The sequence below is a fragment of the Desulfobulbus elongatus DSM 2908 genome (assembly GCF_000621145.1).
Lineage (GTDB): Bacteria > Desulfobacterota > Desulfobulbia > Desulfobulbales > Desulfobulbaceae > Desulfobulbus > Desulfobulbus elongatus.
Window position 1 is genome coordinate 1 of sequence record NZ_JHZB01000029.1, and the last position, 50,658, is coordinate 50,658.

Annotated in this window: 36 protein-coding genes, 1 pseudogene and 1 riboswitch; of the genes and pseudogenes, 7 read left to right on the forward strand and 30 right to left on the reverse strand. The window is 56.2% G+C overall.

The window, feature by feature from the left end:
- The 26 genes from Q362_RS0113365 to galU all read right to left on the reverse strand — a co-directional run.
- On the reverse strand, nt 1-237 hold a 237-nt coding region (locus Q362_RS0113365; RefSeq protein ID WP_035216751.1), incomplete at its 3' end, for a transposase family protein.
- Between the two features lie 71 nt (nt 238-308).
- Nucleotides 309-1,007, reverse strand: a complete 699-nt coding sequence (locus Q362_RS0113370) for a hypothetical protein (RefSeq protein ID WP_028319100.1) — start codon at nt 1,005-1,007, stop codon at nt 309-311.
- A gap of 24 nt (nt 1,008-1,031) precedes the next feature.
- A complete protein-coding gene (locus Q362_RS20670) occupies nt 1,032-2,606 on the reverse strand; it encodes a putative porin (protein WP_051554321.1) in 1,575 nt (524 codons plus the stop codon).
- 27 nt (nt 2,607-2,633) lie between these two features.
- Complete coding sequence (locus tag Q362_RS20675) at nt 2,634-3,329, reverse strand: TonB family protein (protein ID WP_084312709.1); 696 nt, start codon at nt 3,327-3,329, stop codon at nt 2,634-2,636.
- 26 nt (nt 3,330-3,355) lie between these two features.
- Nucleotides 3,356-3,766 carry an ExbD/TolR family protein gene (locus Q362_RS0113385; protein WP_028319101.1) on the reverse strand — a complete coding sequence of 137 codons (411 nt, stop codon included), beginning with the start codon at nt 3,764-3,766 and terminating at the stop codon, nt 3,356-3,358.
- On the reverse strand, nt 3,763-5,586 hold the full coding sequence (locus Q362_RS0113390) for a DUF2341 domain-containing protein (RefSeq protein ID WP_035216753.1): 1,824 nt from the start codon (nt 5,584-5,586) through the stop codon (nt 3,763-3,765). Before Q362_RS0113390 ends, Q362_RS0113385 begins: the two co-directional genes overlap by 4 nt.
- Nucleotides 5,587-5,621: 35 nt before the next feature.
- The gene (locus Q362_RS0113395; protein ID WP_028319103.1) at nt 5,622-15,614 is read right to left on the reverse strand and encodes a two-partner secretion domain-containing protein; all 9,993 of its coding nucleotides are present in this window, start codon (nt 15,612-15,614) and stop codon (nt 5,622-5,624) included.
- 102 nt (nt 15,615-15,716) lie between these two features.
- Nucleotides 15,717-15,793, reverse strand: a riboswitch (cyclic di-GMP riboswitch).
- A gap of 33 nt (nt 15,794-15,826) precedes the next feature.
- Complete coding sequence (locus Q362_RS0113400) at nt 15,827-17,461, reverse strand: ShlB/FhaC/HecB family hemolysin secretion/activation protein (RefSeq protein WP_028319104.1); 1,635 nt, start codon at nt 17,459-17,461, stop codon at nt 15,827-15,829.
- 48 nt (nt 17,462-17,509) lie between these two features.
- Entirely contained in the window at nt 17,510-18,688 is a 1,179-nt protein-coding gene (locus Q362_RS0113405; RefSeq protein ID WP_028319105.1) for a thioredoxin family protein, read from the reverse strand.
- Nucleotides 18,689-18,965: 277 nt separating this feature from the next.
- Nucleotides 18,966-20,300 (reverse strand): substrate-binding domain-containing protein, encoded by a 1,335-nt coding sequence (locus Q362_RS0113410; RefSeq protein ID WP_028319106.1) that lies wholly within the window; start codon nt 20,298-20,300, stop codon nt 18,966-18,968.
- An 80-nt stretch (nt 20,301-20,380) separates the two neighbouring features.
- The gene (locus Q362_RS24295; RefSeq protein ID WP_028319107.1) at nt 20,381-21,142 is read right to left on the reverse strand and encodes a VPLPA-CTERM sorting domain-containing protein; all 762 of its coding nucleotides are present in this window, start codon (nt 21,140-21,142) and stop codon (nt 20,381-20,383) included.
- Nucleotides 21,143-21,606: 464 nt separating this feature from the next.
- Nucleotides 21,607-22,854 carry a glycosyltransferase family 4 protein gene (locus Q362_RS20680; protein WP_245590229.1) on the reverse strand — a complete coding sequence of 416 codons (1,248 nt, stop codon included), beginning with the start codon at nt 22,852-22,854 and terminating at the stop codon, nt 21,607-21,609.
- 652 nt (nt 22,855-23,506) lie between these two features.
- Entirely contained in the window at nt 23,507-24,151 is a 645-nt protein-coding gene (locus Q362_RS0113425; RefSeq protein ID WP_157470123.1) for a hypothetical protein, read from the reverse strand.
- Nucleotides 24,152-24,180: 29 nt separating this feature from the next.
- Nucleotides 24,181-24,384 (reverse strand): hypothetical protein, encoded by a 204-nt coding sequence (locus Q362_RS0113430; protein ID WP_028319109.1) that lies wholly within the window; start codon nt 24,382-24,384, stop codon nt 24,181-24,183.
- A gap of 290 nt (nt 24,385-24,674) precedes the next feature.
- On the reverse strand, nt 24,675-25,673 hold the full coding sequence (locus Q362_RS0113435; protein WP_028319110.1) for a radical SAM protein: 999 nt from the start codon (nt 25,671-25,673) through the stop codon (nt 24,675-24,677).
- Between the two features lie 12 nt (nt 25,674-25,685).
- The gene (locus Q362_RS0113440; protein ID WP_028319111.1) at nt 25,686-26,885 is read right to left on the reverse strand and encodes a glycosyltransferase family 4 protein; all 1,200 of its coding nucleotides are present in this window, start codon (nt 26,883-26,885) and stop codon (nt 25,686-25,688) included.
- Between the two features lie 31 nt (nt 26,886-26,916).
- Complete coding sequence (locus tag Q362_RS0113445) at nt 26,917-28,989, reverse strand: beta propeller repeat protein (protein ID WP_028319112.1); 2,073 nt, start codon at nt 28,987-28,989, stop codon at nt 26,917-26,919.
- 10 nt (nt 28,990-28,999) lie between these two features.
- Nucleotides 29,000-30,049, reverse strand: a complete 1,050-nt coding sequence (locus tag Q362_RS0113450) for an acyltransferase family protein (protein ID WP_028319113.1) — start codon at nt 30,047-30,049, stop codon at nt 29,000-29,002.
- Nucleotides 30,018-31,337, reverse strand: coding sequence for a polysaccharide pyruvyl transferase family protein (locus Q362_RS0113455; protein WP_028319114.1), 1,320 nt, complete (start codon nt 31,335-31,337; stop codon nt 30,018-30,020). The genes Q362_RS0113450 and Q362_RS0113455 overlap by 32 nt, the downstream gene beginning before the upstream one ends.
- Before the next feature lie 11 nt (nt 31,338-31,348).
- Entirely contained in the window at nt 31,349-32,665 is a 1,317-nt protein-coding gene (locus Q362_RS0113460) for a polysaccharide pyruvyl transferase family protein (protein ID WP_028319115.1), read from the reverse strand.
- Nucleotides 32,643-33,941: a lipopolysaccharide biosynthesis protein gene (locus Q362_RS0113465; RefSeq protein WP_028319116.1), complete on the reverse strand. Its 1,299-nt coding sequence runs from the start codon at nt 33,939-33,941 to the stop codon at nt 32,643-32,645. Before Q362_RS0113465 ends, Q362_RS0113460 begins: the two co-directional genes overlap by 23 nt.
- Before the next feature lie 62 nt (nt 33,942-34,003).
- Entirely contained in the window at nt 34,004-35,197 is a 1,194-nt protein-coding gene (locus Q362_RS0113470; RefSeq protein WP_169737427.1) for a Coenzyme F420 hydrogenase/dehydrogenase, beta subunit C-terminal domain, read from the reverse strand.
- A 4-nt stretch (nt 35,198-35,201) separates the two neighbouring features.
- A complete protein-coding gene (locus Q362_RS0113475) occupies nt 35,202-36,461 on the reverse strand; it encodes an O-antigen ligase family protein (RefSeq protein WP_028319118.1) in 1,260 nt (419 codons plus the stop codon).
- 9 nt (nt 36,462-36,470) lie between these two features.
- Complete coding sequence (locus Q362_RS22900) at nt 36,471-37,580, reverse strand: LVIVD repeat-containing protein (RefSeq protein ID WP_084312717.1); 1,110 nt, start codon at nt 37,578-37,580, stop codon at nt 36,471-36,473.
- A 115-nt stretch (nt 37,581-37,695) separates the two neighbouring features.
- A complete protein-coding gene (locus Q362_RS22905) occupies nt 37,696-38,115 on the reverse strand; it encodes an acyltransferase (protein ID WP_084312719.1) in 420 nt (139 codons plus the stop codon).
- A gap of 52 nt (nt 38,116-38,167) precedes the next feature.
- Nucleotides 38,168-39,055: a UTP--glucose-1-phosphate uridylyltransferase GalU gene (galU, locus tag Q362_RS0113485; protein WP_028319120.1), complete on the reverse strand. Its 888-nt coding sequence runs from the start codon at nt 39,053-39,055 to the stop codon at nt 38,168-38,170.
- Nucleotides 39,056-39,606: 551 nt separating this feature from the next.
- Here galU and Q362_RS0113490 point away from each other — a divergent pair.
- From Q362_RS0113490 to Q362_RS20685, 6 genes are all read left to right on the forward strand, one after another.
- Nucleotides 39,607-41,019, forward strand: coding sequence for a sugar transferase (locus Q362_RS0113490; RefSeq protein WP_028319121.1), 1,413 nt, complete (start codon nt 39,607-39,609; stop codon nt 41,017-41,019).
- 39 nt (nt 41,020-41,058) lie between these two features.
- Entirely contained in the window at nt 41,059-43,470 is a 2,412-nt protein-coding gene (locus tag Q362_RS0113500; RefSeq protein WP_084312723.1) for a tetratricopeptide repeat protein, read from the forward strand.
- A gap of 16 nt (nt 43,471-43,486) precedes the next feature.
- Nucleotides 43,487-44,113, forward strand: coding sequence for a polysaccharide biosynthesis/export family protein (locus Q362_RS0113505; protein WP_051554327.1), 627 nt, complete (start codon nt 43,487-43,489; stop codon nt 44,111-44,113).
- Between the two features lie 58 nt (nt 44,114-44,171).
- The gene (locus Q362_RS0113510; protein WP_028319124.1) at nt 44,172-45,347 is read left to right on the forward strand and encodes an outer membrane beta-barrel protein; all 1,176 of its coding nucleotides are present in this window, start codon (nt 44,172-44,174) and stop codon (nt 45,345-45,347) included.
- A 66-nt stretch (nt 45,348-45,413) separates the two neighbouring features.
- Entirely contained in the window at nt 45,414-46,985 is a 1,572-nt protein-coding gene (locus Q362_RS0113515; RefSeq protein ID WP_157470127.1) for a GumC family protein, read from the forward strand.
- Between the two features lie 79 nt (nt 46,986-47,064).
- Complete coding sequence (locus Q362_RS20685) at nt 47,065-47,856, forward strand: AAA family ATPase (RefSeq protein WP_051554328.1); 792 nt, start codon at nt 47,065-47,067, stop codon at nt 47,854-47,856.
- A gap of 85 nt (nt 47,857-47,941) precedes the next feature.
- Here Q362_RS20685 and Q362_RS0113525 read toward each other — a convergent pair whose 3' ends face one another.
- Entirely contained in the window at nt 47,942-49,066 is a 1,125-nt protein-coding gene (locus Q362_RS0113525) for a metallophosphoesterase (protein WP_028319126.1), read from the reverse strand.
- Nucleotides 49,067-49,086: 20 nt separating this feature from the next.
- Here Q362_RS0113525 and Q362_RS23685 point away from each other — a divergent pair, with 20 nt between their 5' ends.
- A complete protein-coding gene (locus Q362_RS23685; RefSeq protein WP_157470129.1) occupies nt 49,087-49,695 on the forward strand; it encodes an STAS domain-containing protein in 609 nt (202 codons plus the stop codon).
- A 77-nt stretch (nt 49,696-49,772) separates the two neighbouring features.
- Here Q362_RS23685 and Q362_RS0113535 read toward each other — a convergent pair whose 3' ends face one another.
- From Q362_RS0113535 to Q362_RS20695, 3 genes and pseudogenes are all read right to left on the reverse strand, one after another.
- Nucleotides 49,773-50,186 carry an ATP-binding protein gene (locus Q362_RS0113535; RefSeq protein WP_245590230.1) on the reverse strand — a complete coding sequence of 138 codons (414 nt, stop codon included), beginning with the start codon at nt 50,184-50,186 and terminating at the stop codon, nt 49,773-49,775.
- Between the two features lie 6 nt (nt 50,187-50,192).
- Nucleotides 50,193-50,327 (reverse strand): hypothetical protein, encoded by a 135-nt coding sequence (locus tag Q362_RS24745; protein WP_281172890.1) that lies wholly within the window; start codon nt 50,325-50,327, stop codon nt 50,193-50,195.
- Nucleotides 50,328-50,370: 43 nt separating this feature from the next.
- A pseudogene (locus tag Q362_RS20695) lies at nt 50,371-50,658 on the reverse strand (hypothetical protein); the annotation flags it as partial.

The window sequence follows — 50,658 nt, forward strand, 5'->3', positions numbered from 1 at the left end:
CGACGCGGTAATGTAGCAATGGTGCTGAAAAAAATTGAGATGGCGCCAAGTCATCTCCTTAAAATCATGGGCGTGGCAGAGCTTCCCGCACTCAGGGCACGGGAAAAGCGTGCCGCGTTGAGCCGCTATCGTTAATCGAAGTTCGTGAGGACTCTTGGATGTGTCGAGCATTTGCCCGGTAATCTCCCAAGGCGCCAGCAGCCCAAGGCCTAACGCAATGATATCGTTGCCGTTCATGGTATCCCTCGTCATTTGGTGTGGCTTTGATCCCTATATACAGCAAATCCACACCAAATGACGAGGAGCCCTTATTTTTTAGGAAGTGTGTTCTCGTCGATCTTGTCTCGGTACTCCTGACACATCTTTTCCAACTCGACCTTCTTGAGTTGCGTGAAGGGCTCGATCTGTCCCAAGGCTCCAAAAATTCCCTTGTTTTCATATTGTTGCACCAGTTCCTCAGTCAGGACCGCAAACCGGGCGTTCTGCTCGACACAGCGCTTGCGCTGAAAGATTTCCTGTTTTAGCGAGGCGTCCAGGGTCTCCCGTTCATGGGTGAGTTGACTGATGTGCTGATTTTTTTCCGTGATGATTCTGGTGCTTTCCTCTTTGAGTTGCTCAAAGGAGGTTTGCAGTGCGCCATATCGTTGCTCGTGGCTGGCGACGGTCTCCTCGCAGTCCTTCTGCATGGCGGCCAGTTTTTGCTCATGCTCGGCCACCATGCCTTCCAGGTGTTGCTTTTCCTTTTCCATGGTGGCGAGGTTGGCTGCCATGGTCCGGGCGCGGCTTTCGACTTCCTGCGCTGCCCGGCGCATGGCATTGGCCACGGCCTTTTGTTCGTTGTATTTTTTCTGGAGCAGTTCCCCGCGGATGCCCAGAGCCTCCACTTGCTTGCGCAGACCTTTTCGTTCCGTGTCGAGGCGGTACAGACCATAGCCGCCGGCCGCGAAACCGAGAACGACCAGCCCGACCAGTGTTCTGCCAAGCCATTTTTTCGTTGTTGGACCCATGATGTGCCTTGCAACCGATCAATGCTAGAAACGGGTGTTGATATCGAGCTGGAAAGTGTCGACAGCGCTCGGCGGCCCCGAGATGGCATCTGAGCTGAGCCAGCGCGCCCGAAGCCACAGATTCTTACCCAGGCCGAGCTGGCCGCCCAGAATCCAACCCTTGGCATTGGTGCCACCCAGGTGGAAATCGGAGTCGGTATAGGCATCGAGTACTGCGTCTGCTTCCAGATACTTGTAGGCCAGGGACGTCTGCCAATCCCAGAGATTTTCCATCCTGGGGTGGCCGACGGTGAGCCCGACCATGTAGCCGGTGTCGTCTTCGGGAACGTTTTCACCGGTCAGAGCGCTCACCTCGGCGCTGTCAAAACCGATGTTCTGCACATAGTCGGCCAATACGATGACGTGGATGGGATCAAAGATGCCGATATCCACCTTGCCGGTGAGGTTGATCTCGTTGTAATCGGCGGCCAGAGCAAACAAGGTTGCATCGGAGTTGTATTGGTTGAGGTCAAAAACAACGTTACCCATCTGCTGATACAACGGCGCGGTATAGTCGTTCGGGCCTTCGCCGTCGAGGGTGTACGGGTTGCGTTGCCCCTGGACATTCTGATAATCGTAGTAGGCCGCCGCCAGTGTGTAGGTGATGTTCGAACGGCTATATTGCAGGCCTACCTGGCCGCCGAGCAGCCATTTGTCGCGGCTGGAAAAGTCTTCTTCTTGCAGGGGAAAGGCGCCCGCATTGACGAAGCCTTTCATCCTGGCATTGATCGGTATTGCTAGGTTGGCCGCCACGCCTTCGAAGTTGAGGTCGTCGTCCCAGACCAAGTCGGTGGATATGAAGGGATTGGGGAGACGGCCGCCCCAGAGGTCGAGTTTGCCGGGCAGGGCTGAGGCATCGGCGAGCGGGGTCCATTTCAGGTAGGCCAGGTCGAAGGTGACTGTGTCTTTGTTCATGTAATCGCCGAGGATATCGTTGGTGGAAACCGGATTCTTCTCGCTGCCGGTCGCCAGGCGGAGTCCAGCCTCGGTCTGGTCGTTCACCTGGGCGATGGCCGAAAGGCGGGCCCGATAAACCAGCCGGTCGCGGTCGATGTTCCGGTTGACCAATTGGGTAGGGTCGGCAGGGCTGAACGGTTGCGAGTTGTTGTCGTCGAAGAAATCGTCCTGATAACGCAGGCGGATATCGCCGCCGAAGCGGATGCGTTTGGACCAGTCGAGCGCCGAGGATGCCGAGGCTTCCCGCTTGACTTCCTTGGCGATAGCATCCTTCAGTTCCTCTCTGACTTGGCGGGCGACCTCTTCCTTGATGTCCTTGGTCACCGGGTCAGTGGTGGCCTTGGGATACCGCTGGCCTTTGGGCATGACGATGGTCACCGGTTTGGAACCTGTTGCCGGAGGCATTTGTCCGGCCTCGCTCTTGTGCCGTTCCAGGATCTGAGCGGCCTCATCGGCGGTGATGATGTTCTTGGCCTTGAGCAGGTTGATAATTTCCTCGGTGCTGTCCGCGTGGACGGCGGAGGGTGAGAGGCCGGCGAACAGGACCCCGGCCAGGGCGCACAGACCGATCCGGCCCATAGTATTTTTCTGGTCGAGCTTCATCGAATATTCCTTGTTGAATTAAACACATTACCCCTGCAACGAAACGGCGAACCGGAGCACCTTGGGCATGCCCGGAGGTGGGGGCTCGAAGGTGTTGGCCGACTGCACGGCCCTCTTGACCGCATCGTCGATCTTCTGGTTCCCCGAGGACCCCAGAATGGAGAATTTGGAGATCTTGCCGAACATGTCCACGGTCACCTCAAAAGAGACCTTCGCCCACTTCCCTGACGGAATGCCGCCTTCCCGCTGAATGATCTCGTTGGCGGCCTTTTGCAGATTGGTGCTGATCTGGCCGGCATACCAGCCGTACAGCGAGCCGCCGCCCCCCCTCGATCCGCCGATGAGATTGCTCCCCCCCCTTCTGGCCTGCAAGCCGAACGCATCGCCACCGACCCCGGCTTCCGCATCGAGGCCGAGATTGGCCGCGGGCGGAGGCTCCTGCGAGACAGGCTCGGGCTTCTCCAGCGGCATGTCCTTCGGCGCTTCCATTTTCTCCTCCACCTTTTCCGGTTCAGGAGGTTTTTCGATCTCCTTGGGCGGCGGTGGTGGTGGCGGAGGAGGGGTCAACAGCGTCACCGTCTGCATCTGTTTGCGCCGCCCGCCATCGTCACCACCGGGAAGAAGGATGACGACCAACACCACCGCAGCGAGGAGCACACAGGCGGCGCCACCGGTAATGAGGTGTATGGGTTTTATTTTCGATGTCCTTTTTTTCGCGGCCATACGTCTGCCTGCTCACGGCTGAGGCGTTATTTCACCAGGCGGCTGGTGACCAGGCCAAGCTGGTGGATTTCGAGGCGCTGGAGCAGATCCAGGACCGCGATGACCGAGTCGTACTGCACGGCGGCATCGCCCTTGACGATCACCGGCAGTTCCGGGTCGGCGGCCTTGTACTGGCGAAGCGTTGTTTCCAGCAGCTCAAGAGTGACGGGATAGGCATCGAGATAGAACGTACCGTCGGCCATGATGCTGATTGCCTTGGTATGGGGTTTTGCCAGGCTCGGCGTGTTGCCGGCCTTGGGCAGATTGACCTTGATGCCCTGGACCGAAGCGGTCACGGCGATCATGAACACCACCAGGAGCACCCACGCCAGATCGAGCATGGAAGTGACGTTGATTTCGTCGTAACTGTCGTGGTCGCTGTAAATGGAACGTCTCATCGTGCTTCTCCGTGGTCTCTGTCGACGCGCATGATGAATTCGTCGACGAAAATGCCGAGATCTGCGGTCTGATCCTTGATGCGGCCGCTCAGGTAGTTGTAGCCGAACAGCGAGGGGATGGCGACGCACAGGCCGCAGACGGTGGCCGCGAGGGCCGAGGCGACACCGGGGGCGATGGCCATGATGTTGGCATCGCCTGCAGCCGCCATGGCCGCGAAGGTGTTCATGACACCCCAGACCGTTCCTAACAGCCCGAGAAACGGCCCGCCTGAAATGGCCATGGGCAGGATCATGACCCAGCTTTGAAATTGCTTTGTTTCCTGGAGATAACTTCTTTCCAGCGATGCCTTGAAAAAGTCGATTTCCTTGGCCGTCAGCACGGGTTGCGCCTGATCACCCTTCTTGCGGAGCATCCCGGCGATGGTTTCGCAACCGGCGAGATAAATGCGGTAGAGCGGCGAATTGTCGAACGCATCCGCTTGCTCGTCACTGGGCGACTCGTCATTGGGCAGCAGTGTCTCCATCTCGGCGAATGCTTCCTTGAAGGCCCTGTTGTCCCGCTGACTCTGGTGGAGAAAGAAGGATTTGCTCACCAGGACAAGGAAGGCGGCCGAGCCCATGATCGTCAGCAGCCCGATGATCACCCAGCCGTCGAGGGTTATATTGGCGGTGATGGTGTCGAGATAGAAATCGTGGAACATGTTGCCGCCGCTGTCGCTCATCTCCGCGCCGTAGCCGACCAGCTTAGAGTCGATGCCCTGGGAGGAGTAGACGGCGGCGATCCAGGCCGGCGAACGGGGCACGGTGCTCAGTTCGATTTCGTCGAGGTCGGCGACCAGGTGGTGCCCCTCCAGTGGCGACGAACCGAAAAAGAGTTCGGTCGTGAGGGCGGGAAGCTGCGTCGGCAAAGCGACGCCGGCCGCCTCCCTGCCGTCGATAAACAGGCTGAGTCTGCCGCCGGCCTTGGCCGTCACCGCGAGATGATGCCAGCTGCCCAGGCTGAGCACCGCTTCGCCTTCGGTCTGCACTACCGTCTCTCCGCTGGTGATGCGGGCATAAGCCCTGTCGCCGTTGATGCCGACGACAATGCCTTTGTTTTCCTCGACCTGGGAAAACAGGAAGCCGTCCGAGCTTGGTTGGGCGAGCTTGATCCAAACCGACAGGGAGAAGCCGTCGGTCAGGTTGATCGCTGGCGTGGCCGGGATGACAATGCTGTCCTGGCCACCGAACAGCGAGATGCCGTTGCCGACCACCGAGGGCAGGGCTTGGCCGCCGGAAAAACGGGCGGCATGGCTCTTGTGCTGGCTGGCATCCTGGGGGTTGCCCTGGGTCTCGCCCAGGTGATAGACCAGCACCTGACCGTGGGCGAAAACGCCGAGCTTGTCTTGACCGTCCTTGGCCTTTTCGTTGCCGTAATAGAGGAAAATGCGGTTGTCGGCCGCATTGGCTCGAATCTCCGGCACCTTGACCCAGATGAGAGCGATTTCGTTGATCACGTCGAACGTGTCGATTTCATACTTCAGCGTGGTCTGGTCATCGGCGGCGACAAAACGGATGTCGCTGCCATCGGGCTTGACCTTCTTGAAATCGAAGTTGCCGGGATGCAGGCGGAGCAGGATGGGGATGTTGGCCACGGCCTCCTGAATGTCGGCACCTTGCGCCGTAGTGTTCAAATCGATCTGGCGGCGCAGGGGCCAGTCTTCATTCCACCAGGCATGCGCATTGGCGCACAAAAAGAGAACGCAGCACAGCGCCAGGCCCAGGACGCCAAACGGTTTACCAAACAAGCCGCTCATTCCAGGCAAACGAACAGATTCCATCGACACTTCCTCTTGTTGCAACTGAATTATGGTGTTTATTCCGACATCGATCCGGAGTCGTCTCCGAACCCTTCGAATCTGAAAACCAGCATCTTGACGGCGAGCGTCTCAGCCATCTTGTTCACCGTTTCCGCCAGTTGTTTGCCCCCCTCGACAACCTGCTGCCCGATGGACTGAGTCGCGGTCTGGGTGTCGGACACGGTGGTGGCCCCGGCGAGGGCGCCGATGGTCGGCCCGGCGTCGGCGGTCACCGGCACGCCGACCCCGGCCTCGGAGAAACTGATGTTTTCCGAGTTGAGAATCTTGGTGGCGGCCAGAGTGACGTTGGAGGCGGCGATTCCGGCTTCGCCGGCATCGATCACCCCTTCCCAGGCGATGAGCGTGGCTTTCCCCTGTCCGGGTGCGCGCAGCGGACCGGAACCGTCGGGATCGGCGGTAGCGGTGCGGATACCGCTGCCAGGGGCGGGCGCCTTGAATTTGTCGACCCGCTTGCCGCCTACCTCAATGGTGCTGTCGGCCGTGGCGCTCACTGCGGTGTTGGAGCCGCGGCCGGCATTGATGTCGCCGTGGTTGCCGAGCATGAAGATATCGCCGCCAAAAAAGGTGACCACGCGCGACTCGTTGACGTTGATGTCGCCTTCGGCAAAGACGTTGATGTCGCCACCACCCTCGGTCAGCAAGCCCAGCGAGGTGTCCTTCTGATCGCTGATGATCGTGGTTCCCACGTCGATCTGGCCGGCGGCCAGGATGTACAGGTCGTCCTGGCCGGACGTGGTCTTGATCACCGATTGGGTCATCCTGATATCGCCGCTGCCGCTCTGTTTGCCGGCAAGCAGGGGCTCGATCACTTCGATCAGCATTTTTTCTTTCAGTCGCGCCGCCTCGTTGGCATCGTCCTCGTCGCCGGTGGACATCAGTTCGCTAAACCGTTTTCCGTCCTGGGTGAGCGCTGTGAAAAAGGCGGCAAGTTCCTGTTCGTCCGGCGTCAGGGCGTAGCCGGCCAGCACGGCGATATCGGCGCCCTTGTACAGGCCGTATTCATCCTTGTCGCTGTCGTCGAAGAGGACGGTATTGCCCTGGCCAGTACCGGTTCTGGTGACATTGCCGGTGGACTGGATGCCGGCCGAGCTGCCGAGATCGATGGACTCACCAGCCCGGACCAGGAGAAAACCGTGGCCAGCCTGGTGGATGCCGAGTTGGCTGATTTCAATGTTGGTCCCCTCGTAGGGCTGCTGAATGAGATCGCGGGCGGCGCTGATCAGGGAAACGTCCGTGTCGAGGAGATTCTGCCCCCAATAGCTGATCTCGCGGATGTCGCGTTCGGCGGTGATCGTGGCCCGCATGGGAACCGAGATCGCCAGATGGGCGAGGTCCCGGCCCGCCGCGATGGTCACCGGGTTGGGGTTGTCCGTGTGGAGCGGGGTAGAGGTGGCATTGCCGAATTTCAGCAGACTCGCTGCATAGTTGGTGTCATTCAGGCTCGTCCCCTGATTGCCGTACACCAGGGCAGGATCGGCGGCCGACATGTACAGGTTGGTCATCTGATAGGCATTGCCGCTTGCACCCGCCGTGCCGTCGACATCGCGGCCCGCCACCAGACTCAGGTATCCTTCGGCCGAAGGCGCCAGGCAGAAATTGCTGACACTGCTCAGGCGGATGTCCCGCGCGGCAAGCAGGTTCAAGCTGCCCGGCAGGAGACGATGACGGAGATCTGAGTCGTCACTGACGAATTCATTCTCACCGCTGAACAGGACATCGCCCAGAACGGCATTGATGGTCACGCTGGAGTTAGGCGTGTAGGAGAGTTGCCAGATGTTGCCGAGTGTCGTCAGGGTTGGGTTGTTGATGGTGCCGAGGGCAACATTTCCCAAGGCCTGGATGGTCAGGCTGCCCGCGCCGAGTTCGATCAGGGTGTCCTTGGCTGTGCTCTCGGCAGTGTTGCCGAAATCGGCCAGCGAGGTCAGGTGGATATCGCCGTCGACCGCCAGAAAGCGGCCGTCCAGTGTGCCCTGGGCATATACGGTGACATCTCCCTTCTTGAACGCACCGATCTGGGCGGTGATGTCTTCGGCCTTGATGGCGATACTGCCGCCGGCCATGGTGACGACTCCAGAAGCGGTTTCATGACTAGGACCAGATGAGGAATGATAAATCCCTTCAACGCCGTAGTCCGCACCATAATGATAGGAACCGGTCGAGAAATCGTTATAGGCGTAGTCCCAGTCCCTTGACGTCGTGCTACCGATGATGTCGCCACCCGCGGTGAGGGTGATATCCCCACCATCCCGAAAGTCCCAAAACCGTTCCAAGGCAAGATAGTCAGCATAATCAGACCATCCGGGGTCATGCAGGTATGGATCCAATGCCTGGAGTTCTTCGCTCCGGAGTTCATCGAATCGTGGTGCCCGGCCAGTGGTGCGAATAGCGCTGTAATAGTCAATGCTGTTCCGCCGGTACGTAAGGATATCCACGTTGTTCTCTACCTGGAGGGTGATATCCGAAATCGCTGTCTGAATGACGCCGCCTTGGAGAACCAAGTTGTGGCCCGCATAGCCGGAGATGTCGCCGTCAAAGGAGGCCAGGTTAAATTTGGTGGCGGTACCGGGCATATAATTGTTGTTGTCACCTCCTGTATAAGCATAAATGGTGACGTCGTTGCCCGCGGCAAAGGCGATGTCGCCACTCTCCGTATAGATCAGCCTGCCACTGCTCGATGAGCCAATGGTGAAATTGCCGATACCATCGCCGACCGTGAGCAACCGGGCGCTGGCTGTATCCGCGCCGGCGATGAAGTTGAGATCCCAGGAATCACGGACTCCATCCGCTTCAGGAGCATAATAGGATCCACCGGTCCAGGTATACGATGAAGTAAGCGATGAAAGCGGCGCATCGATGATGTTTGATGTCACGCTCAGATTTCCCGCCGCCCGAAAGGTCAGCACGCCAGGGATGCCACCCGGCATCTGGGTCGTCAGCGATTGGAGGTTGTCCAGGCCCGATGAGATGGCCAGGTTGCCGTTGCTGCGGACCTCGATCTCGGGAACGAGATCAATGGTATCATAGCCCCACCGGGCCTGTAGGGTCGGCCAGGCGGCATTGATATCGTTTTTGTATTGGGTCACGTCCGTCGAGGTAATATTTGTGTCGGTATATACCCGAAATGCGCGGGCAACGACTTCATGTTCGGCGGTACCGCGAATCTCACCGTCCGGACGAAGTTCGTTGCGGCCGATGGCATCGCGCGAGGCACGGAAGGCAACCGTGCCGCCGGAGCCGGCAGCGCCGCCCGATACATCGATCAGCGAGCCGGCCTCGGTGACCACGCCGTTGTTCGCGCTGGCGAGGTAGACCGTGCCGCCTTCGCTTTCGTTGTCGCGGGCCCCGGCCAGGAGTCGGCCGGTAGACCGTAGATTGACCGCGTTGTTGGCTGCAATTTCGATGGCGCCGCCATCAGGCCCGGAGGCGTCGACGGTGCCGGCGATGTCTATGGTGCCCTGGTCGGCGGTAAGGATGAACCAGTCGGTGGCGACGGTGTCGTCCTGGGTGATGGTCACGTCGCCGGTGCGCGCCCGCAGCTCGACCAGTCGACTGAAACCGCCTGCGGCGATGGTGTCGGCTAGAGCACCGAAATCGGCGATGGCCTTGGTGTCGAGGCCGAACCGATCACCCCGGAGCGTCGTGGCGGCGAGGTTGACGCCGCCTTTGGTGGTGTCGGCGGCGGTGAGTACAATGGTGCCGCCCTCCTGGCCGGAGGATGCCGAGGTGTCGATGAAGGAGTTGGCGAGATCGATGGTGCCGCCGGCGGCTTCCATGGTCACCTGGCCACCGGCCAGGGAGAGGATATTGTCGTAGGTCGTGCCGCCGACAGTGACAGGAACGTTGAGCTGCCGGCCCTGGGTCAGGATTTCGGAGTTGGTCGCGGTGATGGCGCCGTTCGCCTGGAAGGTCATCTCGCCGCCCGGCATGTCGAACAGGACGTTCTGCAGCGAGATGTTCGCCCCCTTGAACGTCAAGGCGCCCGGCATGGCCATGGTGCCGCTGCCGATCTGGCCGTTGCCGGCCATGGTTAGGTTGCCGAGCTTCGCGTCGAGGGTGAAGTCGCTCAGGGACAGGTTTTCGCTGCCGTCGGTGTTGGTGGTGGCTGTCTGGGTCACGGCGGCAAGATAGCGGGAAGCGCTGAACGTCAATTGGTCGGAGGCGGCGAGGTCGGCGGTCAGCGTACCCTTGCCGTTGAAAATCGTTTCGCCGCTGCTTGCGAAATGAATGCCCGCGAAGGTGTCGAACCACACACCGCCCGAACCGAAAGCGATGGTTCCGGCCTGCAAGTTGATGCTATTGCCAGTGGTCGCACTGTTCTGGCTGGTTGCGCCGGCATCGTTCTGCAGGCGGAGCGTGCCGCCGGCATGGACGTTGACGGTGGCATGGGAGGCGGATTGGACGGTAATGCGGGCGCTGTCCAGGGTGAGGTCGCCCTTGGCGGTCAGATCGACGTTACCGAGGAAGGTGATGTCGTTCGTGCCGTTGAGGACGACCGTGTCGATGGCGCCGAAGCTGGCCTGCATGGCCGAGGAAAGGTAGGCGCCGCTGCCCCGTGATCCCGCATAGGCGTTGGGCTCCAGGTAGATATTTTGGCTGTTGAGTTGGAAGGTGCCGTGGTCAACTGCAAGCGAGCCGGCAAAGGTGTCGGCGGAGACACTGCCGACAGAGAGCGTCAGCATGTCCGAGGCGCGGAGCAGGCTGTCGCCCGCGCCGTACAGGGTACCGGTGGTGAGGGCCAGCGTCCCCGGCTGATCGGTCGTGGCCAGCGCCTCGATCCGGGCGCCCTGTTCCAGGGTGACGCGCTCACTTGCCAGGATGTCGACCTGGGCGACAGCCTGGATGGCGCTGCCGGCGCCGATGGTGACGGCCTTGGTGGTGCTGCCGCCGAGGGTGAGTTGCCGCAGCCCCCGGTTGCGGAGATTGTCCACGTCGAAAACCAAGTTGTAGTTTTCGGCTTCCTCGGTCAAAGAGGAGAAGAGCCCGACAAACAGCTCTTCCGCGCCCAGCGTCAGGCGGCCGCCGCTGTAGCCGGCCAGGGCGTCCCCGAGAATGGAGCCGGCCAGCACCGAGGAGCCCGCACCGGCGTTGATGGTGATCGTGCCGGCATCGCCGGCGATGGATTGGCTGGTGTCGAAGTTGCCCTCGGTCAGCACATCGCTGGCCGTGCGGATAATGTACCCTGTCCGGAGCGGCGAGCCATCGGCGATGGCCCGCTCGCTTTCGTAGCCGGCGATGATAGTGTATCCCACCTTGGTGGTCTGGGTCTCGCCGGGCAGCATGGCGGTACCGGTGGCCTCGATCACCAGGGCACCGGGCAGGAAGGCGTACTCGACGGGCAGCAGGGAATAGGTGCCGGCGGGCAGGCCGGCCGTCCCTTCCAGATAGATTGTCTTGCCGGGCAGGGTCACCGAATTGTCGGGCAGGATGACATAGCGGTTGGCCGTGCCCAGCGGATTGACGCTGCCGTCGAAACCGGGGAGAAACTGATAGGCGAAGATAGAGCCGCCGCCGCCCGCATCGATGACCGAACCGTCCTCCTGAGTGATTTCTCCGGCAGAGAGGCTCACCGCTTTGTCGGGGGCAGCGGTCACCGCGACCACGTCACCCATGTTTTCAGTATCCTTGCCGAGGTAACCGCCGGCCGTCCATTGCTTATCTGACAATGTGCCGAACAGGGTCATGGCCTCACCGCGGGTGGAGAGGATGCTGTCCGGATGCAGATGGATCGTGTTTTCCGCTGTCAGGATCAATTCCCCCATGGGAGCGGCCAGGACGCCGTAGTGTTCGATGTCGCCTGCCTGCAGCGTCAGGCGGCCGCCGGCTGAGTAGATGGCTTGGCGGGTGTTCTCGGCCGGCGCCTCGATGGTGAGTGTTCGGCCCTTGCCAGCGGCAATCTTCCCCTGGCTGTTGGTCAACCCCGCGCTGATGGTGAACGAAGTAGGATAGACGGTGTGGGTATTGTCCTGTTCGCTGATGGCATGATGCGTGGCCGGATAGATGGCCGCTGCCTGCAAGATCAGGTCGCCGGCCGTGCGCAAGGCGCCTGACCAGCCTTTCGAGCTGCTGTAATAATAATCGGACAGGCGCAGGTCGTGCGTGGTCCGCACAGCTGCCTGGTCGAAACCGGACAGGGCGACGTTGCCTCGGATATCGACGAAATCACCGCTGATGGCAAGCTGGGCCGTACCCTGGGCGATCGTGCCGAAGATTCGTTCGCTTTTGAAATCGCCGTCCGTTTCCTCCACTATGTTGGTCAATTGCACCCATGGTGCGGCGAGACGGATATCCTGGCCGCTGGTTCCGACCAGGGTGGAGGCGTTCAGACTCAGGCCCCGACCTGCGGAGATGGCAACGATCTCGTCGTTGTCACGGGTGGATTCGAGGAAGTCGATCTCCCGGCGGGACGAGAAGGTGAGGGCATCGAAGCCGTTGGCCAGCCAGTAATCCACGTTTTCTTCCTGCACCGTGAGTTTGGTATTGGTCGACTTGGCGATAGTCAGCGAGCCTCCCGGCAACCAGGAAAAGAGCGAGCGGCCGTAGAGTTGTCCGAGAGAACCGTTGTATTGCGGATCGCTGCCGCCTCGCAGGGCGCCGCCATAGGTGAGACTGACGCTGCCCGCCGCCGATGCGGTGGTGGCGGCGACAATTTTGCCCTGTTGGTCGAGCCTGCGATTGGTCACCGCCTCGGACCCGGAAACATCCACCGTGCTGCCCGGCTCGAGGACGATATTGTTGCTGGCCGACAGGGAGACGGTGCCGCCGGCGACGGTCCGCCAGTTGAGTCCCAGCCTGGTGATGGAATTGTCCCAATCGGGGAGGAGGGTGCCCGAGGCATCGACCGAGGCGGTCGGGGTGAGTTGCAGATTGCCGAGGTTTGCCGTGATGGAGATGTCGCCTCCCAGGGCGGTGAGGCTGCCGGCCAAGACGACGTTCTCGCCTGCGATGGTAATCGTTCCTTCAGCCGGCGCCACCGAAAGGTGCGTATCTTCTTCTATGGTGACGGTGCCGGTCGGGGCATCGACGGAGATGGTCTGCCCCGCCGCGAGGGTGAGAGAGCTGGCTCCGAACGTTTCCGGCAGGGCGGATTCCAGACCGTTGCCGTCCAGCCGGTAGCCGGTGGCCGTCCATTGGGGCTCGGCGAGCCGGGCGTCAGAAGGGGCGAGATGGACGCCCTCCTTGATCAGGAGATCGCCCGCGCTTTTGAGGGCGATATGGGTGAAACCGCTGGCGGTGAACCGGTCGTCGGCCAAGACTAGATGGCCCCGCAGTTCTTCCGGCAGTCTGGCTTTTTCCTGGTCATCGTCGGAATATTCGTCGGTAAACGGTACGAAGTCGGATGGCAGGAGGTAGAGGACTGTGCTCGCATCGGCAACGGTTGCCTCGTCGGCCCCGGCAGGGGCTACCTCGTCAGTCTCCGTCTCGGTTCCCTTGTCCATCTCCGCATAGGCATAGGTCACCGTGTCGGCATCGACAACGGTGACCTCGTCGGCATGGATCGATAGGGTGCCGCCCTCGTATCCAGCCAGGGCGAGGCCGGTCAGGGTACCGCCGGGCAGCACGGTGTTGCCTTTCAGGAAAATGCTGCCCGCATCGCCTCCGGAAAGCGAATGGTCGCTGTTGATGAGAAAGCCACCGCTGACGTCGATGGAGCTGCCCTCGGCAAGGATGACATCGCCATCGTCCTCACCGTTGTCGTCGATGAGTTCCACCGAACCGCCCTGAGTGAAGCCGAACAGGGGGGCCTCGCCGCTGGAAGCGGCGTTTGAGTTGTCCAGCCGCTGGCCGCTGACATCGATGAGGCTGCCGCTGGCAAGATAGATGCGATCGTCCAGGTTCGGCACCGTGGTAGTGCTGTTTGTTTCTATAGCCTTGAGCGACATCGAGACCGTGCCCGCAGGGATGCGGACGCTGCCTCGGAAATCGATTTGCTGTGTGGCGAAATCAATTTTTCCCAGCTCGGCCAGGGTCAGATCAGCGTCTTCTGCCACGGTGATGCGCTGGTTCGGGTAGAGTGTGAGAGTGCCGATGCCGGCGGTGCTGACGGCGGTGGCAGAGAGTTCGCTCACCCGGAGGGTGGCGTCATAATCCGGCAGACTGTCCTCGAAGGTGGTCGAAACCGGCACGACCTCGTTCGTGATGGCCACGGCGTCTGCGGAACGGTTCTGCAGCAGATTGCCGGTGCCGCCGACCTCGCCAATCTGCAAGGTTCCGGCCTTCGGGACTCGCCTGCCTATGGTTTTCAGATTGCCGTTTGCGTCCAGATCCTCACTCAGCAGGGTCTGGTAGATGCCCCGCACCACGGCGGCATTCATGGCGCCGTCGAGCACGATCTTCCGGCCGTTGAGTACGAGGCTGCCAGCGTCCGAACCTTGGATGAAGCGGGAGAGAAAGCTGAGGTAGGGCGAAGAACCACCGTAATAATGGCCGTCCCAGGTGTCGGTGACGCCGTAACGTTCGTGCTTGTGCGAGTAGGAACCCAGCACTTCGTCGATGGGTACCCCAGCGGGTATGTCCTGCAGGTCGTATATCTTGTTGCCGATGCGGACCTTGGTGGCGGCGACCAAGCCGTCGCCATAGATGATCCCGCCGCCGGAGAAGTCCAGAAGCGCGCCCTGCTTGACGATGACCTCACCGTTTTCGCCCGTTGCCCGGAGTCTGATGGAACCGCCTTTTGAGGACAGTTCGGCGGCCGATCTGGCGATGGAGTCGAGGTAGCCGGAAATATCGGCGATCTCGAGGCCGGTCACGATGTCGACCTGCACCTTTTCTCCCTTGAGTGGACCGTCTTTGTACACAAAGGCGTCCCGGAGTTCCTCGCTGTTGAGCTGTACCACCACGGTCCGGTCCTCGGCGGTCAGTTCCACCCAGAGACCGCTGACATCGATGGAGCTATCTGTCTCGAGATAGATTCGGTCCTTGGCCTCGACGATGACCGTACCTGCCGACGCCCTGATGGTGCCGTAATGCTCTATGGAGCCGTCCGGGGCTTTGATCGTGATCTTGCTTGTTTTGACCTCATCGACGATCTTGCGTTCGCCCGAGGTGGTGATCGGGGTTTCGGTAACGCTCGTTGCTCCGGTCCGCACCTTTTTCGAGCCCACCAGTTCGATGCGACCGTTTTTTTCCAGGGCGGTGGTGGCGCGAATCAACCCTTCCTGGTTGACCACCTTGCCGTACATACCGGTCCAACCTTTGTCGGTGATAATTTTCCCATCGGCAAAGTTCGTCGCTGTGCCGGAGGTGGCGCCGGCGGTGGCCTGGATATTGAACTCGCCCGATTCGTATTGGGATATGGTCACCCGGTCGCCGGCGAACAGGCCGACATGCCCGGAGTCGGCGACAATGGTGCCGTTGTTTTCCACCTGCGGTCCGATGAGAAAGACCGAGCCCAGATTGCCGGCGGTGATTGTGCCGTGATTGGCCACCGTGGCGTCGTCGGCATAGGGGGCATTGTAGGAGTAGGTTTCCGTGCCGCCTTGGGCAAAGGTGGGGAGCGTGAGAAAATCTTCGTCCTTGATGTTCAGGGCCGACGCGGTCAGGCTGTGAACGTTGACCTGCGAGCCCGGCCCGAACAGGATGCCGTTCTGGTTGAGGATGTAAACCTGGCCGTTGGCCGTGAGGTTGCCGTAGATCTGGCTGGGGGTGTTGCCGGTGACCCGGTTGAGCGCCTTGGCGCTGGTATCCGGCTGCTCGAAGCGGACCGAGGCCTCGCTGCCGATATCGAACGAACCCCAATGGATGACCGCCCTGGGCTTATCTTGGTGCACGGTCATGTCGTTGCCCGAGGTTTCGATGCCGCTGATGCCGCTGACCACCGTGGGATTCGTGGGCAGGGCAGTGGCGGTGGGCGGCAGAATGGACGCGACATTGCCGTAATAGCCCGGGATATACGCTCCGGCATGCAGTATCGATGGTGCGCAACAACCCAGGAGTACCTGGATGCCCAGAATCTCCCATTGCCTGGTCAAGCTCGGAAATATCTTTCTCATCGCCGTTCTCCCCCTCAGGTGTGGCAGGCGTCACCGGCTCGCATCATGCGATGGACGCCTGATTGTTGTCTTTTCCATGCCGGAAAAGAGATCGTTCACACACGAGGCAACCCAGCCACCCGGAGGTCGGGTCTGTGGCTTTCCGTCACCAGGTTGCCCTGGTTTTGGCTTTATGCTCTGCTGTCGTTTGTGCGGGATCCGCGCCAAACGCGTTAAAATTTTGCCTTTACCCTGAAATAGATGGTCATATCGCCCGCATCGACCTCTTCCCTCTGCCGTAGAGACCAGGCCACGTCGGTTTCATACTCCAGATACCCGGTGGCCGAGCCCCGCAGGCCGAAACCGGCCCCCTGCAGGTTGATGTTGCCATCCTGGCTGGCCAGAGGATCGATGACCGACAGGCAGGCCATGTCGTAGAAAGCAAAGGGCTGCGCCGCCAACGGGATGGACGCCAGCAAGGGAACCAGCGCCCCCAGGTCGGGTCCGCGGAGTTCCACCGTGGAATGGATGGCGTCGTCGCCGGCGCTGGAGCTTTCCTTGTAGCCCCGCACGCTCTCCATGCCGCCGGTGGTGTACTGCTCGTTGGAGATCAGCGGCTGGTCGGCGAGCTGGCCATCGACCTTGACGAACAGGCTGGTGTCCCAGGGTAGCTTATGCTCGTGTTCCACTCCGGCGGTAAGATAAATATAGTCGGCCCTGGCGCGGTAGCGTTTCACCTCGAATTCCCGCTGGTCGGATACCAGGTCGCGAAAAGCCGTATTCAGCCCGGCGCTGAACCGGGTCGAACTTTCCTTGCCGGAAAGCATGCCGTTGTAGGCGCAGGTGAAGGGCAGGTAGGTGATCGGCGTTTTCAGGTTTTCGTCGAAGAAGGTGGCCGTTTCGTTGAAATCCTTGTAGTCGAAGCCGGCCGAGATGTTGTGGACGAACTCCTCGTACGGCGCCAGGGGCAGGATATAGCGGGCGCCGAAGATGTAGCCCGAGCCCACCATCTGGAAACCCTCGCCGAAGGCGGTGTTGCTGTCCGACCAGACGGAAAAGAAGGCCAGGCGGTGGTCGTCGTGCCAGGGGGTGGGTAGGACATAGGAACCGGCGATTACCTGCACTTCATCGGTGTCCTGAGGCGAAGTCTGGTACTGCACCGAGACGGAATGTTCCTTTTGCCACAGGTTGTCGTAGCGGAGCACGGCATTGAGTCGCAGGTCGGTAGTGTCGTTGGAGTTGCGGTTGTTCAGTTCCAGACTACCGTGCAGCGGCATGCTGTCCTCGATCTTCAGTTCCACGTCTACGGTACCGAACTCCTTGCCCGGCACCAGCAGCGGCTCGACCCGCAGATCCTGGCTGCGGTTGGCCAGCATCAGTTCCTCCTGCAGATGGGGTAGGTTCAGGACCTCGCCTTCACGCAGGGTGGGCATGTCCGAGAGGATGTTTTCCATGGTGAAATAGTTGTTGCCGGTCACCCGGACCCGTCGGATGGTGCTTTCGATGACCTCGAGGCGAACCATGCCGTCCTCCATGGTCTGCTCGGGGATGTTGACCAACACGGTGGGATAGCCCTGTTTGTGGTAGGTCTGTTCCAGCGATGCCCGTGCCTTTTCGATATCGTCAACGGTCTTGTCCGGCCCGATGAAGCCCTCCAGTTCGGTCTGGATGGTCGGTATGTCCTTGAAGGGCGAGTGCGGGCCGTCGTCCACCGGCCTATCGGGCAGGAGCGTGTTGCCCTCGACGATGAATCCCTGGATCTCGAACTGCATCGCCGGTTCATCGTCGGCCATCGTCGGCAGGGGCACACTGAACAGTGACGAGCCGAAGACCAGCGCGGACAAGAGCAGGGCGACTTTCTCCGGCATGGTCGGCATCGTCGGCATACGGAAAAAACGGTGGTTCATGGCGCCTGCTCACCCTTTGGTGCGTTTGGCGAGCACTTGGTCGAGTCTGTAGGCCAGCGTCGGCAGATCGTGCAGACCCGGAAGCAGATCGAGTTCCCCGCCCATGCCGTTGAGGACCACAATCAGGGGATATTCCCGCTGCTTGAACCGGTCGGCATACTCGGGATGCTGGGTGCCGCTGGCTTTTATCCAGATGAACTGCTCCCGCCAGCGGTCGAGGGCAGGGTCCGGAAAGGTCCGGTTCAGCATCTGTTCGCAGGTGGGGCACTCGTCGGCATAGAGGAAAAGGACCGCCGGTTTGCCCTGCTGCCGTGCTTGTTCCAGTCCCCGGTCGAAATCGTCGACCCAGTTGACCGGCGATTGCTTTGCCTGCCGGTCCGGAACATACGACCGCGGTGTCACCTCGCAGAACAGGGTCTCCCCGGCGAACGATTGCGCGAAGTCGATAACGAACTGATCCTTTTCAACCGACGAAACCCGGCCGGGCAGTCCACCGATGCGCGGCACGAGCTGATCAGGCCGGACATCCACTGTCACCTCGAAGGTGTCGGCATCCTTCTCCTTCGCAACGCCTGTCCCCCATGCCAAGGGCATGTGCGCCTCGGCACGGACCGAGTAGTAGATGATGACGAACTCGTTGTTCACTCCTCGGACGACCCCCGGATAGTCGCTGTCCTCGCCCACTTTGGTGCCGGGTGTTTGGGGCGTTTGGCCGTAACGGGCCTCGAATTCCTGCACGGGCATCTCCCGCATGCGCGGCAGGGTGAAGTTCGTGGCCATGCGCAGATACCGATCACGGGGAGGAAAGTTTTCGATCTGTGCGCTTTGCAGATGCAGCGGCGTTGTCCGATCAAGAGGAAGTTCGGTGATCCGGTTGGCGATGGCTGCGCCAATTTTTTGCTCGAGTGGATCGAAGGGCTTGCTTTGCGGACCGGCCGATTGCTCCGACACCTGGAAGGAGAAGGGGCGGTAGCTGTCGCGCAGGGAAAAGATCGGCGATCTGGCCAGGGTGTCGTTGCCGGCCACGTGGGCCAAGGTCGTTTCGACCAAACCGCCATCGGCAAGGCGGCAGGTATAGTCTGCCTCGACCCGGTCGCCGGGCTTGGCGAAACGAGGAGGCTCCGAACAGCCGCAGAGGAGGAGCAGCATCAGGGGAAAGAGGACATGAGCGGGATGCCTGACGATCATTGTGCAGTCCTTGTAATCCTTGTGGGAGAAGTGCGTAACTTGTTCATTATCCTGGCTTGTTGCGAGGGTAGAATTGTACCGGTGAATTGTTCCACCGGAGGCAGGATTTGATTAGATAACCATTAGAATGCGATTCTTCGGTAAAATCGTGAAATCTTGCAAAGATGAACACAATGTCCGGATGAAGGGAGGGCATCCGGACGGAAGAAATGAGAAGGGGGAGAATCTCGATCGAGATTCTCCCCAGCAAGAAAAAAATCAGAGGGACACGCCCGGGTTAGAAATGCGGAACGGAACTGTCATCTTCCTTGGTGACATTGACTTCATTGGCAGTCATCCAGTAACAGCCCAGGCCGGGGCAGGGCAGCTCGGTGGACGAGGCGTAAGCCATCATTTTGTCGTACAGGTTGACCGTTGCCGCGTTTTCCTGGTCGGCCTTGATGTACATCCACTGGGCGGACCAGAACTCGTAGCTGCCGTTGATGATTTCGTTCTTCAGGGCCGAATAGCCATAGGTGGCCAGGTTGGTCGGAGTCATGCCCTCGCCCTTACCGTTGTACTTCAGACGCTTAACGTTGGGGTAATCGGTGTTGTTTTCCGAACCGTCGGCATTGTAGGTCTTCGCAATGGCGTCGGCGTCGGCATAGCCGATGGCCGCCGCGTTGCTGGTGGTGTAGTTGGTGCTGTTGCCGTTCTGATTCACGCATTTCATCATGTCACCAGAGGACTCGTGGAACATGATGCCTGCCCTGGGAAGCGTTGGCGGCACATTGGCAGCCTGATTTTTAGGTAAGCTCTTGTCTCCGCGCAGAATGGCCTTATCTAGGGTGGCATGGGTGCCGGAACCGGCGTGGCGCATGCACAGCACCACCTTTTTGTTCGGGTAACCCGGACCGAATTGGCTCCACTTGTTGATGCCACCGCTCATGACCAGCAGAAGCTGCTGGCGGGTGAGATTGTCGATGTTATCGAGGGCATTGTTGGCGAAGAAGGCGAACGGCACGACGATGGGTCGTTCGGCGGTGCCGATTTGATCCAGGCCGGGAATGGTCACCGGATCGAGTACCTCGTCGAACGAGGTACTATCATAGGTGCCGTTCTTGTTGCCGTGGCTTTCCTGGGTGAAGGCCTCGGAAGCCACGTCTGAGGCGCCGACATGGACATCCAGGCAGGCAGTGGTGAAGGTCCCTGCCACCTTATCGTAATGGGCTTGCTTGCGCAGACCATCGTTGGCCGGGTTGCCGGTGATACAGGTATCGTTCTCCTGCGGGTCCTTGTTCATGACCGCACGGGGACCTTCGACCGACTTGTTGGAGGTGTAGCGGATGTAGACGTCGTCGCCGCCGTTGCCGGCGCAGTCGAAGCCCACGGTAATGCCCAGTTTCTCGCTTCCACCTGCGGACTTGGGGTCGGCGTAACCCTTGACGGAGTCGGTGCAGCCCATGCCGCCGTCGGCCACGGCGGCCTCGAGAAAGGTCTCGGCATAGGTGTTCCAGAATTTACCCTGGGCGGAAGCGCCGTAAATGTTCATGTTCAGATCTGCGGCGGAAGCAGCAGTGGCCAAAGCGACAACGGATGCACCGAGGGCGGCGGCTTTCAGTACTTTTTTCATGGTCCCTCCTTGGGGATAAATGATACGAGCGTGTATTCACCCCGCAGAGCGGGGTGAATGGTTGTGTTCAATCGACTGCATCAGCCGTTGAATCTCCGACGCAGGCCGGCCAGACCGATCAGGCCGGAACCGAGCAGCCAGGCGGCGCCGGGAACCGGCACCTCGCTGCCGGAGGTGGCGTTCGGATTGAGGATGACCTGGCCATCGGCGGTCAGGCGGAAAACAGCCTTGATGCCGCCATCTTGCACGATGTCCCAGGTGTCCATGTCGGTGGTGAATTGGTAGAGGTACAGATCCACGTAGTCAGCGGTGAGGGGAAATTCCGCTTCATAGTTCGTACCGTTGTGCAAGCCAGCGTAATTGGCAGGAGCAAGATTAAATAAAGTAGCATAACTAGACCAATGAGTAGCGGCTAACGTGGTGATCCCGTCGCTGTTGGTATCGAGTCTACCGTATGCGCCTCGAATAGCCATTTCGTTATCCCAGAAGGAAACCGCGTTGGTATAAGTCGAAGAGATTTTAGCGGTTCCGGTGGCGTTGGTGATTCCGAAGTAACCTGAGAAAAGGTTGTTCGGTTCGTCGCTGACATCAGTCCAGAGGCCGATGCCGGAGGTGTATTTGTTGAAATTCCAGCCGTCGAAGCTCAGTCCCGAGGCCAGGACCACGTTCTGGGAGGACAGATCCATGGTGGTGATGTTGCCCAGATCGATACCCATTTCCTGATTGGAAGCCGTGTCATAAATGGACATGACCAGATGATTGGTTTCGAAAGATGCCAGAGCCTGAGAGGCGGTGCCCATCATGAGCAGACCTGCGATACCTGCTGCAATTCCCTTTTTCATTGTTTTTTCTCCGTTTTTTGTGTTTTTTACTTGGTCGCTCGTTGCGACGCGTATGCAAACATTTGTGGTTGAAGTTGAATGTGGTTGGACTACGTTCCCTCCTTAGACGACAGATTCTCCCTCGTGAGCCACCTCCTGTTTCTTGCTTCTCTCTCGGTTTTCACTGTCCGGTGAAAACCCCCTCCTTCAATAAAAAAAGCCCGGATCGACGGATGAACAACGTGCCGTCTGATCCGGGCTTTCTGGTGCTGCATCGGTGATGAAGCCAGCAAAGTACCCTGGGTGCGGTGTATGGCGCGAGACGCGGTTTTTCAATTGGTGCGCTGATCCGGCTCTTGCCCTTTCGCGTTTTCACTGTACACGGTGTTTTTTAGGTTCCCGTTAACGCTCGGCCAAATTTCAGCTTGGAAATTGTTTTACAATTGTGTCGGCCCGCTCCGACGGGAAAACGGAGCGGCCTGGCGTCACGTTTCTATCGGGCGTTGTTCAAAGCCGCCCTCGGACCCGGCCGCGAGGCGTGCCGCCGGGGCGCCGCCGCGCCTGGAGAAGCGCGCCCATGCGATGTCGTGTTCCGGCCCGGCCAGGGCCTGTTCATAGACGGCAACGGTCTGGCCGGCAATGGTCGACCAGTTGTACTGCTGTTCGATCCGCTTGCGGAACAGGATCTTTTCCTCTGCCGGTATGCCGGCCTTGGCAAAGGCGCGCAGTTTTGCCGTCAATTCCATCGTGTTGCCGGGTTGAACGTACCGCGAGGCGGGCAGGTCGATTTCCCTGTTGGCGGGGATGTCGGACACCAGCACCGGCAAGCCGTAGCTCATCGCCTCCAGCAGAGCGATGGGCAGTCCTTCGTGGTAGGACGGCAGGACGAACAGGGCGGCATGGGAATACAGTTGGTGCAGCGGTTCGCCGGTGAGATAACCGGTCAGGACGATTCGGCTGTCCCGGCCGGCACGGAGCCGCAGCTCCCTGCTGTAGTCGGTCTGATGGTCGGCGTCGCCGGCGATGACCAGGCGGATGTCGCCCTCCAGCGCCGCGAACGCCTCGACAAGGTCGTGCAGGCCCTTTTCCGGCACGAACCGGGCCACGGCGAGGATATAGGAACCGGGCTCGATGCCGAGCCGTTCCAGGTGATCGGTGGCGTTCGGCGGCTGCGGCAGGGAAACGCCGTTTCGGATCAGATGAACCGGGCGGCCGCATCGGGCGGTGACGATATTGGCGATCACCCTGGAAATGACGATGACCTCGTTGGCGAACCGGCCGCCGGAATATTCCCCGAGGCGGAGCATGGTCTTGGCCATTCGGCCCCATTTACGCCGCTCATAGTCCGGTCCGTGATGGGTGACCACGACCCGGAGGCCGAGCAGCCGGGCGAGCGGCACCATCAGGGCCGGGCCAATGGCATGGATGTGGACCAGGTCCGGCCGGATCCGCCGCGCCTTGAGGATGGTGGCGAAGGTATGCACGATCGCCTCCAGGCTTTTGCGCCGGGGGCAGGCGGTGTGCACCAGCCGCACCCCGCGCCATTTCGGCTGGGGCCGGGTGACATAGGGTTGCCGGGTCGCCAGAAACACCTCGTGGCCCATGGCCGCAATCCGGGGATACAGCTCCTGGCAATGTTTTTCCACTCCGCCGGGGATATCCGGAATGCCCCGTGTGCCGGTCACGAAGATCTTCATGGCCGCGTGCAGGGCGAAAAGAGTGGCGTGCTCCATCCCTTTTTCATCGATTCTTCTCCGTTGTTTGTGTGCCCGTTCCCTCGGTTGCACCTTGCGGTGCACATGCAGGCATCGGATGGCATGCGGTTGCACGGCGTTCCCCAGGACGACAACCTGCTCCGGTTCCCGACATCGGCGGGAATTCCCTCGTGCAACAAAAAAAGCCCGGACCAGACGAAGCTATGCATCCGTCGAATCCGGGCTTTCTGGTGCTGCATCGATGATGAAGCCAGCAAAGTACCCTTGTGCAGTGGGGGCCGGGAGTCCGGTCCGCGGTCAGCGTTCTGACCGTTTCTGCCTGTGTGCGCCCGCAGTGTACAGGTTGTTTTTTAGTTTCCCGTTAACGCTTGGCCAGATTTCGGCTCGGAAATTGTTTTACACTCGTGAAGGTCCGACCCGACGGGAAGACAGGGCGGCATCATCGCTCCTGGTTTTTTCTTGTCGCGTGCGGCCCGCCCTGGCTGGGCGAGGGCGGCCGGCACCGGTTTTCGTCCATTTTCACATCGACAAAAGCATGCCTCGCTCAGCGAATGCCGGCAGGGGCTCGTGTCGTTTCGAGGAGCGATGCTGTAAAGAATCTCGCCGCAATTACGAGATTTATCCGCGGCGCACGCGTCGAGATATTCCTGCCTGAGCAGTGGACATGGAATTACTGGGTCAGGTTGGCCAGCCGTTCCTCATAGCTGGCGAGCAGCTTGCGATCGTCCTGAACGAACTCCGGTGATTTGGTCTTGACGGCGATGGCATACATCCGGTCCGAAGCACCGCTGGCGATCCGCTCCCTGAGCACCTCGATCTGCTGGCGGAAATAATCGGCCTGCTCTTCCTTCTCGTCCCGGACCGGCAAGGGGGCTTCGTCCGGAACGGAACTGGCCAGCAGGGAAGAATCGGCAGAGGAGGAGACACTTGCCCGCGAGGCGACCAGCCCGGTGTTTTCCCTGGCTTCGTTGTAGACGACGAGATAATTGCAGCCCTTGAGCAGGTCTGCCAGCACTTGCTCGACCTTCTGATCGGTAACGTCGACATCGGCCAGTATCGCGATTTTTTCCGCGGATGGCGTGAAGATCCGTAAATTGCAGTTTTTGGCGATGGCGTCGAGCACCTGCTGCAAGGGGACCGATCTGGCCTTGACGGTGAGTCGTCCGTCATGCCAGGAAACAAGCGGATTCACCTGGTCGGGGGCCGGAGTCTTGTGGACGGTTGCCATTGCCTGGCCGTGGCAGGCGAGCAGCAGCAGACAAGCGGCCAGGCAACGCTTCGCCCTTCTTGGGAAAGTGAATCGCTTGTCGTGCATGATCGTTGGCATGGAAAGGGGAAAAGGTTTCAGTCGCGGAGGACTTCTTCGTATTTTTCGATCTTGCAGATATGACCCTTGTTGAAATTCACCTTGATGTGGCCGGTCAGGCCCATTTTCCTGATTTCCTCGATATAGGCGCAAAGACGCAGAAACTTGTCGTGCTGCGTTTCTTTTTTGGACCGCTGGCTGCGTTCTTCCTGGCCCGGTGTGTCACGAGTTTTCGTTTTCACTGTATTTCCTTACGGAAGAGGCAATCGGTCAATGACTGCCAGCCGTCGGGATCGATTCCCCGTTCCCGACGGCTGGCCGCTCCATGTATGCACGGTTCATCACCGGGCAGCAGGTGTGACACTGCCTTTATACCTGTTTACTGTTTGTTTTTTGTTATGGTTGTATCGGTCTTTGTTTAAGGCCGCCAAACGGGCCATCCATGCGGAGTTGACAGCATGGATGCGCACCAAGTCCGGGTGGATTTCCGTCATGTGGCACGTCCGCGGGCGATCCGGGAGAATCGGAGTGGTCATTCGCCGATGGGATCGAGGCAATGCGGCTTTTTTTTGTTCAGCAGAAGCCGCAGTTTGTTTTTCAGGACCCAGCGGGCCGGCACCGCGATCCGCTTCCGCATGGCCGGGGCGGCGGAACCGATCATCCAGCATTGCTTGGGGCAGCCCGCCACCCGCCTGCGGATCGCCTCCGCTCCGGGCCCCTGCCAGATGTCGGCGAATTCCTGTTCGTGCAGATTGCCCATGATCATGGGCTCGTCGGAGCCGTTGCAGGGCAGGACGTTGCCGGCCGGATCGACAAAGAACATGTCCGTTCCCACCTCGCAGGGCAGGGCACGTTTTTGCCCCCGTGCCTTGCGGGCCAGGCCCATGTTGAAATAGGCCCTGAACCAGTTCTTCGGCCTGCCGGTCTTCAGCAGTTCGACGGCCACCCGCTCGAACGCCCGGGCCACCGCTTCGGAGTCGTCGTAGCGGTTGGCGGTGGTGTGGAAATAAAAGGAATTGTGGGTGGTGGCGGTGGCGAATTCGAGCCCCATGGCATTGGCCAGCCGGTACAGTTCGATCAGGTCGCCGGCGTTGCGGTTCGACACCGTCATGCCGAAGCCGATGTCCGCGATTCCCATGCCGTGCAGCGTGGTCAGCGTCCTCAGGCCGTGATCGAAGCCGTCCTTGATGCCGCGCAGCTCGTCGTTGGCCGCGGGCAGTCCCTCGATGGAGACGCGGATGCCTATCTTGTTGCCGAACCGTTCGAAGATCCGGATGGTCCGGTCGGTGAAATACCCGTTCGAGCTGATGACCAGCCGCTTGGTTTTGGGCAGGGCCCTGGCGACGATCTCCCCGATGTCGGCCCGCAGAAACGGTTCGCCGCCGGTGATGTTGATGAAGCTGAGGCCCTCCGGCAGCTTGTCCACCAATTCGGGGGAGAATTCCTCGTGCCAATTGCTCGGGTGCTGCCAGGTGTTGCACATGTAGCACTTGGCGTTGCACCGGTAGGTGACGATAAGACAGGCTTCCATGGTTCCAGCTCGTTATCTGAGAAGATTGGTATAGATGTTCAACAAGTCGCGATTGTGCCGGGCGAGCGAATAGGATGCCTCCAACGTGCGTCTGGCGGCCTTGCCCATGGTTGTCCGGAGGTCGGGGTTGGCGGCCAGTTCCTTCATCCGTGCGGCCAACTCCGCCGTGTTGCCCATCTCAAAGAGGAAACCGGTTGCACCGTCCTCGATCTGTTCGGGAATGCCGCCGATCCGGCTGCCGATCACCGGCTTGCCGAACGCCATGGCTTCGAGCACCGTCATGGAGCAGTTTTCATACCCTTCCGATGGTACGACGACAAAAGCGGCGTTGGCGATAAGCTCGTTCAATTCCGCTCCGGATTTGTAGCCGAGAAATTCCACCTCGGGAAAGCAGGCGGGCAGCGACGCCAGCAGAGGGCCGGTGCCGACGATCTTCAGGGGAAATGCACCGGCAATGGCCCTGTAGGCTGCAAGGAGGGTGGCGACCCCTTTTTGTTCGGCAATCCTGCCGAAATAGAGGGCGTATCCCCGGTCGGAATACGTGGGGTGGAGCGCTGTGGTCTCTATGCCGTTCGGCAGCACTCTGATGCTCTCCCGCGCCACCCGCCGGCCGACCAGATCGGCCAGAAACCGGCTGGGCGCCAGAAAAAGATCCACTCCGGCATAGCTCCTGCGCCATTTGTGGAAATACGCCTCCAACGCAAGCAGCACCTCTTTGCCGCGACTGCCCTGGCAGTTGCGGGCGAGCGGCTTCCAGAACGAACGGCCGTTGCAGGCGGTGCAGATCGTCTCGCCGCACAGGGCCAGATAGGAGGGGCAGATCAGCTTGTAGTCGTGCAGGGTGAGCACCACTTTCACGCCGTGCTGCTTCAGCACGGGAATGATCGACGGCGTCAGTTGATGGTAGATGTTGTGCAGATGGGCGATGTCGGGGCGTTCTTGCCGGACGAGCCGCCTGATCGCCTGCACGGCCTCGCGTGAATGGACGAAGGCCAGGCCGGTCTTCAGCTTGCCGGCAAGGCCCCGCACGCTCTCGTAATCGATGGGATCGACGAAGAAATCGGCATGGGATGAAGCGAAATTCCTGGGGTCCTGCATGGAAAAATCGACCACGTCGATTCCCTGTTCCTGAAGGAAGGCGCGTTCCTGGAAAAAAACCCGCTCGGAACCGCCGTTCAGATGGAAGAATTTGTTGGCGAAAAGGATTTTCATGGGTGCGGGAAGTGCGTGCCGGGGCGACGGATTAGCTGACCAGGCACCAGGTGCCGAACGAGGTGCCGATATAGACGCTGCTGTCGAAGGGGTTGATCCTGATGGCGAACACCGTGATCCCCTGGGCCAGATTGAAATTCGCCGCCTGCCAGTTCATGCCGCCGTCCGAGGAAACGAACACGCCGTTGCCGTTGCCGTAACCCAGGGCGCGGCGTCCGGCGTAGACCAGTTCCGGCCGGTTGGGGTCGTAGCAGACGCACTGGGTGTACATGGTGCCGAAGGCATCTTTCGCCAGACCGTGGCGGTGGTCGCGAAGCTCTACCTGCTGGCCGTCAATGCGATAGATCCCTCTGGTCGTGGCGAGCAGCAGTGTTTTCGCCGGGGTGACGACCATTTGGATGATGCCCCGTGCCGAGATGCCCAGCTCCATTTCGGGGAAAAAATGCTCGCCTCGGTCGCGGGAAACGAGAAGGACGGTACGGCCGGCAGTTCCTTCCCGCAGGGCATACAGCATCTCTCCGTCAGGGGAGATGGCCCGGACGGTTTCGGACAGTCGCCGCCAGGTATGGCCGTGATCGTTACTGGCAAAAGGGCCGGCGTACACCAGACCGGGTATTGCGGGGTGAAACGCTACAAAGAGATGAGAGTCCGTCAATTCCGGAAAGGTGTGGAATGTTGTGCCACCGTCATGGCTGACCGTCAGGCCCTTCTTTTCCCAGGCCCCGAATCCGGCGACGATGTGTTCGCCGCTCACCGCCGTCGCCGAGACGGACTTCGCACCGTGGATGCGCGTGGTTGCCAGTTCGGAAAAGGTCTGCCCGTTATCGGTGGTCTGCCAGAGGCCATGGTCGGTCAGGCCGAAGAGCATTGTTCCGGGGGCAGGGAAGACGATGTCGGCCATCCGGGCGCCGGTGAAACCGCTACCTGAAAAATGCCAGGTCGCGCCGCCGTCCTCGGTACGGATGATGCGCGCCCGGCCATTGGTCACATGCAGGCAGGTCTTCGGGTCGGTCGGGTGCGGGGCGAAAGGGCTGGAGTAGTAAAAGCCGGGAGACACCAATATTCCTTCCGGGTCGACGGCCTGGGGACTTTTCCAGGTGAGGCCGCCATCGTCGCTTGCATGAGGCGGCTGGGCGCTGATATTGGCCCGCAGATAGAGGCTGTCGCCATCGACGGGACTCGCCTCGATGTCGGTGACATCCAGGGTCGCAAAAAAACGGCCGATTTGCTGGACCGGTGGGGAGAAATTCCTGCCGCCGTCGCCGGAAGTCGCCACTCCCGCAAGCCCGAGGGCCACGTGCACCTGTTCCGGTTTGGCCGGACTCACGGCGATGGAACGCGGGTAGGTGGGCAAGCCGGTGCCGATTCTTTCCACGGCGCCATGGGCGAATTTCCAGAACCCCTGCGGCGAGGCAAGCAAAACGTCTCCCGGTCCCTTGGGATCGAGCACCAAGGCGTGTAAATCGGTCTCCCTGCAAGGCGTGGTGTTCCACGTTTCTCCGCCGTTCTCGCTTTTCAGCAGGCCTTCGCTGGCCGAGGCACACCAGATGCCGAGGGTTCGGTCCCGGGTCGCATTTGGAGTCCCGGAAGGGTCAAAAGCAAACAACGAACCCTTTGCAGCCTGCTTGTAGAAATCGGTTGCTCGCACCATGCGCCAGGATTCACCGCCATCGGTGGTCAGGTAGATGCCTTGGCATCGGTTGGGATAGTTGGCGGCCTCGTCGGCGTTGAATCCGAGAAATCCGGCGGCCACGACAACCTGCGGGTTGAGAGGATCAACGGCGAGGGACCGGGCGCCATAGGCGAGAAATCCTTTGTATTTCGGCTCCCAACTGCGACCGCCGTCATTGGACCGCCACACGCCCGACTGGTCCACGCTCAGGTAGGCAATCTCCGGGTTGCTCGGGGCATAGGCCAGGGCGTGCACATACTGAAAACCGTCGCCGCCGGCTATGCCCAATTCTTTCATCCGTTTGGTGGTCAGCGGCAGGCGCTGCCACCGCGATGCTCCGGCTTCGGTTTTTCTGATCGGGAAGACCGGCCAGGGCATGGCCGTGGCGCCAACAGCAAAAATGCATGTTGCAATGAATTCGCGTCGGTTCATGATATTCCTGTCATTTTTTGGTTTCTGTGAGAGCCGGAATGATTTTCGTCGGTTTCCGACCCAACAGCAAAGCATGGCAGAGGGGTATCTGCTGTAACACGATTCCCAAAGCTAATGGCAGCAGGCAACCTAAGATAACCCAGGTTCCAAAACCGATGAACGAGCGTTGGAGATCAAATTTATATATCAGTTGTTTGATGAACACGAAAAATGGCATATGAAAAACAAAAATAGTAATGGAATGAACGCCAAGATATTTTATGATATTGATACCTGTTGGATTGAGGCGGGCAATTATGTTGCTTATTTTTATTGCGGTTATACTTCCGAGCACTCCTGTGATAATTTGAAAAAATGGTTTGTATGTATCTATGAGCACAAAATTAGGTATAAATAATATAATCGCACATAATAATATTAAATAGTTCCGGTAACTAAATCGGATATCATTAACGATGCTGGAAATATATATGCCGATGACGAAAAAAACATAATTGCGGGCAAATTTTCCTGCCGCTAAAAAATGTATATCGTCTACCAGAGGAGAACATATTTTTATGATAATTGCAGCGATCAAAATATGAAATATACTTAATTTCAATATATTGTAACTGAGTGCTGTAAGGGAAGAGCAGCAAAAAAGCACGAACAAAAACCAGAGAACTCCTGATGGCGCCCGGTCCGATGATTGAAAAAGAAAAATACCATTGAGCATTTCATATAATGTTGGAGTTGCCAGCAGATTTTTTGGGGTGATCAAGTTCAAGGCCATAAAGGCCATGGAAAGACAGAGGAAAGGAACAAGAATACCTCTGATCGATCGCATAAGCATAAACTGCAAGTCGTTTCTTTCAAGGAGTCTCCTCTGAAGGGAACCGGAAATGATAAAAAAGAGCGCTATGTGAAAGGAATAGATAACTTGATTCGTTAGTTCCAGATTGGTTTTGAAAAATGCTTGATCCATACGCTGGTCAGCGTGTGCCCAGACAACAAGAATTATGGCTAAGCCACGGGCGATATCGAGGTGATCAAGGCGTTTTTTCGGCACAGTCTCTTTCATCTGTTTTTCCAGCATAATATTCGGGAAGCCGGGCCATTTCCGCCTTGAGGTTGGCGCTTTTGGCGGTGATGTTGCTTTTGAGTATCTCCCGGGTCACGCTCCGGTCCGCCCAGGCGCGTTCCATGAGGGCTCGTAGGTTGTCCGTGGTGACCTTGTCGATATCCACGGTGTATTCGCCAAGTCCCATCAGACGCATGTACTCCTCGAGCTTGAACTGATAGTTGATGGCAGCGGTCGGCGTGCAGATGCCGGTGGAGAAGATGCAGGCATGCATGCGGGTCACCAGGCAGAGATCGAGCAGTCCCATGATGCCTTTCATCTGCGCCGGGCTGTAGACCCGGCCCAGGATTGTCGCTTCGTCCTTGTTGCGCATCAACGCCATGATGTCGCGGGCGGCGGCCACGTCGTCCTCACGGCACCCTTCGACGAGTACGTTGGTGGCGATGAACAGCACCCGCACGCCTTTCTGGCCGATGAATTCGTCGGCCACGGTGGCAATGGCCCGTTTATATTCCTCGTACCCGCTCGTCCCTTGCGCCTTGATATAACTCCAGCGCATCACCGACATGCCGACGAGCGGCTGCTCCCTTTCCGGCACGTTGAATTCGTTCAGCAGGCCCCGGGCTTCCTCGGGATCGACGGCCGGTTGCAGGACCGCCACGTCACAGGTATTGACGATCACCGGGCCTGAAATGCCCATCTCCTTGACGATTTCACCCGATTTCTGGTCGCGCAGAAAAAGCACGTCGCATGTATTCAAGATTTTTTTCGACAGGAATCGTGTCGCTCTGAAATGGAAGGGGCCGATGGTTTGGGGGAAAAGGACAAGATATTTTTTGTACGTTTGCACCACCCACAGCATGTACAGGGAGAAGAGAATGGCCTTGTAAAAGTTGTCGTTGATCCGTTCCGCTCCGACACTGACAACCATGTCAGCCGCCTTGATTTTTTGGATCGCGGCCAGGGTGTCGGCATCGAACGTGTAGAGCGATTCCGGCAGAGGCAAGCGTTTGCCTCGCAGAAAAACGGCCAGCGCATGCATGGTCATCCACAGGCCGGTCCTCAGCAGCCACATCATTTGCCTGGGCCGGGATTGTCCCAGCGGCAGGGAGATCAGTTCATGGGCGCAAGGCAACCCCGTCAATTTGTGGATCGACTCCGGCGTCTGCGCCAGCACTTCGATGTTGGCGCCGGGAAAGTTTTCTTTGAGGAGGCGGACAGAGTTTTCCACCAGTGCCCCGGAACCTATGTTGGCGGCGGAGTAAGCCTCGATGATCAGAATGTTCATGCGGTCCCCTTTCAGCGCGCCGCGTTTTTTTCGAGAAGGCGCATGGCGGTTTCGCCGTGCCGGTAGGTGTCGTTTTTTATGCCGTCGATACGGCTGGCCAAATGTGCGCGAACTTCCTGCCGGTGCTGCCAAAGAGCAGCGATTGTCGCGATGAGGGTATCGGCATCGATGGCGTCGATGTTGTAGACATACTCCTGCATACCCAGCATGGAACCGATGATGCCGTGACACCTAAAATCGCCGTCATGGCTGATCAGAAGCGATGGCACGGCCGCACAGACGGCATCGATGGTGAAGTGCAGACGGGTGCCGATGGTCATGTCCAGGCATGCCGCCATACCCTTCAACTCCCGTGATGAATACTCGTTGCGCACGATGATGATTTTTTCCGGATGCAACGCTCTGTCGCGGATCATGCCGGCGGTGATGCGATCGTCCAGGATGGGGGAAGGGCCAATGGAGTGGGGGATGAACACCACCGTGGCTCCAAGCGTGCCTGTCACATAATTCGTCGCGGCCACAATCGGAGCCAGAGCCCTTTCCCGCCGGTTTTCGAGCACTTGGCCGGGAAAGGCGAAATCCAGTTTTCTCTGGCTGACGGCCATGCCCACCAGGGGCTGATTTTCCGGGACACCCTCAGACTGTAACAGCGCCCAGGCCTCTTCCTTGCCAATGGTCGGCGCGATGAAGGCCAGATCGGGAAAGACCGATACAGGCACATGGTCCGCGGTTACACCTATTGCAGTGAGGTACGCCTTGGATAATTCTTCGCGCAGGGTAATGCTGCCCAATCGTTTGGAGGTATGGGCCACCCAACGGTCGAGCAGGCGCGTCTTCAGGCTGGTTTTGTCCGTGTTCTTCCGTCTGACCGTGGCCGCGTATATGATGGCCGGCTTTCCCATGAGCCTGAACAGCAAGGCCTGGGTACCGTGATACAGGGGGCTGTAAAAACTGTCATGCGACATGAGAACAAGGTCTGCATCGACATAGGCTTTCCAGGCGGGACCGGACATGAGCCCGGCTGCCCTGGCTCCGATCACTTTGTATGACAGTCCGAAGAATACATGTTTGAGGACAAAGGAAAGGTAACCCCACAGTTTGGTGGTTCGACTCCCTTGGCCATCGAGCATGTGGGCCGGCGTGACGCCGTTGGAGTCCACCACCGTTGCTTCGCCGGCATAGTTGATGCGATCGAGATCCGGATACAGTGAAAACAGGGTGATAGTTATGTCGCCGAACGGCCGGAGAGATTCTCGCAGGCCGTAAAACAGGGCGGCTTCACCCTTGTTGTGGCTGGGGATGTCTTCAGGAATGAGGATGTTGGTCATGGTGTTTTGCAAGCGTTGGAGAGGTGGAGTCGGGGCGGAGCCGAATGGACGGATGTTTGCGCAGCAGGAAATACAGCAGGCCGCCTGCCGCCAGGCTGTTCGTGACCAAGGCAAGGGTCATGGCTGCCGCGGCCCCTGTCATGCCCCAGAGGGGGATGAGGTGGATGAACAGAACAAGTGCCAGCAGCATTTTCCCCGCCTCGAGCAAAAAGCGAATCTGGGGCAGATCCAGGGAGTAATAGAGAAAGGACAAGGGCAGATAGAGAGAACTGAACAGATAGCCCAGCAGGAGGATGCGCAGAGGTTGTGCCGCCGCCGCATACTGAGGACCATAGATGATCGTGATTGCCAATGGAGCGGCGATTTCGAGCAGAAAAATGCCGAGCAGAATGATGGTCACCGGTCGGGCCGAATCGACAATGTACTGTTTTAAGGTGGCGCCATTTTCCAGGGCCTGCATGGCCCTGGGAAGGAAAACGGCGCTCATCGAACCGGTGACCACGGCGATGATCATGGTGAATTGGGCGGCCACGCTATACAGGCCGAGCGTGTTCAAATCCAGGTATCTGGTCAGCATCATGCCGTCGATGCGGGGAAAGGTGTAAGTGGCGAGAGCCGTGAAGAAGATCCATTTACCGAAGCGGGTCATTCGTTGCATGATCTCCGGCTCGAATGTCAAGAGCTGCGGGGTGGAACGCAGCAGGATGACCATGCTGATGCCTGCCGTCAATGCCGAGACGCCCAGGTACAGCGAGATGACAGGACCGACTTCCCGGATGGGGGTGACCAGGAAAAGGAACAGCAGGCCCAGGCAGGTGATCGCGGTATACAGCCCTTGCAGGACGGCGAATCGGCCGAATTTTTCCCGAACCTGCAGGGAACTGGCGACGCTGTTCATGACGGAAAGAAGTGAGCCGCAGACGAGGCCGAGGCAGAGCAGTTCCGATATGTCCGGTTTATGGAAGAATTCGACCGCCAGCAGGTGGCCGGCCGGCCAGGCGCTGAGAAGCATCAGGCCGCAGTAGAGGATTTTCATCTGCACGTTGGCCCGCCAGTAACTGGCCGCCCTTCCGGTCGTCTCTCCGCTTTTTGCGAATTTGACGAAGGTGGTGTCAAAGGCCTGGGGAATGACCCAGGCAGAGAGCATGACGATATAAAAAAAGCTGAACTGGCCGAACCCCTCGCTGCCGAGGAAGCGGGCGATCAGGACATTGTTGGCCAGGGCGAGCACCCTGGCCATGCCGGTGCCGCAGAGCACCGCGAGGTAGTCTGCCATGGAGCGGTTCGATGAACGGTTCGATGCGCCCCATGGGAGGAGCGCGGCTGCCTTGAGGGGCTTCATTCACGCTCTCCCGAAACCGGTATCAGGTGCAGGGGGTCGGGCAGATGGGCAATGACCTTATAGAGCACGCCGGGAAGCCTCCACTTGTTCAGGCATCGTTCCAGGACGGTGGTCTGGATTCGTTCAAGGTGGCCGCCGAGGGCCACGCGGCCCGGCACGTTCCGTCCCTGGTAGAACCTGATCAACCGGGCTTTGCGCTGCAGGTTCCGCCAGTCGATCGACCTCTTGATATCTGCTGGTGCCAATCGTGGTTCGAAGTGCAGGTGCGGTGTCGCGTGCAGCAGAGTGCTTCCTGTCGCTGTCCAGGCAATGGCCATGGTCTTGCCCGCCGTGTCGCATGGCTCCAGGCCCCAGGGGTCCGCCAGGGTGATGTCTGCCTTGTAACCGAGCGGATTGGGACAGAAAAGGCAGCCGGGGACACGCCAGAGCCTCTTGCCGAAGGGAATTGCGGCGGCCTGCTCCCACTCAAGAGAACGGTTGTCGACCGTAACCCGGCCTGGCCAGCCATGACCCCGATAATCCACCCGATCCGGTTTGCCCGGCTCGGCGAGTCCGAGTCGTTTGCCGGCAAACCGGGTGAACCCCAGATGTTTTTGCTGCTTGCAGAGGATTGCGATCCGCAGGAGCGTCTCGACCCGGCCCTTGAGCAACTTTGTGGCGGCAAGGAGTTGGCAGGTTGTCCCCACAATCGCCATCGATTTGATCGTTCCTGTGAAACGGAGATGTTCGAGGGCCGTGATGGGCAGATACATGGAGGATGCCACTTGACCGGCATCGAGATGTCCACGGATCAGGGCGCCTGCCGCCCAGGGGGATTCCTTCTGCCGCATCAGGGTGTAGACTGCCTCGCACTGTCCTTCGCTCAGGCAGCCGGCGAGAAGAGCCCTGGCCGCGCCCCCGGAAGACGCCGCCTGCCGAATCCGTGTATCCGCATGCCAGGCGAGTCCGGCCTCTTTCATTGTTGGCCAGATAGTGTCTTCCAGGCGAAGAGAGGGCAACTGATGGGCCGGGCAGACCCTGACGCATGCGCCGCATCGAGTGCATTTTTCAGGAGCCACGCGGATCGTCGCCAGGCCATCCTGATCGACGGTTGCCGCCAGCGCGTTGTCCTGACAGGATGCCAGGCAGGCGCCGCACTGGCAGCAGCGTTCTTTCCTGAACACGATGGAGCCTGATGCAAGTGACAGCATGGCGTTACTTCGTAGCCGTCTCAGCCTGGCGCGCGAGGGCGTCGGCTTTGTGCCCCAATGCCAGCAGGCCGGTGAACATCGGAAAGACGACGACATTGTAGATGATGTTCTGAAAAAACGAGAGGCTGGCAAAGTAGAAGATGGCCACCAGGAGAGGATAGTTGATCTGCCAGAGGCGGTATCGATCCCGGAAAATATTGTCGACGATGTTGTGCAGATGAAACCAGATGTACGCCAGAAAGGTCAGAATGCCCCCCTCAATGATAAGGCGGATGTAATCGTTGTGGGGGGCATAGGCTGCCCCGATTGTCCGGGTGAGAATTGGTTCAATGGCACCGATGCCACTCCCGATCAGGGGATGTTCCCCGATGAGGGGAAACAGTGATTGCCAGGCGGCAATCCGTCCGCCCAGCGTGTTTTTCGTGCCGAACTCGGTTGCAACGGTCAATTCCATGAACCGTTGATAGAGAACAGGACTGGCCGCGAGCAGCACCAGGAGACAGAGGCCGATCAGGAGCGGAACGTTGATTGTTTTCCGATACAGTGGCGCTGCGGCCAGCAGGGCCGCGAGGAGGCAGATCCAGGACCCCCTGTTCAGTGAAAGGACCAGGCTGGCGATCAGCGAAAGAAGGAACGAACCCACGAGCCACCTGCGCCTGGGCGAGTTGCCGCGAAAGAACAGCATGAGTCCGGCGCAGATGGCGATACAGAGGAATTCACCGTAGGCATTGTATTCCATCAACAGGCTGTCGACACGACGTCCTGCGTAATAGGCTCCTTTCCAGGCATGACCGGTGGCGGTGACGAACTGATAATATCCGTACAGCATCGGGATGATGGCGCAGAGCAGGTAAATCCAGAGCAGGCGGTTTATGGACCGGTCGTCTTTGATGCTGTTGTACACTAGGATGTACAGGCTGATGGCGGTACATATTTTCAGGCAATGCCCCAGGGAAAGCACATAGCTCGGAGTGGTGAGGAACGAAAGCGAAGAAAAATAGAGGAGGAGATAGATGGGCAGGATATGCCGGGTCAGGATGATATAGTTTGCTTGCCACAAACGGTTGGTAAACGCGATTGCGATCAGAATGATCGGGAGCACGGCGGAAAGAGGAACCGAGCCGGCCAGGCTATAGCCCAGTGAAGCATAGGGTTGGATGAGCGGCCGGGTCAGCAGGTACCAGGACACCGATCCCATGGGCGAGAAAAACAGCAAAAGAAGGATGGCGGCAAGAGAGCCGACAACTGCTTGGGCAAAAAGCATGGAGGCTTCTCACCGCAGCCGATGCCGGGTTCTTGCCAAGAGACTGCTTATCCCGGCCAGGAGCAACAGTGCGCTCGATGGCAGTGGCACGGCAGTGTACTCCGATATGTCGAAGACATGTATGCCGTCGTAGCCGTCGGCGATGTACAAGCGATTTCCATGCTGGGTGACACCCCAGGCATACCCGACCGTGTCGATGGTTTCGGCAATTTTGATATCAAAGGGATCGGATGTGTCGATGATATAAACACCATCATAACCGTTGGTGACCGCGGCATACCTTGCGTTGATCATCTTGATATCAAGCGGAGGTGAGTCGTTCCCTTCCATGTAATTGATTGGGAGCAGGAGCTCCGAAGCGAAAACGGGATTGACCGGATCGGAAATATCCAGGCTCTGAATACCGTAACGTTGGGCGATAATGAACGCAAAATCACCTTGTACGGCGACATCCCAAACCCCTGGATACGCAGTCTGAGGCTTATTGTAATACCCGGCCATGGTCATGGAGGCCGGATCTGAGATATCGACAATGGCCAAACCACCCCAAGGGTTGGCCACGTAGGAAAAATTATCTTTAAAAGCCATGCCTTGTGCTTCCTTGGGGTATGTTTCATTAGGAATCTTGATCCTCCCTATTTCTACCGGCAGAGTAGGATCTTGAATGTCAAAGGCAACCATGCCGCCACTAACCTCGCCCATGAAGAGTATTCCGTTGTAAATTGCCAATGTGTTGGATTTATCTTCGGGGAATATTCTTGATAAAAGATTCGGAGATGAAGGGTCCGATATATCGTAAGTCAGAACTCCGCCTGTTCTGTCTGTCATATAGAGAAAGTTATTATTTTGTAGAACATTATATGTGCTTCTTCCCTGGACATAATCTGGAGTGATCGTTTCTTTCAGGATAATGTTGCCGGGATCATTCAGATATACTATCTGAAGTCCATTGAATCCATTGGCAATATAGCCATAGTCTCCATTAATTGTAATATCACGTGAAAATCCTCCTTGATTGAAAGAGCCAATATATTGTGATGCTTGGGATTGTTCGCTAAATAATACCATTGATATGGTTATTATTGTAAATAATTGTATATTTTTTATTTTGTTATTCATGTTTGCGTTGTCTCCGTATCCTTGATTTTATTTTTTATTGTAAATTAATTTTTTTTAAAATTATTTTAACTTTGTCTGGATGTTTTGTGAGCAATTGAATGTTAGTTGCATTTAATTAATGTATAGGGTTGTATGTTTTAATTAATTTAGCAGGATTTCCTGTTGCTATTGTATATTGTGGTACATTTTTTGTGACAACTGCTCCTGCTCCTATAATTGCTCCATCTTCAATTCTTATTCCGCTTAGTATTATTGCATTCATTCCTATGAATACACGATTTCCAATTATTGTAGTTGTGTAATGTTCTGATTTTCCCTTTAGGCCTAATTTGTATTTTGCCCAATCATGAGCCAGTATTTTTGCTCCATTGCCGATAAGGCATCTGTCGCCAATAATAACTTTTGCTTTTTTGCTGGTATCTATCCAAGCTCCAAAGCTTATTAACGTATTTTTGCCAATAGTCACTCCTCTTGCCCTGTAATACCAGCAGTTAGATTGACGAATTATGGTGATGATTTTAGAAAGTAGTTTCATGGATGATTTTAAAACAGCACATTCGATGTTTTTTAGGTTCCTCGCTTGTCTGTCAATTCCTGAGCATGCCGTTGCTCATCATGGTCTGCTCAAGAAAAGGGAGCAGTTCACCGCGAAGTTCCGGTCGTTCCAAGGAAAACGCCAGGTTGGCCATCTGCCAGCCGGCCTTGTCGCCGCAGTCGAAACGCTTTCCCTCGAACCTGAAGCCGAAAATGGGCTGCTTTTCGAGAAGGATGGACATGGCGTCCGTGACCTGAATTTCATTTCCCGCGCCCACAATCCCTTTTCCCAGAATATCGAAAATTCTCGGAGTCAGGATATAGCGGCCGATGATGGCCAGATTGGAGGGCGCGTCTTCCTGTTTCGGTTTTTCAACCAGACCCCTGATCCTGACCACGTCATCCAGCGCGCCTACAGGGTCGACGATGCCATATCGGGAGGTGTCTGCCGGATTGACCTCTTCGATGGCGACAATTGAGGCCCGCAGGCGGTCGAATTGGTCCATCATCTGGGCCAGCACGGGCACATCGGACTGAATGACATCGTCGGCAAGCAGCACGGCAAAGGGTTCGTCTCCGATGATGTTTCTGGCGCACCAGATGGCATGGCCAAGCCCCAACGGCTCGTTTTGTCGCGTGTACACGATGGTCCCCGTGGTCGGGACGACAGATGCGACAATTTTGAGCAGCAGATCCTTGTGTCGTTCCCGCAGCATGTTTTCGAGCTGATACGATCTGTCGAAATGATCTTCGAGGGCGCTTTTTCCCTTGCCGGTAACGAAGATGATCTCTTCGATCCCCGAAGCCAGCGCTTCTTCAACGGCGTACTGGATGATCGGCTTGTCGACCAGAGGCAGCATTTCCTTGGGCATGGCCTTGGTTGCCGGCAGGAATCGGGTCCCCAGGCCGGCGACCGGAAAAACGGCTTTTCGAATTTTCATCGTCGATCCAAAGTGGTTGAAGTGTCCGTGGGGTTCGCTGTTGAGCTTCCGGAGCGTGTCCGTCGAAAACCCGTACCGCCCGCGTCATGAGATAAAGAATGAGCCAACGTGCTGCCGTAAGCAAATACGTTGGTGAGCCGGCCTGACGGCTCCCGATATAACCACTGAATTGTTTTGATCAGGTGATGATTCGGCTAGAAGAAAATTTGAGTGTCTGGAAAGTTGCAAACCGGCATCTGGAAAGTGCTGTCCAAAACCGGCTGACAGCAATGGCAGTATTTCCTGAACCTGTGATTTTATGCGGTATTCTGGGAATGATTTAGTCGGTGTGCGTTGATAATGCCGAATAATAATACAAATAAAATTATTCTCTAACAGAACTGAAGTACAAATCTCTCGCTCTTCAGCCGCATCTCGTCCGGATCATGTTTCTCCGGCACAGCGTACTCGGATACTTGTCAGACAAGAGTGCGGGAAGGCTTCATCGCCCCCAAATCAGCGACCGGCCCGGGCAAAGGATCAAGAGGGCGTCGTCAGGACATGCCAACGCCATGTTGCAGCAACAGGTTTACATCATAAACGTCGTTCTCATGGGCCTCGACGCCCTGTTGGTTATTGCCGCGGGGTATTCCGCCTATTACGGCTGCATTCATCTGGGCGGCGTTTTCGGGGTCGAGCCCCTGCCGGACCAGTTTACCCTGCTGACCTCCATTGTCGGAGTGATGTTCATCAACAACTATTTTTTTGGCTCCCTGGGCCTGTATGGTGACAAGGCGCCTGCGAGTTTGGTCACGGTTGTCTTTTCCGTCTTCAAGGTCGTTCTCGCTGACTTCCTGTTTCTGAGTTCGACTATTTTTTTCTACGAACCGACCCGTTTCCCGCGTGGGTTTCTTTTTCTGTTTTCGGTTTCTACTTTCGGGTACATTTCAATATTACGTGTTTTTTCAACACGTTATATTGTGAAAGATGCGCGGGGTAGCCACCGGTCGCGGAAGATGCTCATCGTCGGCGACCGGGAAAGAGGGATGGTCGTATCCCATGCACTACGTAAACAGATGAGCTGGGGACACGATGTCGTTGGCAGGTTGTGCGAAAATGCATCTGGGCAATGTGACCCCGACTGTCTGGGAGCGATAGAAATGCTGGAAACAGTGCTCCGCGAGCGGCCCGTCGATGAAGTCGTTTTTGCCCTGCATGGCGACCGAAGGACAGATTTGCAGAAATATTTACAAATTTGCAGGAAGATGGGGGTGTCGGTCAGGATTCTCCCCGCGCTTTGGAATCCTGGTGAATGCTCGATGACCGTCGAACGGTGTCAAGGGATACCGTTCATCAATCTGCAGGCCGGCAGTTTCAACGCCAATGGATTGCTTTATAAGCGGATTCTCGATGTTGTCGGCGGCGCTGTCGGCTTTCTCGTTCTTGCCGGTGTTTTCCCCTTCATTGCCGTGGCGATCAAGCTCGATTCACCCGGACCTGTCATTTTCCGCCAGAAAAGGAAAGGTCAACATGGCAGGATCTTTGAACTCTATAAGTTCAGGACCATGTATGAGAATGCCGAGGAAATGAAAAAAGAGCTGATGGGCAGGAATGAGATGAACGGGCACATGTTCAAGCTGGAGAATGATCCTCGCGTGACCAAGGTCGGGAAATGGTTGCGGACCACTTCGCTCGATGAATTGCCGCAATTTCTCAACGTGCTGAAGGGTGAAATGAGCCTTGTGGGAACGCGCCCTCCCACCATTCAGGAAGTGGAAATGTATCAGCTTGAGCATTTGAAGCGAATAGCTGCCAAGCCAGGTATCACCGGATTGTGGCAGATTTCCGGGCGAAATAAGATCAAGGATTTTGAAAAGGTTGTCGAGCTTGATTGCCAATATCTTGATAATTGGCATTTTTTTCAAGATATTAAGATTCTGTTGAAGACAGTGATGGTGGTCTTGCAAAGAAAAGGCGCGTTGTAAGTCGATTCACTCCAGGGAAATGACACGATTTGGGAAGGGATGGATATGATATATGGTAAATTGAAACAATTATCGTTGTTGGCAATTATTGTTGTTTTAATTTCTTCATGCTCAACGACTGAAGAGAAAAAAATAAGTTTTTATGAAAAGGGAAAAAGATTGTATGATCATGGGGATTATGTCAAATCAAATATTGAATTGACCAATGCTTTGCAGCTTGATCCGAACTTTGCCGATGCATTTTATATGAGAGGTCTTGTTGAGATCAAAAGAAATAATCCACAAAAAGCTTTTGAAAATTTTAATAGCGCAATAGCAAAAAATCAAAATCATATTGATGCTCATATAGAATTGGTTAAACTATTTCTTGCGGCTAAGATGAAAGAAAAGGCTGAAGAAAAGATTGAGTATATTCTTAAATTGGATCAATCTAACAAAGATGCTCGCTATCTTAAGGCGAGAATATTGCTTGTAGATAAAGATAAGCAAGGATCTTTGGATATACTTCAACAACTTATATTAGAAAATTATAGGAATAGATATGTATATCAATTGATTGCGTCCATATATCTTGAAGATAAACAGTTTGATATCGCCGAAAAAATTCTCAATGAAGGCATTGACGTAAATAAAGATGCCATTGAACTCAAGGCACTTTTGGTCAATGTTTATGATATGCAAAAACGAACCGAAGATGCCATTGATTTGATTAAAACACTCATTGAGATGGAACCGGATAAGGAAATGCACAAAATAGCATTTGCCCGGCTCTTATGGAAAATTGACCGCAAAGATGAAACTCAACAATATCTTGATACGATTCTCGCCAACGATCCTGCCAATATTCACTTATGGAAAACAGTTATTTCTTTCTATTATTCTTTGCGTGAAGCGGCCATGGGCGAGAAAGTCTTGCGGAAAGGCATTGCTGTCAACGATAAAAACTTCGAATTACGATTTTTTTTACAGCAAGCACTGTTCCAGCAAGGAAAATTGGACGAGGCATTGCATGTTTTGCAGGAATGTCTGGAGCTTGATAACAATCCGGCATCCCCGGATATAATTACTACCAGAATAAAAATCGCAGATATTTATTTTTTGCAAGGAGCGATCGACGAAGCTGAACAGCAGGTTCTTTTTGCGTTAAAGGAAAATCCCAAAAGCATTGAAGGGCATTATTTGAAGGGCCGCATCGATTTGCTTGCGGGCAGGTTTGATGACGCTGTCACCGAATTCCGTCAGGTCGTCAGTGAACGGCCCGATTTCGTTGATGCATATCTCCGCCTGGCGGAGGTGCTTGTTCGCAACAAACAACAGGATGTGGCGATTGCGACGCTGCAAACGGCTGCGAAAGCCAATCCTGACCATGGCCAACTACCCCTTGTCCTGTCGAGATTATACAAAATGAAGGGTGATCTCGTCAGCGCGGAAAAGGTGCTCCGCGACATCATCGGCGTGCATCCGGACAACCAGCGGCTCAAGGTTGAATTGGGAAACTTTTATGTTGAACAGGCCAGATACAGCGAGGCCGAGGCGATCTTCGCGGAAGTGATGGAGCAGGCGCCCGACATTGCTGCCGGTTACGTGAGTCTTGGATATCTCTATGCGCGCCAGGGCGGCAATGAAAAGGCGGCGGCAACGATCCTGCGCGGCTACCAGGCGAACCCCGACTCGCCTCTGCTGCTGGAAGAACTGGTCAAGCGCTACCTCGCTCTCAACAGAAACGACGATGCCGTCAAAGCCTGCCAGGAAAGAATTCGGGAGAAACCCGAGGATGTCGTCGCCTACAACCTGCTCGGCCGCGTCCACATGGTGCGGAAGGAATTTGCCAGGGCCGAGGAGGCCTTCGCCAAGGCGGTCTCCCTGCAACCGCAATGGCAGGATCCGCATAACAATCTTGCCACATTGGCCCTTGTGCAGGGCAAGGTCGATGCCGCCATTGAAAAACTGACCGCAGGGATCGCCGCCGACCCGAAAAACGGTTCCGCTTATCTGACGTTGGCTGCCTTGTATGAGAAGAGCGGCGATCTGGCCAAAGCCATGCAGGTGTACGAGCAGGCATTGACGGCGTTGCCGACGAACTGGGTGGCCGCGAACAACTTGTCTTTTCTGCTGAGCGAACAGGCCGCGGACGAGGAAACGCTGAAGCGAGCCTTGAAACTGGCCAAGATGGCTTTGAAAATGAAACCGGAGAGCGCTTCCGTGCTGGATACGGTCGGCTGGGTGTATCTGAAGCTTGGTGATTACGAAAAGGCGGAAGGGTTTGCGGCAAGGGCCTTGGCGCAAAACCCCGAACATCCCGTCATGAACTACCATCTAGGTGTGATCCTTCATCAGATGGGCAAGAGGGATGAGGCCAGGGAAAGGTTGAGGAAGGCCGTGGAGGGCGGAGGCGACTCGGATGCACCCTGGCGAACCAATGCGTTGGAACTGTTGAATCTTCCGTCGTGAAAGCATGGGGCGACAAATGATGACCAAAAGCATCAAACATGCTGTGTGCGGTTTTTTGAACGTTGTGATCCCGGCTCTTTGCCTGCTCTGTGCGACGCATGTCGTCGGCGTTGCCGACGATACGTCCGCACAGACAGCAACAACCATTCCTATCGACGATGAATACATCATCGGTGCCGGCGATGTTCTTGAAATCATGGTCTGGGGCAATGCGGAACTTTCAAAGACGTTGCCGGTGCGCCCGGACGGCAAGATTTCCCTTCCCTTGGTGGGGGACATCGTGGTCGAGGGCAAAAAGGTCAGGGAACTCACGGGGCACCTGCAAGAAATGTATGTACGGTATGTCACTCGTCCGACAATCACCGTTGCGGTGCAACAGGTCAACAGCATGAAGATCTACGTTATTGGCCGGGTCAATGCTCCGGGGGTGAAGCTGATAACGGATAAGACAAACGTGTTGCAGGCATTGGCCATGGCATCGGGGTTGAATCCTTTTGCCGAAGGCGATGCAATAAAGATTTTTCGAACAGAAGAGGATGGCACCACTTCCATTATCGATTTCGATTACGATGAGGTAGCGCGCGGACGTAACTTGCAGCAAAATATTTTTCTGAAACGGCGAGATGTCATTGTTGTTCCTTAATATCGTTGTCGCCGATAAAGAAAGATGCAGCAACAGGTGCGCACGAGTTCGGAACAATATGCCACTGTTGTTGGCATTGATCGTGATCGTTGCTCTTGATCATTGCAATGCAGAGAAGACGGTCGCAGCTGAATCTGTCGTTTCTCCTTCTATATCCCTGGGAACAAAATATAGCGACAACATCTTTTTTTCTGCGCAAGATGCTGAAAGTGATTTTTATACCGTTCTCACTCCGGCCGTACAGCTCTTGCAGCGTAACGAACGAGGCGAGCTGGCTGTTAAAGGAAAAGTCGATTCCTTTTCCTATGCTGACAACAGCAGCCTGAACAGTCTCGATTCCGAGGTGTCCGCCAACGGCTCCTATGCGCTCAGTCCCCTGTTTTCGTTCAACGCGTCGAGCCTGCATAAAGTCGATTCCCAGGCAGACCGTGAAATTGCTTCTTCAGGACTTATCTCGACCAATTCAAAACGCGAGCAAAATCGCGAATCTCTTGGACTCGAATGGGCCCTTTCGGAAAAAACCGTCGTGGGGAGCCAGGCTTCCTACAGTACGATGAGGTACGAGGATAAAGATTATTCAGACATGAGATCGGGAAGTTACAATCTGAGTGTCAGAAGTGACCTCAGTCAGTACCTTTCCGAAACGACCGGTTTCGTGGATCTGGCCCAACGTCGTTATGATTATGAAGGGTCGCAGGTGAGCGATTACACCACCGTCACCATTGGATTGGAAAAAAAACTGAACGAACAATACAGCATTCTGGCCTGGGTCGGGCCGTCGCTCATCGAGACGGACTATGACAACCCTTATCTGCAGGCAGATAAGGAATGGGGGGTGACGGCTCACTGTTCCGTTGATGCGGAATTTGAAACATCCTCCTTGAGGCTGTCCCTGACCAACGAAGTCGCCCCCGACAACTTCAGCAACACCACTGTCGAAAGGACGACCGTAGGAGGAGGATGGTCAAAACAAGTTTCGGCTGACATGAGGATCGGAATATGGAGCAGTTATTTTCTCAATGAATCGTCCGGGAGCGATGCCGTTTTCAATAGAAATTCCGGGAAAAAAACACTGAATATTTTACCAAGAATTACATATAAAATTTCTGATAATTTTACTGTTGAAGCTGAGTATGGTTATTCTCGCGTAGAATATACGGATTACGATAGCAATATAGAAAGAAATAGTTTTTTTATCAATTTTATATGGGGAATTGATAATATATTAAAATAATTTTTAATAAAATTTTTGATTTTAATCGGATAAAAAATAGTTGAAAACTTATTTTGAGGAATAAAATTGGAAAATAAATCGTTACGTATGCAAGATGTTGTATTGATAATTAAGAGAAGAAAATTTTCCATCATTGTTCCGTTCTTTTTTGCAGTTATATTGGCAACAATCTTGGTGTTTGCTCTTCCTCCCGTTTATTTGTCTTCCTCGACTATACTTATTGAGGACCAAGAAATACCAAGCGATTTTGTGAGGACAACTGTTACCAGTTTTGTGGAAAAGCGTCTTCAGGAGATTAAACAAAAGATAATTAGTACATCGAGGTTACAGGAGATTATAGATAAGTATGAATTATATGCTGATGCAAAAAAATATAAAATTAAAGAAGAGATTATTGAAAATATGAGAGACGACATCAATCTTCAGTTAATTAATGCTGAGGTTATTGATAAGCGTACTGGAAGAAATACAAATGTCACGGTGGCTTTTACCTTATCCTATGAAGGTGAAAATGATCCCGTTAAGGTTCAACGTGTTGCCAGTGTGCTGACATCTCTTTTTCTGGAGGAAAATATCAAGGTTAGGGAGAGGCAAACGAGAGAAACTTCGATATTTTTTGAAGAAGAAAAAAACAAGATAGAGAAATCGATTTATGAAATAGAAGCTGAAATTTCCTCTTTTAAAGAGAAACATATCAATGAATTACCCGAGTTGATGCAAGTCAATACCCAGGAATTGCATCTCACGGAAATGAATATTGAGAGATATCTTGAACAGCTTCGTAGTCTTAAGGAGAAAGAAGCTTCTTTCATCGCGCAATTAAGCTCAACTTCGCCACAGCTTGCCGATGAGGAAAGAATGAGTAAGTTGATGCTTGAATTAAATCGGCTTAAATCTTTATATTCTGATGAATATCCTGAGATCATTTATTTGAAGAAAGAAATTGATGAATTGGGTAAAAGAACAAATTGTCAAATAAATAAAAATAATATTTCCAATACTGTTGGCAAACCAACGAATCCTGCATATATAAATATTGCATCTCAATTGAGCAGTGCTCAATCTGAAATTCAATCTGTAAAGCAGCAAATTGCCAATTATGAAAAGAAAAGTAATTTATTGCGTGAATATATCAAATCTACCCCAGTCGTTGAACAGGAATATCGAAAATTGCTCATGGAGCGGGACAGCCTTAAAATCAAATATGACGATCTCATGCAGAAATTTATGGAAGCCCGTGTCGCGCAAGGGCTTGAAAGCGATCAGAAAGGTGAACGCTTCACCTTGATCGATCCGGCTCTGCTCCCTGAAAAGCCCTACAAGCCGAACAGGCTTGCTATTTTTATCATCGGCATAGTTCTCGGAATTGGTTGCAGCATCGGCTTGACGGCCATTTTAGAGATTACCGACGATACGATTCGTGATGCGAGACAATTGAGTCTACATGCGAACGTTCCGGTTCTATCCGTTATTCCAGTCTATTATAATGCAAGAGAAACTGCGGAGCAGAAGAAACGCCGCAATATACTCATGATATCAGGCCCGGTTGGCCTGGTTGTTGTTCTCCTGATTTTTCATTTTTTTGTGATGGACCTTTATGTATTTTGGGCAAAGGCAATGCGTAATCTGACTTTTTGATGAGTTTTCTGAGCCGAGAAGTTGGTGAGAACATGAGCCGTGCCGACAGTCCCATTGCAGAATTGAGGAAATTGACATTATGAAAACGGATGGTTTCGTGGAGAAGGCCACAAGAGATGCCATTGCAGGGAACTCATCTGGATCTTTCGATCTCTCAGGCGAACTCCCTCTCAAACGGCAACCTTTCATGTATTCTCTGACCAAGCAGGTCGTTGTCGATAAAAAAAGGTTCAAGGAGCAACATTTGGTCGCTGCGTATTCAGAGGATCCTGAGTCCGATGCATACAAAATCCTTCGAACGCAAGTGCAGCAGCGGGCAAAAATCCAGGGCTGGAACACGATCATGGTGACCAGTCCGCGTCCAAGGTCTGGAAAAACAGTGAGTGCTGTCAATCTCGCTCTTTCAATGGCCCAGGAGTTTCATCAGACCGTCATGCTGGTGGACTGCGACCTGGCCAAGCAAGGCATCCATACGTTGCTGGGGTACGAAAGCAATCGGGGCATTGCCGATCATCTTTTGGAAAACATACCGCTGTCTGATCTCATCGTTTGTCCGGGGATAAGCAAGCTGACGGTGATCTCTGGCGGCAAGACCATCGGCGGTAGCACGGAACTGCTTGGTTCCGCGAAGATGGGGCAGCTTGTGGCAGAAATGAAAAACAGATATCAGAATCGCTACATCATTTTTGATGTCCCCTCCTTGTTGGAAGGTGCGGATGCCATAGCCTTCCTTCCCTATGTCGACGCTGTCCTGATGGTCGTCGAGTCGGGCAAGACGTCGATGACGGACTGCACGACCGCTGTGCAGCTCGTTCCGCAGGAAAAATTGTTGGGATGTGTGCTGAACCGCCATGCAGCCATTTCCCGCTGAGCAGCTTTTCCCTGAAATGCCCTGCTTCCCCGGGCCGCTCAATACGGCTGGAACCGTCGGGAGTTCGACCTGCCTCCACGGCCATCTATTCGGCACGTAAAACAATGCGTGTGATTTCCGACGGTACGCCGAGCCGGCAGGAAAATCCTGCCCAGATGCCGGTTCCGGGACTGACATAGAGTTTCATCCCGTTCACATCGTACAGCCCATTGACGAATCCTTCGTTGAAGGCCGCTACGAGCGGCTTCAAAAAGAACAGATGACCGCCGTGGGTATGGCCTGAAAGCTGAATATCAGCGCCGATATTATCGGCGGCACCGCTCGGTTGGTGAGCCAGCAGAATTCGCACCGCATCCGGCGCCCCCTCAAGGGCCTTGCGCGCATCCGGTCCATGACCGCCGAATCGCAGTGCTCTCGGGTCGGGTATACCGGCGAGCACCAGTTCGGCACCGTTGACCGACACGGTCCTGTGCTCATTCTGCAGCATGTCCACGCCCAATTGTCGAAAAACAGGCAGCCATTGTTCGGCCTGAAAATAGTACTCATGGTTGCCGGTCACGCCGTACACGCCATAGTGCGCGCGCAGATCGCCAAGCGGAGCGATGTCCTGCTCGAGTTCCCCGGGGGAACCGTCGATCATGTCGCCGGTCAGCACCACCAAGTCAGGAGCAAGGGAATTGGTCTTCCGCACCACCTCGGCGAGCCAATCCTTTTTCAAGAGAAGGCCGATGTGAATATCGGAAAGTTGGATGAGCGTGAAGCCATCCAACCTGTCGGATAATCCCGCCACGGGAATTTCCACGGTGCGGACGTCCGGAACCCGTATCGACTGCCAGGCCCCCCATCCACCCAAGATCAGAGCGGCCATCACTATCCCCGTGTCCCTGACAGCGGCCGGGAACGGCAAGCGCCATGACGTTCCCAGGCAGCGACTGATCCACAGCAGCAAGGTCAGGCCATCTCTGGTCAAGAGCAGGAAAAACAGAAGCACAAAAACGGCATACAGGACTTCCATGGAAAGAAAAATCGGTAACGGCAGGCGGGGGGCGAGAAAGGAGCCTCCGATTTTTTCGTACAAGAAATATTTCTGGCTGACGACAAGCAGGACGATGCCAGCCGCCACTTTGACAGAAAGGCGGCAGGGCAGGAAAGAAATCAGGCTTACCGCTATGTAGAGAAGCAGAAACAGGGAGGAAATAACCAGGCGCATGGGGATTCTACTTCTTCTTCTTGCGTATCGGAGGGGAAAAATCAGAGGGGAGAAAAGGACTGTTTGAAGTGAGGGCGCCACTGCGCAACGTTGTGCATGTCGTGGAAGCACCCTCCGGTCGGAAGGCGGAGGCGCTGCAAATTCAGAATTTCCATTTTCAACTCAGACGAAACACGATATGGTGGGCAAAGGAAAATCAGCGGACAGTCCGATCAATTTTCTCACAAGATGGATTGATGCGGATCGTTGCCGCTTTAAATTTTCTGCGGCAGTTTTATCCTCTGGAGCAATGCATGCAAATTGGTGTTGAACATAAAAACGGATTTATCGTCGCCACGATCGCCGGCAAGATTGATGCAACCACCTCACCGGAGTTCGAAGACCGGATGATGAACCTGATCGACGATGGCGCGAAATACATCATTCTCGATTTGGGCGAGGTGCCCTATCTGAGCAGTGCCGGTTTGCGCATCCTGATACTGCTCGCCAAGCATTTATATGGGACCGGCCAGCTCGCCCTCTGCAACGTGCGGGAAACCGTCGACGAAATCATCAGCATGGCCGGATTCAAAAACTATATGCTCTTTTTCTCCACCCGCGAGGATGCGGAAGCCAACATCTTCAATTGACCGGGGCGCGTCGCGCTTCTCGATCCCCCCGTTTTTTCTCCGAAGTCCCGCAGCCTTCCGTTTCCGGGGAGCGGCCCTCAGGCACGGTTGAAAGCCAACCGCAAAACATTCTGATTCCGCACCCGCCGGTAACTGGCGCTGTCCGACAGTTTCCGGATGAAGTGTATCCCCAGGCCGCCAATTTTTCGTTCCACGATACTCGCGGTCAGGTCCGGCTCAGGGAGCGACAGGACGTCGAAGGGGTCGCCCGTATCGGTGATTTCCAGCACAAACAGCTCGCCCTCGCCGCCACAGAGGAGAGCAACGTCCCCTTCGCCCCGGGGATAGGCATAGCGGCAGATATTCACAAAGGCCTCTTCAAGCGCGAGGAGCGCTCCAAACCTTTTTTTCGGATTGAGTCCGAAATGCACCGCCTTCTCCTCCACGAATTCCATGGCCCGGTTGAGATTCTCTATCCTGGCGGCGATGCGGAGTGTATCGAATTCCATCATGGCTCCTCAACCGGCGGTGGCGAAAATGCCGTTGTCCCGGTGTTCGTGATCCGGGGCCGCGGCGGCATCCAGCTTGGATTCGAAGGGCAGGGCACGTTCGTTTCTCCTGTCACGTTCTTGTTCGCCTGTCCGCGCGAGCATGATCGGGCTCGTCCGTTCCGGGAGCATCCGACAGTTATGCGCATCATTTGATCCTTTTGAGCGTAACAGCGCTATACTGCGGCTGTTTTCTGTTAACGGCCTGATGCATCTCAAAAACATCGTCGAATTTTGCATTGTATTTGGCGCAGCGCAGCTTGAGCACATTATTGGCGTTGTCAATCTTCCACCAGGCCCCCGAACGTTTCAGTCGCACGTGGCAGATAAACTTGTTGGCACTCTCAATAGCTCCGCTCCCCAGCGGATAACCGCCACGACGTAATTTGCCGTAGTCAATGCGCGCCTTGTTGCCCTTGAGATACCCGACAAGTTT

Coding starts and splice junctions, on each gene's coding strand:
- Q362_RS0113370 (WP_028319100.1), bottom strand. CDS start 1,007: ATGGGTCCAACAACGAAAAAATGGCTTGGCAGAACACTGGTCGGGCTG.
- Q362_RS20670 (WP_051554321.1), bottom strand. CDS start 2,606: ATGAAGCTCGACCAGAAAAATACTATGGGCCGGATCGGTCTGTGCGCC.
- Q362_RS20675 (WP_084312709.1), bottom strand. CDS start 3,329: ATGGCCGCGAAAAAAAGGACATCGAAAATAAAACCCATACACCTCATT.
- Q362_RS0113385 (WP_028319101.1), bottom strand. CDS start 3,766: ATGAGACGTTCCATTTACAGCGACCACGACAGTTACGACGAAATCAAC.
- Q362_RS0113390 (WP_035216753.1), bottom strand. CDS start 5,586: ATGGAATCTGTTCGTTTGCCTGGAATGAGCGGCTTGTTTGGTAAACCG.
- Q362_RS0113395 (WP_028319103.1), bottom strand. CDS start 15,614: ATGAGAAAGATATTTCCGAGCTTGACCAGGCAATGGGAGATTCTGGGC.
- Q362_RS0113400 (WP_028319104.1), bottom strand. CDS start 17,461: ATGCCGGAGAAAGTCGCCCTGCTCTTGTCCGCGCTGGTCTTCGGCTCG.
- Q362_RS0113405 (WP_028319105.1), bottom strand. CDS start 18,688: ATGATCGTCAGGCATCCCGCTCATGTCCTCTTTCCCCTGATGCTGCTC.
- Q362_RS0113410 (WP_028319106.1), bottom strand. CDS start 20,300: ATGAAAAAAGTACTGAAAGCCGCCGCCCTCGGTGCATCCGTTGTCGCT.
- Q362_RS24295 (WP_028319107.1), bottom strand. CDS start 21,142: ATGAAAAAGGGAATTGCAGCAGGTATCGCAGGTCTGCTCATGATGGGC.
- Q362_RS20680 (WP_245590229.1), bottom strand. CDS start 22,854: ATGGAGCACGCCACTCTTTTCGCCCTGCACGCGGCCATGAAGATCTTC.
- Q362_RS0113425 (WP_157470123.1), bottom strand. CDS start 24,151: ATGCACGACAAGCGATTCACTTTCCCAAGAAGGGCGAAGCGTTGCCTG.
- Q362_RS0113435 (WP_028319110.1), bottom strand. CDS start 25,673: ATGGAAGCCTGTCTTATCGTCACCTACCGGTGCAACGCCAAGTGCTAC.
- Q362_RS0113440 (WP_028319111.1), bottom strand. CDS start 26,885: ATGAAAATCCTTTTCGCCAACAAATTCTTCCATCTGAACGGCGGTTCC.
- Q362_RS0113445 (WP_028319112.1), bottom strand. CDS start 28,989: ATGAACCGACGCGAATTCATTGCAACATGCATTTTTGCTGTTGGCGCC.
- Q362_RS0113450 (WP_028319113.1), bottom strand. CDS start 30,049: ATGAAAGAGACTGTGCCGAAAAAACGCCTTGATCACCTCGATATCGCC.
- Q362_RS0113455 (WP_028319114.1), bottom strand. CDS start 31,337: ATGAACATTCTGATCATCGAGGCTTACTCCGCCGCCAACATAGGTTCC.
- Q362_RS0113460 (WP_028319115.1), bottom strand. CDS start 32,665: ATGACCAACATCCTCATTCCTGAAGACATCCCCAGCCACAACAAGGGT.
- Q362_RS0113465 (WP_028319116.1), bottom strand. CDS start 33,941: ATGGCAGACTACCTCGCGGTGCTCTGCGGCACCGGCATGGCCAGGGTG.
- Q362_RS0113470 (WP_169737427.1), bottom strand. CDS start 35,197: ATGCTGTCACTTGCATCAGGCTCCATCGTGTTCAGGAAAGAACGCTGC.
- Q362_RS0113475 (WP_028319118.1), bottom strand. CDS start 36,461: ATGCTTTTTGCCCAAGCAGTTGTCGGCTCTCTTGCCGCCATCCTTCTT.
- Q362_RS22900 (WP_084312717.1), bottom strand. CDS start 37,580: ATGAATAACAAAATAAAAAATATACAATTATTTACAATAATAACCATA.
- Q362_RS22905 (WP_084312719.1), bottom strand. CDS start 38,115: ATGAAACTACTTTCTAAAATCATCACCATAATTCGTCAATCTAACTGC.
- galU (WP_028319120.1), bottom strand. CDS start 39,055: ATGAAAATTCGAAAAGCCGTTTTTCCGGTCGCCGGCCTGGGGACCCGA.
- Q362_RS0113490 (WP_028319121.1), top strand. CDS start 39,607: ATGTTGCAGCAACAGGTTTACATCATAAACGTCGTTCTCATGGGCCTC.
- Q362_RS0113500 (WP_084312723.1), top strand. CDS start 41,059: ATGGATATGATATATGGTAAATTGAAACAATTATCGTTGTTGGCAATT.
- Q362_RS0113505 (WP_051554327.1), top strand. CDS start 43,487: ATGATGACCAAAAGCATCAAACATGCTGTGTGCGGTTTTTTGAACGTT.
- Q362_RS0113510 (WP_028319124.1), top strand. CDS start 44,172: ATGCCACTGTTGTTGGCATTGATCGTGATCGTTGCTCTTGATCATTGC.
- Q362_RS20685 (WP_051554328.1), top strand. CDS start 47,065: ATGAAAACGGATGGTTTCGTGGAGAAGGCCACAAGAGATGCCATTGCA.
- Q362_RS0113525 (WP_028319126.1), bottom strand. CDS start 49,066: ATGCGCCTGGTTATTTCCTCCCTGTTTCTGCTTCTCTACATAGCGGTA.
- Q362_RS0113535 (WP_245590230.1), bottom strand. CDS start 50,186: ATGATGGAATTCGATACACTCCGCATCGCCGCCAGGATAGAGAATCTC.
- Q362_RS24745 (WP_281172890.1), bottom strand. CDS start 50,327: ATGCTCGCGCGGACAGGCGAACAAGAACGTGACAGGAGAAACGAACGT.